Source organism: Caulobacter sp. SSI4214, assembly GCF_012184455.1.
GTDB lineage: Bacteria > Pseudomonadota > Alphaproteobacteria > Caulobacterales > Caulobacteraceae > Caulobacter > Caulobacter vibrioides_E.
The window spans coordinates 1-54,979 of the sequence record NZ_SZWJ01000018.1 but is presented as its reverse complement, the minus strand read 5'-3'; the positions used below and the strand labels follow the sequence as shown (position 1 = coordinate 54,979).

Below are 54,979 nucleotides of genomic sequence, written 5' to 3'. Positions count from 1 at the left end.
GCCACGAAGGGGTTGGCGAAGGCCGCCTGCAGGTGCGTGGCGTAGAAGCTTTCCGGCCGATCCGAGCCGCCGTTCTCAAGCGCCCGGCGGGCGGAGGCGGCGGTGGGCAGGGCGTCGCCGCCGAACAGGCCCTGAACATCCTGAGGGTTCAGCCGGTTTTGCCACCGCGCCGAGTCGGCCGTCGAAGTCTGGGCGATCTCGCCGGTGAAGCGGGTCGTCTTGGGCTGCCGCAACATCCAGCCGCCCCCGGGCTGGTATTGGGCGCTCGGGGCCTCCAGTTTCTCGGTCAGCAGACCCTTGGCGTCGCGACGATAGATGGTGATCTGGCTGAGCTCGCGGCCGTCGGCCGAGGCCTGCGCCGCCGTGACGAGGTCGCCGCCGGCGCGGAAGGTGCGCGGGGCGGGTGTTTTGCGTTCGGCGACCGGGGTGGTGTTCTTCCACCAGTCCGCCAGGGCCGGATCGGCGCGCGGGGCCAGGACCTGGGCGCACAGCACGTCCAGCAACATGACCGCCACGGCGGCGGGCACGGCCATGCCGACGATGCGATAGCCCGAGATGCCGCTGGCGCGCATGGCGACGATGGCGCTTTCGCGGGCCAGGCCGGAGAAGGCGAACAGGCCGCCGGCCAGCACGCTGATCGGCGCCACCTGTTCGAACAGGCGCGGCAGCCGCAGAGCGGCGTAGTAGGCCACGCCCGCGACGCCGAGCCCGCGATCGAGGATGTCGGACGTGACGTCCAGAAGATCCAGGATCTGCAGGATGGACATCAGGATCAGCGCCGCGGCGAAAATCTGGATGGCGACGGTCCGCAGGACATAGAGCTGCAGCTTCATGCGGCCTTCCGCTTCTTAGGCTGGGGCAGGGCGCGGACCACGCGCGCGACCAGATTGTTGATGCGCCGGACCAGACGCGAGACCGGGGTGTCGCCGGGGCGCGTGCGGCTGCCGACAAAGAGCCAGACCCCCAGGCCCGCGAAGATCGCGAACGGGATCCAGATGGCGGGGAAGGGCGCCAGCTTGCCCGATTTGGCCAGGCCCTGGCCCAAGAGCAGGGCGTGCTGGAAAGCCAGAAGCAGCAGGCCCGCCATGATCAGGCCCGGCGCGCGATTGCCGCGCTTGGCCGCCAGGCCCAGCGGGAACGCCAGCAGGGGCAGGAAGGGCAGGAACGCCGCCCGGGCCAGGCGCCCGTAATATTCTCCCATCAGCGTGCCCTTTGAGACGACGGGATGGGCCGACCTGGCCTGCTGGGAAAGCTCGCCCATGGTCAGTTCGCGTTCGTCGCCGCCCCGATCGCGCAGCAGGGCCGCGGCGGCCGCCAACGGAGTCTGGGTCGTCAGGCTGGTGAAGGCCAGGTTCCGGTAGGCGCCGTTGACGTCGATGCCGATGCGGCGGCCGTTTCTCAGGTCCATGGTCACGGTCTTGCCTGAAGGATCCATCTTCAGGTCGGCGGTGGCGGCCGTGATGATTTCCTCGTGGCCGCGCGGGTCCAGACGGCGGATGAACACGTGGGTCAGCCGCTGACCGCTCATGTCTGCGCTGTCGGCGGTCATCAGCGAGCCCTTGTCGTCGATGAAGGCGCCGCCGGCCAGGCGCCCGTTCCAGCCGGCGTTGACGGCCGCGTGCATCACGGCCCGGAAGGTGTAGCGGCTGTAGGGCTGCAGGTAGCCGAACACGACGAAGCTGAAGATGCTGAGCGCGACGCCCACGGCCAGAAAGGGCGCGGCGATCCGCTCCAGCGACTGGCCGCTGGCCAGCAGGGCGTCGATCTCCGAGCCGTCGGACAGGCGCGCGATGACGATGAACAGCGCCACGAAGAAGGCCACGGGCAAGGCCAGGCCCAGATAGTGCGGCGTCAGATTGGCGGCCAGTTGGGTCACATAGCCGAAGCGGGCGCTGCTTTGGGACAGCTCGTCCAGGAGCCGCAAGATCCGTTCAAGCAAGAGGGCGACGACGGTGACGCCCAGGCAGCCCAATAGCGGCCATATCAAGAGGCGCAGCAGATAGCGGTCCAGAAGACGGAGACCGAACGACATCTCGGCCGCGCCAGACCTCGCGGCGCTCATGCCGGGCTCCCGATCGGGGAGGCGAAACGGCCATGGTCGCTCCTCCGGCGCGAAAGCGCGTGGCAAAGAGCGTCGTCATCGACCATCATGGACGTCAAGGCGGCGAGACTCATGTTCTGGAGGGCCTGAGCGGCTTCCTGGCACATCGAGACCAAACGCCCAAACATCGGTTGCGCTAGACGAGCGAAAATCGGCTTGCCATGGGTGTCCGCGATCTCGAAACGGGGACGGCCGGACGCCGGTGCGGTGGGATTGGTCATGAGTAAGCCGGAACCGAGGGCCTATGTCGCCCGTGCGTAACAATAGGGACCTGGCGTTTTACATGGAAGCACGATCCGTTCTCGTGGGCGCGATGATCCTGGCGTGGGCGGCGGTTGGGCCGGCGAGGTCGGAGGGCGTCGCTCCGGCGCCGATTACCGTGGCGGACAAGGATTGCGTGGGACGCAAGACCGGAACGCGTCTCGTCGTCCAGGTCGGGGCGCTCCGCTCCGACGCTGGCCAGGTCGTGGTCACGATCTTTCCGTCGAATCCCGACCGGTTCCTGGCCCCTCGCGGCAAGGTGGCGCGGCTGCGCGTGCGAACCGCGGCTCCGATGACCCAAGCCTGCTTCAACCTGCCGGGTCCCGATGTCTACGCGGTGTTCGCCTATCACGACGCCAACAATAACAAGGACTTCGATCGAGGGGCTCAGGGCGTTCCGGTCGAAGGCTATGGGTTCTCGAACGACGCGGTGACCAAGTTCGCGGTCCCCTCGTTCGACGCGGCCCGTTTCACCGTGAAGCCTGGCGACAACGTCATCAGGATCAAGATGCGCTATCCGCGCTGATCCACGTCCGAAAGGCGATAGCGGCCCAGTTCCGCGACGCCGGCGGCGCCCGGCCGAAGTCCGCGGACCACGATCCTGGCCTGGAACCCGCCGCCCGGGCGGCGCTCGATCTCGATCGCGTGCCAGCGCGCCGGCGAATGGCCGCTCGCGGGGGCCGAGGCCGAGGGCGCGCCCAGCACCGGGATCGCCGTTCCCCCGGGCCCAGGGACCGAGCCGACCAGCGCTTCGTGCGCGTGGCCGTGCAGGACGAGGTGGACGCCGCGCCGGCTCAGCACCGCGCGCAGGGCTTCCTGGTCGTCCAACGCCTTGCGCCGCGAAACGGCGCCTCGGGTCGGCGGATGATGCAGAACCACGATCCGGAAGAGGTCAGCGTGGGCCGGATCCGCCAAGGCCGCGTCAAGGCGCGCGAGCTGATCCTCGCCCAGGCGGCCCGTGGCCAGGTGCGGCGCGGTTGGCGTGGCCGAGCAAAGGTTGAACAGCGCGACCGGGCCTCTGACCCGAATCCGTGGGAAGGCGGCCTCGCCCGTATCGCCCAGCCAGGGCGTCCAGGTCGCGAAGCGTTCGGGGCCGCCCGGCCCCGCGAGAGCGTCGTGATTACCGGGGCTGACCGTGAAGTCGGCCGGTGAGCCCAGCGCGCTTAGCCACTCGCGAGCGGCCTCGATCTCCGTGTACGAAGCAAAGTTGGTGAGATCGCCACTGATCACCACATGGTCGGGAGCGGCGGCCTTGAGGTCGGCGACCAGGGCTTCCAGGATTTCGGGCCGGTGAACCTTGCGCTTACGGCGCCAGGCGATGCGGCTGATCAGACGTTTTGTGAAAATGTCTCTCCAGCCGAAAGCGCCAGGCGGCGGCGGCAGGTGAGGGTCGGACAGGTGGGCGATGCGGTATGTGGTCAAGACTATGCGGGTCGTTCTGGTCGAAGTGCGCGAAGCTGCTTATCAATCGCCGCGAGATTCAAGGGGTTTGTCTGTCTTTGCGTAGCGACGTGCAAATTGGATGGCGATCGCGGCCACGCGCTTCAAGTGCTGGAGCCTCGGCCGAGGGCACCGGCTTCGCGCAGTCCTGGCTGTCGCCATGACGCGCGTCGGGGTCGTTCGCAATCCGAGGAGCCATGGCAATCGGGTTCATCCCCCGGGGCTGCCCCCCGATGGCGTGCGCCTGGTGGAGCCGCGTGGGCGTGACGCCCTGAGGGGCGCCTTGGACGATTTCGCGCGCGACGGCCTGGATCTCTTGGTCATCGACGGCGGGGATGGCACGGTTCGCGACGTGATCAGCCTGCTTCCCCATACGTTCGGCGAGACCCTGCCGCTGCTGGCCGTACTGCCGTCGGGCAAGACCAATGTCCTGGCCATCGATCTGGGCACGCCTCAGGATTGGGGGCTGGATGAAGCCCTGGCCGCCGCGCGGCGAGCCGATCCGCGGGTCAAGTCGCGTCCGCCGCTGCGGGTCAGCTGGTCCGATGGCCGGCCATGCCTGCAAGGTTTCTTCTTTGGCGTCGGCGCGGTGGTGAAGGCCACCAGCCTGGCGCAAAAGGCGCACAAGGTCGGTTTCTTCCACAACATGGCCGTGGGCGTGACCATCCTGTCCGCGGCCGCGGGGGCGGTGTTCGGAGGCGCGCGGCACGAGTGGCGCGAGGGCGTGCCGGCCAGGCTGTCCCTGGATGGCGAGGCTCAGCCAGACGGTGAGCGTTTCGCCGTGGTGGCCACGGCGCTAAAGCGCCTGCCGTTCGGCCTCAAGCCCTTTGGCGCTCCGCGCGAGGGCCTTAAGGTTCTCGATGTCGACGCGCCGCCCCGGCGGCTGCTCAAAGCCTTGCCCTTGGTTCTGAGCGGCAAGGCCGAGCCGGAGCTGGAAGGCATGGGCTATCGCCGCCGTGATCCATCACTGGTCAGCCTGGGCGGCGGCGCGCCTTTCGTGCTGGACGGCGAAGTGTTCGAGGGCGGCGATCTGACGATCGGTCTGGGGCCCTCGCTGAGGTTCCTGGTCGGATGAGCCGCTTGCGTGACCTCGTCGCGGCGGAGCTCGCCACGCCGACGCCGGCGCCGATCGCCGCGTTCGCGCGAGAGCTGGCGGCGCGCTTTCCCGGCGCGCGGGCGGTCCTGTTCTATGGCTCGATCCTGCGCACGGGCGATCTTTCCGGCGTCCTGGACTACTACGTGCTGACCGCGCGGCCGCCGGAGGGCTGGCGCGGCGTCTTCTCGCGCATCCTGTGGCCCGACGTCAGCTATCACGAGATCGAGCACGCCGGCGCGACCCTGAGGGCGAAGGTCGCCTCCATGACCGTGGCGCAGTTCCAGGCCGCCGCCGCGGGCGCGCGGCTGGACACGACCATCTGGGCGCGCTTCGTCCAGCCCAGCGCCCTGGTCTGGGCCGCCGACGGCGCCCGGGACGCGGTAATCGACGCGGTCGCGGACGCGTGCCGCACGGCCGCCGGCTTCGCCCAGGCCCTCGGACCGGTCGGCGCGGTGCCGGGCGCGCTGTGGACGGCGCTGTTTCACGAGACCTATCAGGCCGAGTTGCGCGTCGAGAAGTCGGGTCGCGAGGTGTCGATCCTGGCCTTCGATCCCCCGCGCTATGAGCGCGTCATGGACGCCGCTCTGGCCGATCAGGGCGCGCCAATGAGCGAGGGCGAACGCGCGGCCCGGCGGAAGGCCTGGCGGACGCGCAAACGGATGGGCAAGCCTTTGAACGTGGCGCGGCTGATGAAAGCCGCCTTCACCTTCCAGGGCGCGTCCCGCTACGCCGCCTGGAAGATCCAGCGGCACACCGGCGTCGCGATCGAGATCACCCCCTGGCGCGAGCGCCATCCGATCCTGGCCGCGCCGCGCGTGCTGCTGAAGGTCTGGAACAGCCGCCGAGGCTGACAAGCAAAAAACGCCCGGGCGTGAGCCCGGGCGTTTGCGTTTCAACGGACCAAGCGTCCTTAGGCGCGGGCGCGCTTCAGAGGCTCGATGACGCCCAGGGCCGCGCCGATCTCGGCGAAGGTCTTCAGGACCGCGTCGATCTGCTCGTCGGTATGCGCGGCGCTGACGCTGGCGCGCAGCAACGGACGGCTGTCCGGCGTGGCGGGCGGCAGGGCCAGGTTCAGATAGACGCCCGCGTGCAGCAGGGCGTTCCACATGGCGATGGCGCGTTCCTGGTCCGGCATGGTCGTGGCGACGACCGGGCTGGCCGTGGGACCGGTATGGAAGCCCATGGCGGTCAGGCCGTCATAGAGGCGCTTGGCGTTGCGGTTCAGCCGGTCGCGCAGCTCGGGCTGCTCGACCATGCGGCGCAGGGCGGTGACGGTCGAGGCGACCACGGCCGGCGGCAGCGACGCGGTGAACATATACGGGCGGCAGACGACGCGCATGACGTCGAAGTCGTCCATGTCCGAGACGCAGAAGCCGCCGATGGCGCCCAGGCTCTTGGAGAAGGTGCCGACGATGAAGTCGACGTCCTCTTCCACGCCGGCCGCTTCGGCCAGGCCGCGGCCCGTGGCGCCCAGAACGCCCATCGAGTGGGCCTCGTCGACCAGCAGGTAGCCGCCCAGCTCGCGCTTCACGGCGGCGATTTCCTTCAGCGGCGCGACGTCGCCGATCATCGAATAGACGCCTTCGACCACGATCAGGCGTTCGCCGGGCGCGTCGCCCAGGCGGCGCAGGCGCTTGGCCAGATCCTCGGGGTCGTTGTGGCGGAAGCGGATGACCTCGGCGTGGCCGAGCCGCGAGCCGTCGTAGATCGAGGCGTGGCTGTCGGCGTCGAGGATCAGGTGGTCGCCGCGACCCACCAGGGTCGACAGCACGCCGAGATTGGCCTGGTAGCCGGTCGTGAAGACCATGGCGTGCTTACGGCCATAGAACTTGGCCAGTTCCTGCTCGAGCTCGACGTGCGCCTCGAAGGAACCGTTGGCGATACGCGAGCCGGTCGTGCCGGTGCCGCGCTCCTGGACGGCCTTGACCGAAGCGGCGATCGCCTCTTCGTCGAAGGTCAGGCCCAGATAGTTGTTGGTGCCGAGCAGGATCGTCGGGCGACCCTCGACGACGCCCTCGGTCGGCGAGATCACGGCGTCGAAGCGAACCTTGAAAGGATCGGCGCCCGCTTGCTGGATGGCCTTGTACGCATCGCGATAGGCCAGGTGCTTATCGAATAGCCCCATTAGTTAAGCCCTAGTCCGGAGATCGTTGATCAGTTTGGAAAGGTCGCCCGCGGTCTCGACAGAGGCCAAGCGGTCAAGCGGAATGGAGATGTCGAAGGTGTCTTCGAGCTCCATGATGATGTTCATGAGGGCAAGAGAGTCCACGGCGAGGTCACGGCCGATGTGCGACTCGGCGCGCACCTCGACAGGCCGGCCCAGAACCTTGGCCGCCGCCACCCCGATCTCGCGCAAGCTGAGATCCGTTACCGTTTCCATTCTAAATCAAACCTCCGGGAGCCCCACCCGTGACACTAACTGTAACGGCGAGTCTGTCAGTTTTCCGCCATATTCGAACTAGGCGCCGATATTTTCGGACAACCAGCCTTCCGCCCGGTACCACCCGACGGTGTGAGCGAACCCGTCGACCAGCCCGAAAACGCTGGGTACTCCCTCCGATATCGGAGCGCTAGATAGGGACCAATCGGCGTGAAGCAACTCCCGAGCCTTGCCGGACCCGAAAACAGTCGGGCTTCCAGAGGCCAAGGACCAAGCATCCGCTAGGGTTCCCATCAATATCAAAGCCTTGTCTGGCACTCTTACCAAGCGGGGCTTTGCGCCTATCGCGGTCGCGGCGCCAGTCATAATTTCTGTCCAAGTGTAACCGTCGCGCCGCACATCCGAGACCTCGACCACGCCGACAACCGGGTCGCGACAGAAAGCGACGAGCTTGGCCGCGGCGTCCTGGACGTGAATCAGCGCCACCCGCGTGGCCGGCGAGAGCACGGGCAAGACCGGACTCCTGGCCGCCAGATCGAACAGCGGCAGCGTCGCCGTGTCACCTGGTCCATAGATCGCGGGGGGGCGAACGATCAGGGCGTCGGGCAGGACCTCGCGCACTGCGTCCTCGCCGGCGCGCTTGCTGGCGGCGTAACGCGACAGGCCCGGCTCGCGCGCCGCTAGGCTCGAAACCAGGATGAAGCGGGCCCCGGCCGCCTTGGCGGCGAGGGCGGCGGCCCGGGCGCCGTCGCGGTTGACCCGGTTGAAACCCTCCAGCGAGGCGGCCTTGATCAGGCCCGCCACATGGATCACCACGGTCGCGTCCTTGCACAGCCGCTCCAGCGCGCCCGGAGTCGAAAGGTCGCCGGTCACCAGTTCGAACTCGACGTCCCGCCAAAGCGGATGGACGGGATCGCGGCGCGCCAGGATTCGGGGCGTCCAGCCGGCCTCGGCCAGGGCGCGGACCAGGTGGCGCCCCAGGAAACCGGTGGCTCCGGTGACGGCGACGATGCTCATGCTAGTCGCCGTAGGTCCCGGCCAGATAGGCGGCCTTGGCCTTGGAACGGCTCAGCTTGCCCGAGGAGGTCTGGGGCAGGGCGTGGGCGCCGACCAGCTTGACCTTGGCGTCCACGCCATGGCGGGTGCGCAGCAGGGTCGTCACCTGCTCGACCAGGGCCGCGCGGCTTTCCGCGTCGCCGCCGCGCGCCTGCACCAGCACCACGATCTGGTCTTCGGGCTCGGCCGGGATGGAGAAGGCGCAGACGTCGCCGCTGCGAAGCGTCTCGATCTCGTTATCGGCCGTCCACTCCAGGTCCTGCGGCCAGATGTTGCGGCCGTTCAGAATGATCAGGTCCTTGGCGCGGCCGGTGATGACGATCTCGCCCTCGATCTTGAAGCCGAGATCGCCGGTGTCCAGCCAGCCGTCGGCCGAGAGCACGCGAGCGGTTTCCTCCGGATTGGCGAAATAGCCGCTCATCACCGAGGGGCCCTTGGCGAAGATCCGGCCGACGCCGCGCTCGGGCAGGACCTGGCCGTCCTCGCCGCGCACCTCCAGGAAGTGGTCGGGCAGGGCGGGGCCGCAGCGGGCGAAGTCGCGGGCGCGTTCGGAGCCTTCCGGCGCGTCGACGGCCAGGGCGTCGCGCTCCAGGCGCTCGACGTCCAGGGTCTCGGCCCGCAGGCCCTTGCCCAGCGGAGCCATCGACAGGGCCAGGGTCGCCTCGGCCATGCCGTAGCTGGCGACGAACGCCTTGTCGGAGAAGCCAGCGGGGGCGAACGCCTCGACGAAGGCCTTCAGCGGCGGCATCCGGATCATGTCGCCGCCCAGGCCAGCCTGACGCCAATGGCGCAGGTCGTAGGCTTCGAGCGACTGGCCCTGGACGCGGCGGGCGCAAAGCTCGTAACCGAAGGTGGGGCTATAGGCGGTGGTGGCCTTGTTTCGCGAGATCAGGTCGATCCACAGCAATGGTCGGCGCACGAACGCCCCGGTCGGCAGCAGGTCGACCGACATCTGGCAGGAAAGGGGGGCCAGCAGGAAGCCGATCAGGCCCATGTCGTGATATAGCGGCAGCCACGAGATGGCGCGGTCGCTGGGCGCGACTTGAAGGCCATCGCGCGTGATCGCCACGCAGTTGGCCATCAGCGCCTTGTGGCGGACCAGCACCCCGGTCGGCGTGCGGGTGCTGCCCGACGAGAATTGCAGGTAGCAAGGATCTTCGGCCGTGATGGCGGGCAGGGCCGCGCCGCCGTCTTCCGGCAGGTCGGCGAGAACGCCCGCGAAGGCGAGGCCGGCGCCCTCGCCGATCTCGGCGACCCACTCCATCAGGCCGACGGGGCCGATCAGGATCTTGGCCTGGGCGGAGGTCGCCAGGGTCTTGATCTGCTCGATATAGGCCGCGCGACCACCCAGCGGGGTCGGCAGGGCCATCGGCGCGGGCAGCAGGCCGGCGTACTGACAGGCGAAGAAGGCGCGGACGAAGTCGCCGTCGGTTTCGGCCAGCAAGGCCACGCTGTCGCCCGGCTGGGCGCCCGTGGCCAGAAGCCGGCGCGCCAGGACCAGGGCGTCCTCGCGCAGCTTGGCGTAGGGCAGCGCCTCGACCAGCTCGCCGCGCAGCGAGTACAGGTTGACGCCGGTTTCGCCCGAGGCGGCGAAGTCGAGCGCTTGCGTCAGCGTCGGGAAGTCGGCGAACCGGACGGTGCGTTCAGACGCCGTGGGGGTTATCATCACTTCGGCCTTCATCGTCTTTAGTCAGCAGCGGCGAGACCTTCGTCCGCCGCGAGTCGGGCGAGCCTGAGCCGCGCCATGAAATACATGCCCAGGCCCAGAGCCAAAGCGGACGCAACCAGAGCGGCGCCCGCGCCCGCCAGGCCGAACGTCCGTATCAGGGGGAACAGGGCGGCGAAATAGGCGATCACGACCACCAGCCGGACAATCAGCGCGGCGCCGGCCGCGCGCATCGACACCAGCATCGGCTCCAGAGGCAGCGTCATGACCCCGATGGCCGCGGCGGCGACCTGCCAGTTCATCACGCCGGCGGCCGCGCCGAAGGCCTGGCCCATCACGGTTTCCAGGATCCAGCGGCCGGCGAGCAGGCTGACCATAAGCAGTACGCCGGCGGCCGCGCCGCCGATCAGGGCGATCTGAATGGCGAGCCTGGTCATGGCCCGCTGGCCGCCCGCGGCGCGCAGCTTGGCTAGCTCCGGGTAGAGCGCCGGGACCATCAACCGCGCGGGCTTGGCCATGCCGTCGGCCACCTGCTTGCCGATCCGCCAATAGGCCGCCTGGACCGGACCCAGGATGGCGCCGACGGCCATGGTCAGCACGTGGGTGAAGCCCACCTCCAGCGTGCCGGAAAAGTTTGTCGACAGGGCGAAGCGCCAGACGCCGGGCAGACCCCGACTGGTCGGTCCCCATGGTCGAAAGCCGCTCAGGAGGCCGCGCGCGCGGAGGTCTCGAACGGCGACGGCGGCGATGTAGAAGAACGAGGCGAACGCGCCCGCCGCCCAGGCCAGCAGGAAATACTGGATCGGCGCGTGGGCCAGCGCGCAGATCGCGCAGCCGATCATCCGCACGAACGAGCTGACCGCCTGCTCGGCGGCCAAGTAACGGAAACGGTCGAACAGCCGCAGCAGGCCAACGCCGGTCGCGGGAGTCATGACCCCGATCGACAGGGCGTAGAGCGCGCCATAGCCGCTCATGCCGGGCGGCCAGCGCAGCGCCTCCCAGAACAGCCACGCGCCCAGGACGCCCAGGGCGACGCCGACGACGCTGCTGATCAGGTCCAGCAGCAGGGACAGGCGCAGCACCTGCTGGAATCTGGGCAGATCCTTATCGGCCAGCGGCTTGGTCCCGTAGGCGATCACCGTCTGCCAGGACTCGAAATGCGCCACGTCCCCCAGGAACTGGGCGAAGGCGTTGATGATCACCAGCACGCCCATCGTTTCCTTGCCCAGGCTACGGGCGGTCAGGGCGATATAGGCCAGGCCGACGACGGCGTTCACCGCGCGGCCGCTCAGCAGCTGTCCGGCGTTGGCCAGGACGCGCCGGATCGGCGTTTGAGGCGCGGTAGGCGCGACGGCCGTCATGCCGTCGGCGCCAGGCGCGCGAAGCCGGCCGCCGTCAGGCCCGATCGGACCCGAGAGCGTGACGGAAGGTCGGCGAGGCGGACGTGTTTGGCGGCGGCCACGTCAGCGCTGGCGCTCCAGCCGAGTGTGGACGCGGCCCTTCAGCACGACGCGGTCGCCCTTGTCGGTGACGTTATAGCTGTTGGCGCGCGTGCTGCCCTTCGGGCCCCCGCCCGCGATGCCCGACTGTCCGCTGACCTCGCCGGTGCGCGTGTCGATCAGCGCCTGGGGGGCGTCGAACACATAGCCTTCCGCGCTGGTGATTCTCACCGCATCGGACAGCAGCAGGGTATGGGCGTCCTCGCGATAGGCGCCGGACTTGGCGGTCGCCTGACTGGCTTCGGGCGAGCCGTATCCCCGGATCAAGACCGGAGACACCAGGTGCACCAGGTTTTCGTCCTTGGCGTCGCGCTCGGCGCTGTCGGCGGTGATCAGGAAGGCTCGACCGTCCTTCAGCGTGCCGGAAAAGCGGGGCTTGCCCAGCTGCAGGGCGGGGCCGGTGGCCTGGGTGTCGGTCTTCTGCGCGACGAAGCCGCGCCAGGACGCCTGGCCCACGACCGCGACGCCCACGGCGATCGCGAAGAGCGCCAGGCCCAGGCGCAGGCGACGGACGGGCGTCCGCCGGTGATTGCGGGCCCGTTCAGCGGCGCTGGCGGAGGCTGGGAGGGCCGCGGTGCTGTCGGTCTGGGTGAGCATCGGCGAATGGATAGTCCCACGTTGTCATTCGCCCAAGCGCTTTTGAGCGGCAACCGCTCATCACGGCCTTGCGTCAGCCCCCGGGGGCTTCGGCCGGGGGCGAGGATTTCGCGGCCCGCAGGTCGTCTTCCAGCATCCAGAGACGGTCCTGACCCCAGTAGGCTGGGCCGCCGGCGATCCGGAAGCTCGGCGCGCCCCAGAGGCCGGCGTCGAGGAGCGCGGCGCGATTGACCTCGGCGCGCTGGCGCCAGCTTTCGTCGGCCAGGGCGGCGGCGGTTTGCGCGTCGGTCAGACCGGCGGCGCGGGCCACGCCGTAGAGGCCCTTGTCCTCGGCCAGGGCGATCCCGTCCGCGAAAGCGGCCTTCAGGCCCAGTTCGGAGAAGGTTTCGCCCACGCCCAGATCGATCGCGTGGTGCAGCACCGCCAGCGCTCGCGCGGCGCCCGCGCCGACCGGATCGACGATCTTGCCGAACGGCAGGCCCAGACGCTCGGCTTCTCGCTTGCAGTCGAGGGTGATGTAGAGCGTCTTGATGCGCGGCACGGCCAAGCCGCGCATGACCATCGGCAGGATGGGGCGCAGCTCCAGCTTCGCCCCCCAGGCCTGGGCCAGGGTTCGCGCGCGCGGGAGGGCCAGCCAGGAATAGGGGCTGCGGAACGAGAACCAGAGCTCGACGGTCGGCGCTGGGCCTTCGCGCGGCCCCTCCAGGCGCGGCTCGAAGGCGGGGGCGATGGCGGGGCGGCCCGGTTCCCGGTCGAGGCCGCGGTTCGCCAGGCGGGATTCCAGATGGCCCAGGCGATCGACGCCCCAGAACCATTCGCCCTCGAAATGGAACATGCCGCCCAGATAGTGGCCCAGGCGCTGGCGCTCCTGTTCGCCTCGCTTCAGGAGGTCATCGAGCGAGGCCGTGCTCTGGTCCTTTAGAGGGCCCGCGAGACGGTTCAGAGGCTCCTGATCACCGGCCCACATCGCGGTTCCGGCGGCGAGAGCCGCCTCGTCGAAGCGATCTTGGCGCAGCGCCTCGGCTAGCACGGCTTGCAGCTGGCGGACGGTGTCGGGGGCGGGCAGGGCGGCGTCGGACGGGAAGTCCAGGCCCCGGGCGCGCGCCAGCCGCCGGGCGTCCCGCAGGCCGTAGGCGCGCAGCCTGGCCCGGTCCGGCACCGCCGAGTCCTCGGGCGGCGGAACCAAGCTCACCTCGATCCGCGCGGCGTAGCGCGCGCGAAGCCGGGGCAGGACCTGGACCGCCAGATGGGAATAGGGATCGTCGGCCTGATGGAAATAGCGGATCGTCGGGGGCTCGCCGCGAAGACGGGCGCGCAGGGCGGCGAGGTCGCGGGCCATGCGTCGGCGAGCCGGGCTGGTCAGGGCGGCGGTCGCGCTTCGCATGAGGACGGTGCGCAGGGACACGATATGTTGCCTCCGAAATGTCGTGCGGATGACATCTAGCGGCACGATGAATGTCAATATATGCTTCGCGTCGACAACGAGGGGAGGCCCCGATGAAGGGTTGGAAAATAGCCTTGGCGGCGGTCGCCGTTCTGGTCGCGGCGGGCGCCGCCCTTTGGCACTTCCGCTTTGACCTGATCATTCTGGCCGCGCGGGCCAAGCAGCCGAAGATCGAGGCTTACCACCCGGTGACCTGGGCGCAGGGGCCCAGCGAGGCGCCGACGGGCGAACGGCCGCCGAACGTCGTGTTCATCCTGGCCGACGACCTCGGCTACAATGACATCACCCTGAATGGCGGGGGCGTCGCCAATGGCGCCGTGCCCACGCCCAATATCGATTCCATTGCCCATGACGGGGTGACCTTCGCCAACGGCTATGCGGGCAACGCCACCTGCGCGCCGTCGCGGGCGGCGATCATGACCGGCCGTTACGCCACCCGGTTCGGCTTCGAGTTCACCCCCACGCCGGTGGCCTTCTCCCGCGTCGTCGGCGGTCACGCGGGCGATCCGCTGCATCCCTCGCGCTTCAACGCCGCAGAGGTGAAGAACGCGCCCCGGGACGACAGCAGCGAGGCCGTGCCCTCGACCGAGATCACCATCGCCGAGGCGCTGAAGCCGCGCGGCTATCACACCATTCACCTGGGCAAGTGGCACCTGGGCGGGGTCAAGGGCTCGCGGCCCGAGGATCAGGGCTTCGACGAGAGCCTGGGCTTCATGGCGGGCGCCTCGCTGTTCGCTCCGGCCGGCGATCCCTCGGTCGAGGAGTCGCGTCAGGACTTCGATCCGATCGACAAGTTCCTGTGGGGCGCGCTGCCCTACGCGGTGCAGTACAACGGCTCCAAGCTGTTCCACCCGAACGCCTACATGACCGACTACCTGACGGATCAGGCGATCACGGCGATCGACAAGAACAAGAACCGGCCGTTCTTCATGTATCTGGCCTACAACGCGGTGCACACGCCGCTGCAGGCCCCCAAGGCCGACTACGACGCCCTGCCGCGGATCAAGGATCACCGGCTGCGGGTCTATGGCGCCATGGTCCGCAACCTCGACCGTAATATTGGCCGCGTGCTTCAGACCCTGAAGGACAAGGGCCTCGACAAGAACACCCTGGTGATCTTCACCTCCGACAACGGCGGGGCCAACTACATCGGGCTGCCGGACATCAACAAACCCTATCGCGGCTGGAAGGCGACCTTCTTCGAAGGCGGCATCCACGTGCCGTTCCTGCTGCGCTGGCCGGGGCAACTGCCGGCGGGCGGGATCTATCGCAGCCCGGTCGGTCACGTGGACATCTTCGCCACCGCCGCCGGGGCGGCCGGCGCCCCCGTACCCAAGGATCGGGTCATCGACGGCGTCGACCTCGTCCCGTTCGTGAAGGGGCAGACGACCGGAGACCCGCACAAGGCCATGTACTGGCGCTCGGGCCGCTACGAGGTCGTGCTGTCGGGCGGCTGGAAACTTCAGGTCGCCCAGGAGCCAAACAGGGTCTGGCTGTACGATCTGTCGGCGGACCCCACGGAGCGCCACGATCTCTCCAAGTCCAACCCCGAAAAGGTGCGCGAGCTGAAGGCCACGCTGGCGCAGTTGGACAGTCAGATGGCCAAGCCCTCCTGGCCCTCGCTGCTCTCGGGCGCGATCTATATCGACCATCCGGGCGGCCAGCCGGCCAAGAAGGACGACGAGTACATCTATTGGGACAACTAAGAGCGCTTTTCGTCCTGGCGGCTCTGGCGCTGGCGAGCTGCGGCAAGCCAACGCCCAAGGCCTGCCTGAAGGAGGTTCCGGTCCCGGACCCGGCCCACCGCACGGCGGGCATGGTCCGCCTGCCGGGCGGAACCTTCGCCATGGGCGCGGCCCCGCTGCGGGCCGAGGAGGGACCTCCGGAGACCGTCAAGGTCGCGCCGTTCTGGATCGATCGGACCGAAGTCACCAACGCCGCCTTCGCGCGGTTCGTCGCCGCCACGGGATACCGCACCGTGGCCGAACGGCCGCTCGACCCCGCGCGCTACGCCCGCGTGCCGGCGGCCCAGAGGGGCCCGGCCTCGCTGGTCTTCGTGGGGGCGAAGGCGGCGAGGTCGGACGACCCTTCCCAGTGGTGGCGGGTGATCCCGGGCGCCGACTGGCGTCATCCCGACGGGCCGCGCTCCAGCATTCGCGGGCGCGAGGCCTGGCCGGTGGTCCACATCGCCTGGGAAGACGCCATGGCCTACGCCAAGTGGCTGGGCCGCGATCTGCCGACCGAAGCGGAGTGGGAATACGCCGCGCGGGGCGGCCTCGTCGGCAAGCGCTATACGTGGGGCGACCAGCCCCAGACGCCGGACCACCCGCGCGCCAATACCTGGCAGGGCGTGTTCCCCGCCCAGGATCTGGGGACGGACGGCTTCAAGGCCCAGGCCGCGCCCGTCGGCTGTTTTCCGCCCAACGGCTATGGCCTGGTCGACATGGCCGGCAATGTCTGGGAGTGGACCAAGGACTGGTTCCGGCCCGGACTGGCCCCCGCCAGCGTCATCGAAATGGGCGGTCCGCCCGAGATCCGCGCGCTGGACCCGGACGAGCCGAACACGCCCAAGCACGTCATCAAGGGCGGGTCGTTCCTGTGCTCGGATGACTTCTGCTTCCGCTACCGGCCCGCCGCGCGCACGCCGGGGCCGCCCGACGGCGGGGCCTCGCATATTGGTTTCAGGACCGTGCTCCGGGAGGGATGAGGCGCCGCGCTAGGCGCGGTCCTCACCCTCGGAGCGACGCCTTAGAGCCTGTCCGCTTCAAATGGAATCATTTGAAGCGGATAAACAGGCTCTAAATTCAAATATTTAGAGCGCGTTCGAGCGGTTTAACCGCTCACACTTAAACCTAACGCGCTCTAGAAGCCCGGACCCGGCTTCGTGCGGATGTTCAGTTGCCCGGCCAGGCCCGCCTTGCGGTGATGTTCGATGGCGTGCATCTCCGGCGACAAGGCCATCTTCTGGAAGGCGGCCAGCGAGGGGTATTCGGCCAGGGCGACGGCGTCCCATGGCTCCTCGATCTCGCCGATCATCAGACCCGTGACCGCGCCGCTGTAGCGGATCTTGCCGCCTAGGGCCGTGACCAGCTTGGCGACCTCGACCCCATAGCGATTATAGGCCTCGCGCCCCGGCAGATCCGGCTCGGACCCGTCCTCGTACTCGGCCTTCTCCTTGAACTTCAGGAGGTTGACCATGACGAACGGACCATCCTCAGGGGCGCCGAAGAACGACTGGAATTGCTCGGGAGTCGGGAAAACAGCGTTCAGAACGTTCATGCGACGGGCTCCTGGGACGGAAGGGAGGCGACCAAGCCGTCCAGCAGGGCGGCGATCTCGGACGGGCTGTCCTCCTGGATGAAGTGGCCGCCCTTCAGCGTGACGTGCGCGGCGTTTCGCGCGCCGGGCACCCGGCTCTGGAACACCGTCTCGCCGCCGCGCGTGATCGGGTCGGCGTCGCTGAAGGCGGTGACGAACGGCTTTTCGAACCGTTCCAGGACCGCCCAGGCGGCCTTGTTCTCTTCCACCGAGGGATGTTCGGGGGTGATCGGAACCAGGGCGGGGAAGATCCGGGCGCCTTCCTTGTAGGTCTCGTCGGGGAAGGGGGCCTCATACGCGGCGCGTTCGGCGTCCGAGAGCTCGCGCGCCGTGCCGCCGTTGAGGATGAAGCCGATCGGCAGCTCCGGCGTGTTTTGGCTGAAATTCAGCCAGGCCTCGAAGCCTTCGCTCTTGCCCACCCCGATCGGCAGGCCGGTGTTCGAGGCCACGACGGCGGCGAAGCGCTCCGGAAAGGCCGCGACCAGGCGCAGGCCGATCAGTCCGCCCCAGTCCTGGCAGAACAGGACGATGTCCTTGAGATCGTTCTGGACCAGCCAGGCGCTCATCCAGGCCACGTGGCGCTCGAAGGTATAGTCGGCGCGGGCGGCGGGCTTGTCGGAGCGCCCGAAGCCGACCAGGTCCGGGGCGACGGCCCGTCGGCCGCGCGCCGTCAGGTCGGCGATCACCTGACGATACAGATAGGCCCACGACGGCTCGCCATGCATCAGCAGGATCGGCCGCTGATCGCGCGGACCTTCATCGACATGGTGGATCCGAAGCTCGGTTCCGTCCGCGTCGCGCACCTGAGTGTAGCGCGGCGCGTAGGGCCAGCCGGCAAGATTCTCAAACCGCTCGTCCGGCGTGCGCAGCACGTCCATTGCGTTCTCCCGTGGTTCGTTACGACTGTTGATATTGGCATAATGAGTGTCATTATGGGCGCTCTTGGTCAAGACGGGAGGCGGTCGTGCGGAAACTCTGGATCGGATTGGGCGCGGCGGTCGCCGTGGCGCTGCTGGGGCTGGGCGGCGCCTGGCTGTTCCGCGAGCGTCTGGCCGAAGCCACGATGCGTCAGGCCTACAAGCAGATCCTCGCCAGCGACCCGCTGGCCCAGCTGCCGGATGGTCTGCAGGTGGGCCTCTGCGGCTCGGGCGCGCCGATGGCGGACCCGGGACGGGCGGGGCCCTGTGTCGTGGTGCTGGCGGGCAAGGACCTGTTCGTCGTCGACTCCGGGTCCGGCTCGACGCGCAACCTGCTGATCATGAACCTTCCGCCCCCGCGGCTGCAGGCGGCGTTCATCACCCACTACCACTCCGATCACATCGGCGATCTGGGTGAACTGATGCTGCAGCACTGGGCTGGCGGCGCGGCCAAGGCGCCGCTGCCGATCTATGGGCCCCAAGGCCTGGATCAGGTCGTCCAGGGGTTCGAGACCGCCTATACGCTGGATCGCGGCTATCGCATCGCGCACCATGGCGAGAGCGTCGTGCCGCCGTCCGGCTTTGGCGGCGCGCCGCATCCGTTCACGGCCGATCCCAATGGTCCCGACGTTCTGGTGCTGGAGAAGCCGGGGCTGAAGGTCTGGGCCTTCCCCGTCCAGCATCATCCGGTCGAGGGCGCGGTCGGCTATCGCTTCGACTACAAGGGCCGCAGCGTCGTGATCAGCGGCGACACCGGTCCCTCGGAACGTCTTGTTCGCGCGGCCAAGGGCGTCGACCTGCTGGTCCACGAGGGTCTGGCCCCGAACCTGGTGGCCGTCCAGCGGGAGGTGGCGATGGAGGGCGGGCGCTCAAACTACGCCCACATCTTCCATGACATCCTGAGCTATCACACCGCGCCCGAGGTCGCGGCGCGCGAGGCGAAGGAAGCGGGCGCGCGCGAGGTCCTTTTCTACCACATCATCCCGCCGCTGCCGACGCGGGCGCTGGAAGGGCCGTTCCTGGGCCGGTCGCGCGCGATCTTCGGCGGGCCGATCAAGGTGGGCCACGACGGGGACTTCGCCTCGCTGCCGGCGGGGTCGAAGGAGATCCGTTGGTCCAACCGTCTGAACCTCTTCAAGTTCTGATGTAGCCGCGCGGCGGCGCTCGGTCTAAGCACGGACGGAAACAAGGAGAATCCAGGTCGTGAGCTCCGCCGTGCGTTATCTTGGTCCTCCCAGCGAGACCGGCGTCGAGGAGCCCGCCGCCGATGGCCGCCGGCGTCGGTCGCAAGACAGTCGCGCCCGCATCGTGCAGGCCATGCTGGACCTTGTGCGGGAAGGCGATGTCTCGCCGTCGGCGGAGTTGGTCGCGGCCCGCGCCGATGTCGGTCTGCGCACGGTGTTCCGCCACTTCAGCGACCTGGACAGCCTCTATCGCGAGATGTCGGCCGTTATCTCCTCGGAGCTGATGGCCTTGGTCGAGACGCCGTTCAAGGGCGCGACTCCGCGAGAGCGCGTGCTGGAGCTGGTCGAGCGGCGCGGCTGGGCCTACGAGAAGATCGCCGCGTTCAAGCGGGCGTCCGAGGTGCATCGCCACCAGTCGCCGGCCCTTGTCGCCGACAGCGAGCGCATGGTGCGCGTGTCGCGCGACATCCTGCGCGGACAACTGCCGCCCGAGCTGGCCAAGGACAAGGTTCGCTTCGAGGCGATAGATTTGATGCTCAGCTTCGAGGCCTGGAGCCGCTTGCGTCGCGAACAGGCCTTGTCGCCCAAGCGCGCGACCGAGGTGTTGCGGCTCGTGATCTCGGGCCTGCTGGACGAACCAAACGCTTGATTTCGCGAAAATTCGAAGGGGTATGGCGCCGGTCGGGGCTGCTCAATTCCCCGACCGGCAGGCGCGTCGACCCGTAAGGGGCTGGCCGACGTCCTCCGTAAGAGAGACGCCCTCGGAAGCGGGGACCCTCCATGCGCGGCTGAAAAATTGAGGCCAAAATGTGTCGGGCGGTGGCGGCGGATCTTGTCCGCCGACTCCTGACAACCGCTGGCAGCAGGACGCGCCATGGCGTCTTGCCTAAGGCAAGAGGAACACCGAGGTTCCGGGAACGTTGTCGTCGCTCGGGCCGCGAGCCCCACAGGAGAGCTCATGACCCCGGACGACCTGCCCGCCCTGGACGAGGCCGACATTTCGGGCGATGCCCTTCTGGAGCGCTATCGCCGGACCCGTTGGCGCACCGAGTCGTTGGCTGGGCCGCTCTCGCCGGAGGACCAGTCGGCGCAGTCCATGCCCGACGCCAGCCCGACCAAGTGGCATCGCGGCCATACGACCTGGTTCTTCGAAACCTTCGTCCTGACGCCGTTCTTACCCGGCTACGCGCCCTATGACCCGGCGTTCGGCTATCTGTTCAACTCGTACTATGAGGCGGCCGGACCTCGGCAGCCGCGCCCCCAGCGCGGCCTTCTGACCCGGCCCTCGGCTCAAACGGTCGGCGCCTATCGCGCCCATGTCGACGCGGCCATGGCGCGCCTGCTCGAGGGATCGCTGACCGAGGAAATCCGCGAGCGGGTGGAGCTGGGTCTGAACCACGAGGAGCAGCACCAGGAGCTGATCCTGATGGATATCCTGCACCTCTTCGCTCAGTCGCCGCTGAGCCCGGCCTATCAGCCGGGCGCGCCTTCGGCGCGCGTCGACGCGGGGCCGCAGCGTTTTCACCGGTTCGCCGGCGGCTTGGTGGAGATCGGGGCGGGGGAGGAGGGTTTCGCCTTCGACAACGAGCGTCCGCGCCACAAGACCTATGTCGCGCCGTTTCGCCTTTCAGACCGTCTGGTGACCAATGGCGAGTGGATGGCCTTCATCGAGGCGGGCGGCTATGGTCGCGCCGACCTGTGGCTCTCCGAAGGCTGGGCGACGGTGAAGGCCGAGGGCTGGGAAGCGCCTGGCTACTGGCGGCGCGAGGCGGACGGGACCTGGACGACCATGACCCTGCGCGGGCGCCATCCGGTCGATCCGAACGCGCCGGTCGTCCATGTCAGCTATTACGAGGCCGCCGCCTACGCCGCCTGGGCCGGGCGCCGCCTGCCGACCGAGGCCGAGTGGGAAGCCGCCGTGACCGCCAGCGGAAGCGCGTCCCTTCGGCAGGTGTGCGGCGCGGCCTGGCAGTGGACCGCCAGCGCCTATTCGGCCTATCCCGGCTTCAAGCCCAGTCCCGGCGCGCTGGGCGAGTACAACGGCAAGTTCATGGTCAGCCAGATGGTGCTGCGGGGGAGCTGCGAAGCCACGCCGCCGGGCCATTCGCGAGCGACCTATCGCAACTTCTTCCATCCGGGCAGCCGCTGGATGTTCGCGGGCCTGCGCCTCGCCGACGACGACCGCCTGACCGAGGTGACCCCGGAAAACACCTTCCTGAAGGACGTCATCTCGGGTCTGTCGGCCCTGCCCAAGACCCTGTCGGCCAAGTATTTCTACGACGCCGAGGGCTCGCGCCTGTTCGAAGCGATCTGCGACCTGCCGGAGTACTATCTGACCCGAACAGAAACGGCGTTGCTGCGCCGGATCGCGCCGGAGATCGCCGCGCGCATCCCGAGCGGCGCGGCGCTGGTCGAGTTCGGCAGCGGGGCCAGCACCAAGACCCGCATCCTGCTGGACGCGGCGCCGAATATCGCCGTCTATGCGCCGATCGACATCAGCCCCAGCGCGCTCGAGGACGCCGCCGCCAGCCTTCGCAAGGCCTATCCGGACTTGGCCGTCACGCCCCTGGTCGACGACTTCACCAAGGCCATGCGTCTGCCCGACGGCGCCAAGGGGCGCACGCCGGTGGGCTTCTTCCCCGGCTCGACGATCGGCAATTTCCCGCCGGCCGAGGCCGAGGCGCTCTTGTGTCAGGCCAAGGCGTTGCTGGGGGAGGGCGCGCTGTTCATCGTCGGCGTCGACGTCGCCAAGGACCCCGCCGTGCTGATCCCGGCCTATGACGACGCCCAGGGCGTCACGGCGGCGTTCAATCGCAATATCCTGGTCCACATCAATCGCGAACTGAGCGGCACGTTCGATCCGGCCGCCTTCGCTCACAAGGCGGTGTGGAACGCGGCGGACAGTCGGATCGAAATGCATCTTGAGAGCCTGCGCGACCAGATCGTCATGGTCGGCGACCACGGCTTCCGGTTCGCGGCGGGGGAGACGATCCACACCGAGAACTCGCACAAGTATCCCGCGGAGGCTTTCGAGGCGATCGCCGCGCGGGCCGGCTGGACCGTGTCCCAACGCTGGGTCAGCCCTCAACCCGAATTCGCGATTTACGCCCTGACCGCCTGACGGCGGCGTCCGACACGCCAAAACGCGCCGGCTCCGAGCATCTCGGAACCGGCGCGCTGGATCCGAAGATCCGCTACGTCCTTTTAGAGACGTTCGCCTGGTCGACCGCCGCGCGAGGACGAACCGCCCTTGCGTCCGGCGTTCGCCGCCAGATCGCGATCCTTGGCGAAGCTGCGCTTTTCGCTGGGCACGCTAGCTCCGCCCTTCCTGGCGATTTCGCGGCGGCGTTCCGGGTCCATGGCGGCGAAGCCGCGACGACCGCGGGGACGTTCGCTATCGGTGTCCATGTGGGGCTCCTAGTCGGGACTGGTCACAAGGCGGCACGGCGGGGCGCGGCGTCATAGGGACGATCGTCCCCTGGATCGACGGGCGGCGGCGAGGTGGGGGGCTCCTCGACGGGCGTGACGCCCGGCTCGTACTCGGGCGGCTTGGGCTCGGGTGGCGGCGGGGCGTCTGGGTCGGTCACTGGCGTCGTTTCCTGCGCGTTCCGGTGAAGTAACCAGCGAAGACGCTTTCGGTTCACCGCGCGATCGCACTAATTACGCCGCACAGGGATTGGACCCGTCCGAGGAGTCTCCACAGAATGGCCCGTAAGACCAAGCAGATGGCGGATCGCACCTTCGCGCACTGGCGCTTGCCGGCCGCGATGGTGGTCGGGGGACTCGCCTGGGTGATCTTCAAATTCGCCGGCGCGCCGCGCGCCACCCATCTGCTGCTCGCCTGGGATAGCGGGGCGGCGGCCTATCTGCTGACGACCTGGACCCTGTTTCTACGCGCCGACGAAGCCGAGGTCCGGTCGCGCGCCGCCGCCGAGGACGAGGGCGTGCCGGTGCTGCTGCTGATCGTATTGGCCGCCATCGCCGCCAGCCTCGGGGCGGTGGTGGACGCGATGATCGCCGCGAAATCCGCCGGCCCCAGTCTCAAGTTCATGATCGCCACCTGCGCGGGGGCGACGCTGATGCTCTCATGGTTGGTGCTGCAGTCCGTGTTCACCCTGCATTACGCCCACCGTCATTTCGGCAACGGCGCGGGGAAGCCCGGGATCGACTACCCGGGCGAGCCTCCGACCAGCTACATGGACTTCGCCTACCTGTCCTTCAGCGTCGGGGCGACCTTCCAGGTCTCGGACAACAGCATCCTGACCTCGCAGTTGCGCAAGCTGGTCACCGCGCACGCCGCCACGGCCTATTTCTACAACACCGCCATCCTGGCGCTGGGCATCAACATCATCGCGGGCCTGGTGGGCGGCTAGGGCGTAGGGCCGCTGCGTCCTCCACGACCGCCGCCGTGACCGCCGCGCCCGGCCGCGAGGCCCGTCTGGGCCGGCGTCTTGGGCAATTCGTCTAGCTTCAGCACCCCGTCCTTATTGACGTCCAGCAGGGCGAAGCGGGTCTTGGCCGCCTTGATCGCCTCGTCCTTGGTGATGCGGCCGTCAAAGTCGCTGTCGGCGGCCATGATCGGCTCGGGTTCGGCGATCAGGCCGAACAGCGCCGCGCCCTGCAGGACGTTGGTTCCCTCGGGCCTGCGACGCGGCGCGTCGCCGTCCTCGTCCTGGCCCAGGCCCCGTGGGCCGCGGCGCATCGAGGGCGCTGCTCCGCCGATGATTTCGGGCGCGACATGGTTCTCGTAGTTCGAGACCTCGAACCCGTCGAGGACGCCGTTGTGGTCCAGATCCAGCACGTTGAAGAAGCGCACGGAGTCCGCGACGAACTCGTCGCGGCTCAGCAGGCCGTCGTGATTGGCGTCTGCGCCGTTGAACCAGTCGACGACCGGATAAGGCGCGCCGGGCGGGGCGCGAAAGGGCTCGCCGGCCGGACTGATGAACAGCTGAGGGCCGCCACCCATGGGGCCACCGTCTCTCTGGCCGTGGGGACGATCATCGCGTGGCCGATCCGGACCATGTCCTGGCGGTCCGCTGGCGCAGGCGGTCAAGGTCAGGGCCAGGGCGGTCACGCCCAGCGAGCGAACTATCATCCGGAGAGCCTCCAATCGGCCAAGCTTTGAAGCCCGGCCCGATTGCGCGGCGATGTCAGGAGAGCCGACGCGCTTTGCACGGCGGCAACAAGTCCGCCGAGCTTGGCCTCGATCCGGTCAGGCGGGCAGGCGCACGCTGGCGCGCAGGCCGCCGCCCGGACGGTTGATCAGCACCACGTCGCCGCCATGGGCGCGGGCCAGAGAGCGCACCACGGCCAAGCCCAGCCCAATTCCGCCCGTTTCGCGATTGCGTGAGGGCTCGCCGCGATAGAAGGGCTCGAAGACCCGCTCCAGCTCGGCCGGCGGCACGCCCGGACCATCGTCGTCCACCTCGATGATCGCCATGCCCGGCTCGGCGAAGACCCGCCCCCGCGCCGCGCCGCCGTATTTCAGGGCGTTTTCCACCAGGTTGGCGACCAGACGCTTCAAGGCCACGGGATCGCCCTGGATCACCGTCTTCTCGACGCGGTCGACGCTGGCGTCGCCACCTGTCTCGGCCGCTTCGTCGATGACGCTCTCCAGCAGCGACGAGAGTTCCAGCTTGGTGCGCTCGGCGGGGCGATTGGTGTCGCGCACGAAGCCGAGCGTGGCGGCGATCATGGCCTCCATCTGGTCGATGTCGGCGGCCATCTTGGGGCGGATGTCGTCCGGCACCGCCTCGATGCGGAATTTCAGGCGAGTCAACGGCGTGCGCAGGTCGTGGGCGATCGCCCCGACCATGGCCGTGCGGTCCTCGACATAGCGGCGCAGCCGCTCCTGCATCATGTTGAAGGCGGACGCGGCGGCGGCCACCTCGGCCGATCCGGAAAGGCTGAGCGGCGGCGTGCGCGGATCCTTGCCCAGGCGCTCGGCGGCGTCGGCGAAGGCGGTGATGGGCTGAGCCAGGCGTCGGGCGAACAGCCACGCCAGCGGCGTCACCGCGATCACGGACAGGATCAGGATCAGCAGGACGCGCTGCTGCCAGCTGTCGAAGCGGAAGGTCGGCTTGGGCTCGACCACCAGCCAGTGGCCGCCGCTCTGGCGCACGCCCAGCTTGAAGTCGCCGAAGATCAGCGGCTCGTCGCGGCCCTGGCTTCGCCCGCCTGGCGCCGCGCCGGCGCCGCGCTCGCCAGGTTCGCGCGCGAAGGGCTCGCGGGGGCCGCCCCGCTCGCCCTTTGGGCCGTCGTCCTGGGGCTTGGGCGGCGTCACGGGATTGCGGCGCACGAAGAAGCGCGGGCCGTTGTCGATCTGCAGTTCGATGCGATCGGTGGGAACGTCGATGGCGCGCCCGATGCCGGCCTTGAAGTCGGCCCGCTTGGGGCTGTCCGGACCAGAGCTCACACCGAACGACGCGCGCTGCTTGATGACCAGCAGGCGGCCGTCGCGAGGCTGCACCGGCTCTCCGGTCTTCAGCGCCTTGATGATCTCGGCCGCGCGATAGAATTCCGGCGGCGGCGGCGGCAGGGTGAAGATGACCGCGATCGAGATCAGCTGGGCCGCCACCAGGGTGACGATGACCAGGCCCAGCGCCTGGACGAACAGCGGCGCGCCGCGCCGGATGACGCTCATGGGGTGCGCACGACCTTGGCGGTGAACATGTAGCCCTCGCTGCGGATCGTGCGGATCAATTCGCTGCCGCCGCCGTCGTCCAGCTTGCGGCGAAGACGGCTGATCTGAACGTCGATGGCGCGGTCATAGGCGTCGCTGTCGCGGCCGCGTGCGAGGTCCAGCAGCTGGTCGCGGGTCAGCACGCGCTGCGGACGCTCGACGAACGCGCGCAGCAGCGAGAATTCGCCGCTGGACAGGTTCACCACGACCGACTGCGGCGAGCGAAGCTCACGGCGCACAAGGTCCAGCCGCCAACCGGCGAACTCGCAGGCCGCGCCCATGGCGTCGTCGGCGGCGCGGGGCTCCTGGCGTCGGCGCAGCACGGCGCGGATGCGAGCCAGAAGCTCGCGAGGATTGCAGGGCTTGGGCAGGTAGTCGTCGGCGCCGAGCTCCAGCCCGACGATACGGTCCGTCTCCTCGCCCATGGCCGACAGCATGATGATGGCGGGGCCATCGCCGGCCGACGACAGGCGCCGACAGATGGCCAGGCCGTCCTCGCCGGGCAGCATGACGTCGAGAACGATGAGATCGATCGGGCCGCGCGCCAGGGCCTGTTCCATCGTGCGGCCGTCCTGGGCGGTCTCGACGGCATAGCCGTGGCGGCCGAGGAAGTCGGACACCACGTCGCGAATGCCCGGATCGTCATCGACGATCAGGATGCGCGGGGCGGCCCCCCGCGAGGCGTCGAGATCGGTCTGGGCGGTGGTCTGGAGATTTTCCATGTGAACTTTCCTGTCACGGCCCCGTCACCTTCAGATTTCACGCCTGAAACAGCGACGCAACCCGCGTGCGATCCAGTGTCGCATCGCCGTGGCTCACCCCGGGGAGTGGTTCTGGGGCGTCTGATAGGCCGCGCCCTGCGCCTTCATCGCCGCGATCACGCGATCGCCGACGAAGGGGTTGTTGGCGCGCTCGGCGGCGAAGCTGGACATGCCGCCGTGGCCGGGCACGAAGCGCACGTCGCCCCCTAGGGGCCACAGCTTCTGGGTGATCGAGTCGATCAGGTCCTGGTGGTTGCCCAGCGGGAAGTCGGTGCGGCCGATCGAGCCCTGGAACAGCACGTCGCCGACCTGGGCGAACTTGGTCTCGCGATGGAAGAACACGACGTGGCCGGGCGTATGACCCGGGCAGTGGAAGACCTCGAACTCGGTCTCGCCCAGGGTGACCTTGTCGCCGTCCTTCAGCCAGCGGTCGGGGACGAAGACGCGGGCCTCGGGAATGCCGTACATCTCGCCGGACTGCTGGATGCGGTCGATCCAGAACTGGTCGTCCTCATGCGGGCCCTCGATCGGCGCGCCGGTGCGGACCTTGAGCTCGGCCGCGCCGCCCGCGTGGTCCATGTGGCCGTGGGTGATCCAGATCTTTTCCAGTGTCAGGCCCTTCTCGGCGAGGGCCTTGACCAGCCGATCGACCTCGCCGCCCGGATCGATGATCGCGGCCTTCATCGTCTTGGTGCACCAGACGATCGTGCAGTTCTGCTGCAGCGGCGTGACCGGCGCGATCATGGCGGCGATGGGCATGGTCATCGGAGAGGCCTCCAAAACGAAAAGGGCGGGAGCCGAAGCGCCCGCCCTCCATGACCTAAAGCCTATCGGCTGGAGATCAAGAACGCTCTTCCTTCGAGCCCGGGGCCGGAGCGCCCGGCATCGGGGCGACGCCCGTGGGCGGCGCGTCCGCGGCCAGTTCCGGCACGTCGACGACGCCGAGGCGCACGTTCGACTTCCAGAAGCCATAGGCGAAGTAGAAAACCAGGCCGATCGCGGTCCAGACGTAGAACACCGTCTTGGATTCCTTGCCGAGGCTGAGGAACAGGACCACGCAGCCGATGATCGACAGCGGGGCCACGACGAACAGCAGCGGCGTGCGGAACGGACGCGGGCGGCTCTTGTCGGTCAGGCGCAGGATCATCACGCCCAGCGACACCGCCGCGAAGGCGAACAGCGTGCCGGAGTTGGAATAGTCCGCCAGCTGTCCGACGGGCAGGAAGGCCGCGGCGATCGCCACCGCGACGCCCGTGATCAGGGTGATGATCCACGGCGTCTTGAACTTGGCGTGCACGGCGCTGAGGCCCTTGGGCAGCAGGCCGTCGCGGGCCATCACGAAGAAGATGCGGGTCTGGCCGTACATCATCAGCAGCACGACGGAGGGCAAGGCGATCGTCGCCGCCAGGCCGACCATATAGCCGGCGAGCGGATGGCCGACTTCGCGCAGCACGTGGGCCAGGGCTTCCTTCGAGCAGACCAGGGGCGCGTGGGCGCTGGTGCAGGCGGCGCTGGCGTACAGCGCCGGCGAGCCGTCGGCGAAGGGCTGGCCCGTCGCCGGGTCGATCAGCGGCTGGGCGCCGAACGAGCCGATCACGCCGCCGGCCACCAGCAGGTAGAAGATCGTGCAGATCAGCAGGCTGGCGATCAGGCCGATGGGAACGTTGCGTTGCGGGTTCTTGGTTTCCTCGGCCGCGGTCGAGACCGCGTCGAAACCGACATAGGCGAAGAAGATCGAGGCGGCCGCGCCCAGCACGCCCGTCCCCGACGAGCCCAGGGGATTACCCCAGCCGCGCGGGGTGAAGGGGTGGAAGTTCGCGCCGTGTCCCAGCGCGATGGGCAGGGTCAGGACCACGAACAGCGTCAGCGCGGTGACCTTCACGGCCACCAGCAGCGCGTTGAAATTGGCGCTTTCCTTGGTGCCCAGGATCAGCAGGGCGGTGACGACCGCGGTGATCACCACGGCGGGCAGGTTCACGACGCCGCCGACCTCGCCGCCTTGGATGAAGCCGCCGATCGACAGCTTCGGACCCACGGTCAAGGCATGGGGTATGTGGATCCCGACCGCGTCGAGGAACCCGACGATGTGCCCGGACCAGCCGACCGCCACGGCGCTGGCGCCCAGGGCGTATTCCAGGATCAGAGCCCAGCCCACCAGCCAGGCGACCACCTCGCCCATGACCGCGTAGGAATAGGTGTAGGCCGAGCCGGCGACCGGAACCATCGAGGCCAGTTCGGAGTAGCAGAGCGCGGCGACCGCGCAGACCAGGCCGGCGATGATGAACGAGATCATCATGCCCGGGCCGGCCTTTTGAGCGGCGGTGGCGGTCAGAACGAAGATGCCCGTACCGATCACCGCGCCGATCCCCAGCAGCGTCAACTGGATGGGACCTAGCGAGCGATGAAGGGATTTTTTCTCGGCCGTCGCTAGGATCGCATCAAGCGATTTTACGCGCCACATAGTTCCTCCTGGATAGGCAAGACTCCCCCTGGGGTCGCCTTTGGAAAATTTTGCGGACCGTGACCCTTTTATGAGCATGGGGTCAAGGTCGAGCGGTGGATGCGCGTAAATGTTCTCCGCGCGCCTGGCTAGTCCAGCGATGCTTGGCGAGGTGGGCGTCGGACGTTAAAGCGGGCGCGATGTTGCCCATTTTCGAGGCCCTTCCGGCGCTGAAAGGCGCCCTCGCCGAACGGGAGACCGCCGTTCTCGTCGCGCCGCCTGGCGCGGGCAAGACGACGGCCGTTCCCTTGGCGCTCCTGGATGCGCCGTGGGTCGAGGGGCGCAAGATCATCGTGCTGGAGCCCCGCCGGCTGGCCGCTCGGGCGGCCGCGTCTCGGATGGCCGCCAATCTGGGTGAATCGGTGGGGGAGACGGTCGGTTTCCGCGTGCGCCTGCAGTCCAAGGTTTCGGCCCGCACGCGCATCGAGGTGGTCACGGAAGGCGTCTTCACCCGGATGATTCTCGACGACCCGGGCCTGGACGGCGTCGCCGCCGTGCTGTTCGACGAGTTCCACGAGCGCAGTCTGGACGCCGATCTGGGCCTGGCCTTCGCCCGCGACGCGCAAGGGGTGCTGCGCGACGACCTGCGCTTGCTGATCATGTCGGCGACCCTGGACGGCGCCCGAATCTCGGCCCTGCTGAACGACGCGCCGGTGGTCGAGAGCCAGGGGCGGATGTTCCCGGTCGACACCCGCTATCTCGGCCGCGATGAGCGCCAGCGGCTTGAGGAGCGGGTCGGCCGCGCCGTCGAGCGGGCCTTGGCCGAGGAGACGGGATCGATCCTGGTCTTCCTGCCGGGCCAGGGCGAGATTCGCCGCGCCGAGAGCTGGCTGAACGAGCGGCTGCGCCGACCGGACGTCGACGTGACGCCGCTGTACGGGGCCTTGGAGCCGGCCGCCCAGGACCGCGCTATCTCGCCGTCGCCCGCCGGGCGTCGCAAGGTGGTGCTGGCCACCTCGATCGCCGAAACCAGCCTGACCATCGAAGGCGTGCGCGTGGTGATCGACGCGGGCCTGGTCCGTGTGCCGCGCTATGACCCGGCCAGCGGCATCACGCGGCTGGAAACCGTCCGGGTCAGCCGCGCCGCCGCCGACCAGCGGCGAGGCCGCGCGGGGCGCACCGAGCCTGGCGTCTGCTACCGCCGGTGGGACGAGCCGGAGACCCGCGCGCTGCCGCCCTTCGCGCGGCCGGAGATCCTGGAGGCGGATCTCTCGCGCCTGGCCCTGGATCTGGCCCGCTGGGGCGCGCGCGATCCGTCGGGCTTGACCTTCCTGGACCCGCCGCCGGCCGCCGCCTTCGCCGAGGCGCGAACCCTGCTGACCCGCATCCAGGCGCTGGACGGGCAGGGGGATCTGACCGCCCACGGCAAGGCCCTGGCCGACATGCCGCTGCCGCCGCGCCTCGCGCACATGGTGGTCCGCGCCGCCGCCTCGGGCCAGGCGCGCGAAGCGGCCGAGATCGCCGCCGTGCTCACCGAGCAGGGACTGGGCGGCAGGGACGTCGACCTCCGCCGCCGGTTGGAGACCCTGCATCGCGACCGCTCGCCCCGGAGCCGCGACGCCATGGCCCTGGTCGAGCGCTGGAGCCGCGCGGCCGGCAAGCCGTCCAAGGCGCCCGAACTCGAGATCGGCCTGATGCTGGCCGAGGCCTATCCCGAGCGGGTCGCCAAGGCGCGCGGCAAGCCCGGCGAGTTTCAACTGGCCGGCGGGCGCGGAGTCTATCTGGAGCCGACCGATCCGCTGGCCCGCGAAGCCTGGCTGGCGGTTGGCGAGCTGGGTGGCGGCGACAGCCGCGACCGCATCCTTCTGGCCGCCGCCGTCGACGAGGCGGACCTTCGCGAGGCCTTCGCCGGCCGCCTCGTGGCCGAGGACCGCCTGGAGACCGCCGGGGGCAAGGTGCGCGCCAAGCGGCTGCTGCGCCTGGGCAAGCTCGTCCTCGAAGAGCGCCTCATCGAGAACCCGGACCCGGCGATGATCGTCGGCGCGCTGATGGACCAGGTCCGCGCCGAGGGTCTGTCGGCCCTGCGCCTGGGCGAGCGGGGCAGGGCGCTGCTGGATCGCGTCGCCTTCCTGCGCGCCGTCGATGGCGAGGACTGGCCCGACCTCTCCGAAGCGACTCTGATCGCGCGGCTCGACGAATGGCTGGAGCCGCTGCTGGCCGGACGTTCCTCGCTCTCCAGCCTGGACGAGGGGACCCTGCACGACGCGCTCAAGACCCTGGCGCCCTGGGACCTGCAGCGAAAAATGGACGCCCTGCTGCCCGCGCGGTTCGAGGCGCCGACGGGCAACACCTTCGCCATCGACTACGCCGCCGAGGGCGGACCCCGCGTCGAGGTGCGGGTTGGGGAGCTCTACGGTCTCGCCGAGCATCCCAGCGTCGCCGGCGGTAAGGTGCCGCTGACGCTCGCCTTGCTCTCGCCCGCCCACCGCCCGATCCAGATCACCAAGGACCTGCCGGGCTTCTGGAAAGGCTCCTGGCGCGAGGTGAAGGTCGAGATGAAGGGGCGGTATCCGAGGCACGTGTGGCCGGACGATCCGGCCAACGCCGCGCCGGTGACGCGGGCGAAGCCGAGGGGGACGTGATCATCTCATCAGATGCTCCCCCGCGATGCGGGGGAGCTGCCGGCGGAGCCGGCTGAGGGGGCAAGCTGGCCACCCGCCCCGTTAGCCCCCTCCGGCCCTCTGGGCCACCTCCCCCGCGTCGCGGGGGAGGATCTGCGATCCGTCTACCCCGTCACCGTATAGATCATGATCCCGGTCGCCACCGACAGGTTCAGGCTGTCCGCCCGCCCGCGCATCGGGATCTTCACGTTCACGTCGCACGCCGCCGCCAGCTCGGGCGGCAGGCCCTGTTGTTCGTTGCCCATCAGGATCAGCGACGGCTTCACATAGTCGGCGGACTTGTGGTCGACCGTGGCGGTCAGGAGCGTGCCCACCACGCTGCCGGGCCAGGTCTCGCGCCAGGCGAGGAACTCGGGGATGGTGGCCTTGGCGATCTTCACGGCGAAGATCGAGCCCATGGTCGCCCGCACGCCCTCGACCGAGTAGGGATCGACGCAGTCGCCGACCAGGATCACCCCGCCGCAGCCGGCCGCGTCGGCGGTGCGGATCACGGTGCCGAGGTTGCCGGGATCGCGGACGGCCTGCATGGCCACCCAGCACGGCGCGCTCTCGGGCACGATCGCCGACAGCGGCGTGAAGACCTGCTTGAAGACGGCGACCACGGCCTGCGGGTTGTCGCGGCGCGAGACCTTCTCCAGGATTTCCCGATTGACCTCAATGACTTCGCCGCCGGCCTTCAGGCACGCGGCGACGGCCTTCCTCAGCATCGGATGGTCGGCGGCGTCGGGGCCGTACATGACGATCTTGGGCGCGTGGCCGCAATCGATCGCCTCGATGACGATCTTCAGCCCCTCGGCCAGGAAGAGGCCGCTTTCCTCGCGCTCCTTGCGCATGTGCAGGGCGCGGACGGCCTTGACCGTGTTGTTGGTCAGGGAGGTGACGGTCTTGGTGTTCATCGCCGTTACCCTTCCGACGACCAGCGGGCGAAGAAGGACAGGCCGATCTGGCGGTCGCCCTTTTCCTCGACCAGCGCCAGTTCGCCCCAGTCGATGACGCCGCCCCGGCCTTGCAGTTCCTGGGCCAGCAGGCCCGACATCGCCGCGCCGGAGACGCGGGCCGCATAGGCGTTCATCAACAGGAACGAGGCGTCGTCCGACAGCAGCGCCGCGCAGTCCTTGGTCAGGGCCGCTAGGTCCTCGAACAGTCGCCAGACCTCGCCGTCGGCGCCGCGTCCGAACTTGGGCGGGTCCAGGATGATGCCGTCGTACTTGTTGCCGCGCCGCACCTCGCGGGCCACGAACCTGCGGGCGTCCTCGACGATCCAGCGGATCGGCTTGTCGGCGAGGCCCGCGAAGGCGGCGTTCTCGCGGGCGAAGCCGACCGATTTCTTGGAGGCGTCGACGTGGGTGACGGCCGCGCCGGCGGCGGCGCAGACCAGCGAGGCCACGCCCGTATAGCCGAACAGGTTCAAGACCTTGGGCTGAGGACCTGACGCGCCGGCAAGCGCCCGGACCCGCTCGTCCTGCCAGGCCCAGTTGGCGGCCTGCTCGGGGAAGAAGGCCAGGTGCCGGAAGGGCGTGAACTGGCCGTGGAACCTGGCCGCGCCCCAGGCCAGATCGAACTTCTCGATCGGCTTGCCCTTGAAGCGCCAGCGACCGGCCTCGTCCTCGTCGGTCGGGTCGAAGACCGCGTCGGCGTTCTCCCAGACCTTGGTCGCGAGACGCGGCTCCCAGAAGCACTGCGGTTCGGGCCGCACGACGGTGTAGCGGCCGTAGCGCTCCAGCTTCTTGCCGTGACCGCTGTCCAGCAGGGCGTAGTCCGCCCAGCCGGTGGTGCGCATGACAAGGGGGGCGGGAGCGATCTTCGGAGCCATCGTTCGCCCATACCGTTTTAGGGCCTCATGCGTCCAGAGCGCGGGGCGTGAAGGGTCTTGTCCCAGTGGTGCGGCGCGGTGACGAACTGGTGCAGGGCCTTGCCGGCCGCGACGCTCTGCAGGATCCAATAACCGGCCATGCCGAACAGGTGCAGCGACTTGGGCTGGGCGCCGGCCCGCAGCATCCCACGCGCGCCGGCGATCGCGGCGGAACCCCAGCCCAGGACGTAGAGCATCAGGTCCCACACCGGAAAGCTGAAGGTCCCGTCCGGCAGGTAGTCGGCCATGGCCATGATGATGGCGGCGCCCATCACCGGCCCATGCAGGTGCGACGAGGCGACCGACTGGGCCAGGGTGAGAACCATCGACAGCGCGTTGCGCGGCTGGCGCGCGACAAGGCCGCGTCCATGCACCGCCAGGGTCTGCATGTGACCCTTGATCCAGCGCGCCCGCTGCGGAAACCATTGGCCCCAGGTGGTCGGCGCGGTTTCCCAGGTGGGCCGCTGGATGACGCCCAGGCGATAGCCGGCCGCCGCCAGGCGAAACCCGACATCCGCGTCCTCGGTGACGTTGTAGGGATCCCAGGCGCCGATTTCCCGCAAGGCGGCCGTCTTGAAGTGCGGTATTATGTAGCAAACACACCTACGGCGAAAACGCCGGGTTTGCTGGTGATGCCGGGTCTCAAGGGAGAGACCTGAAGTGATATCAATCTTGGGATTTTGCTGGATTTCCAGGCCACTTGTCGGTTCGCTTCAGGCAATCGCTGTCAACTCCGTTGTGCTCCCAGTGGTGAATGAAGCGCATTGCAACACGGCCGGGATTTTCGGGATTGGGATCGGGGACCGCCTCAAGCTTGACGGCAAACTCTGTTCTGTGACGCGGCCTAAACAGAACATCGTTATACTCTGCCCATCCCCAAATGTAGATGTGGCAATTGCCACTGGATATTTCACTAATAAAATGCGGCTCTATTGCTATACCTGTGGCGAAGGTTTCCGCTCCTGGACCAATCATGGAAATAGCGTAGTCGGAGAATTTGCTAGTTTCGTTTCCGGAACTATCAAGGTCGGGGAAAGTGTAGTGGCTAGTAAGTGGCGCTTCAAAACTTTTCCACGCACATCTAAAGACAGTCTTGGTGGCTGGTGTGGACCCGCTATTCTGCCAAACCGGCTGAACGACAAACTTTCCAGCTATCATATTTCCTTCGTAACGGCATACATGAAGCCATGCGCGCTCGACATTCATCAAAGCACGTTTGGCAATATTCAAACTATAGGCCGTAAAGCTAACTGTGATGACAAGGCCAATGAACTGCAACCACCCAAGCATCACTTGGTGATTTGCAGATTCAAGGGACTTAACGCTTACGCACAAGGCGTACTCGTTACTATCTCTGGGGCTCTTGCAATCTGGCTTATATATTGGGGTCCGTCGTACAGCGTTGATTGGAGCGGACACCGGCGCAGATGGCTGGGCTGGGTAGGTGCTGGAATTGGATTTTTGGCGCTGATTGGTCTGTGTCTGCTCAGCTTGGGCTTGTAACCCACTTGTTACAGCAATCAATCCAAGCGCAGCGACGAACACCCAAGCGCGGTAAGTGCGGCCAATAGAAACCATGCTGGAAACGCCCCTCGGTTGATCTTGACCTGAACACCGCCTTCGGTTTCCGGCAAGCCCATCTCGGTAAGGCGGCGCGCAAGTTCGGCGTTCTTGACCCCGGCGCGCGTCATTTCCGCTTTTAGGTAACGTTTGGCCTTATCGGCCCATTCGTCGCTAGTTCCAGCCATAACGGCCTCCAGACCGATTCACCTGAAACCATACATATCCGTCGCTTTTGCTATTGCAAGTGTCGGCTCAATATCATACATATCTGTTTGTCAAACAGACGGATATGACTTGTGTCGCAACACTTCCTCCTTTCAGCCGCTGCCAGGACGCTTTCGCTGTCCAAGGTCATGCGCCTGTCGGAAGATGAGGCGTTTGAGACCTTCAAGGCGATCCGTTGGGATGACAACGGCGGCGAGCCCTATTGCGGCAAGTGCGGCTGTACGGCGGTTTATACGTTCAAGGCTCGCCGGATCTTCAAGTGCAAGGGCTGCAACGCCCAATTCAGCCTGACCAGCGGGACGATCTTCGCCAGCCGCAAGATGAGCCTGCGCGACATCTTGGCGGCTATCGCAATCTTCACGAACGGGGCCAAGGGCCACAGCGCCCTCCAGCTCTCGCGTGACCTGGATTGCCAGTACAAGACGGCCTTTGTCCTGACCCACAAGCTGCGCGAAGCGATGGCCAAGGCCCGCGACGAGGCCAAGCTGTCGGGCGAAGTCGAAGTGGATGGCGCGTACTTCGGCGGCTACGTGAAGCCCGCCAACGAAAAGGAAAACCGCCGCGACCGTCGCCTGTCGGAAAACCAGAGCGGCAAGCGCCAGGTCGTCGTCGTGATCCGCGAGCGCGGTGGCCGCACCCTGCCGTTCGTCGCCAAGGCGGAGCGCGAAGGCGTGGCCCTGGTCGCCGCCAACGTCGAGGCGGGCGCCACCGTTCACGCCGACGAGGCGACGCATTGGGATAACCTGACCGCCAAGTTCGCCACCCGCCGTATCAATCACAGCGAGGCTTACTCGCTGGACGGCGCTTGCACGAACTGGGCTGAAAGCTTCTTCAGCCGCATCCGCCGCGCCGAGGCCGGTATCCACCACAAGATCGCGGGCAAGTACCTGTCGGCCTACGCCCGCGAAATGGCGTGGCGCGAGGACTTCCGCCGCACGTCCAACGGCGGGCAGTTTGTCATGATCGTGGATGCGGCTATGGCCGCGCCGGTGTCGCGCCAGTGGAAGGGCTACTGGCAGCGTAGTGCGGCGTAAAAATCGCCAACATTTTCACGTGAAATTTCCACAGGAAAATGGAGGAATCTTCGTTGCGTTTTTCGACGCAAAACCCTCGCCGGAATCGCAAGGCTGTTGACGCGATTCAACGTGATATGTATCACCATCGTCGTTGACGAAGCCGTCAAACGAAAAGGCAGGCCGAGTTTTCACCCGACCTGCCCCGTGTGCCGCCACCTTTAGCGACTGCGAACTGTACCGACGGCCAGGTCAGTACAGCCCCCCGAAGGCGAATCGTTAGAATCGCCCCCCGTGACAAGAAAAAGGCATAAGGCGCCCGCCAAGGGCGCGTAAAGGCGCCTGGTTAAAAATATTTACGCATAAAGAAAGCCTTATGCGGGCGAGTTGAGCCGCCAAACGTACTCCCCGCTGATCTTATCCGCCGTCCTGGCGACGATCCCCGCATCCGCCATAAGGCGCAGGGCCTTCCCCATGCGCTTGACGATGTCGGTCAACATGCGGCGGTCTGCGATCTCCTTGCCTTCCTCCTTGGCCAGGGCTTCGGCCATTTGGCGGGACGTGCGGGGGCCGTGGTCGCGTAGCTGGGCGATGAGGTACTGTCTCAGCTCTCCTCGGTAGAACAGGACCACGCGAGGGACGCGGGCGGTTAGCTGTACGTCGCCCTGATAGCCTAGGGTCTCTAGCGTCCGGTCCAAAGCGTCTAGGTCGTTGGCGATGCGGGCCTGTTGCTCGCGGATCACCGCCAGTTCCTCCAGCATCTCGCCGCGTCGGAACAGCAGGGCGGAAATCGCGTGCTGATAGGTCTCTGTCGTCTGTCGGGCCATGCCGATAATTTACCCCCGCGCCCCCTTTGGGTCAGCGGATGGCTTGGTGTGTTTGATACATAATACCGTTGAAGTGATTGCTGGTGCCGCCCAGCGGGAACACCAGTCCCCAACGCGCCAGGGCCGGCAGCAGAACCTCGAAATGGGCGGCGTATTCCAGCCGAAACTGCGAAGGCAGGAACAGAGGGAACGCCGGCGCCTCGATCCGCAGCGGCGCCTGCAGACAGGCCAGGCGCGCATCCGAGGCGGCGAAGCGGGCGGCGGCCTCGCGCAGCTGCCCGGCGTCGGGCATGTCCTCGGCGTCGTAGATGACCACCAGCTCGCCGCGCGCTCGCTCCAGCGCGTAGTTGCAGGCGCGCGGCTTGGTCTTCGGCGCGCCGGGCGGCGCGATCAGCACCTGGACGAAGGCGGGCAGGGCGATGGCCCTGACCGCCGCCCGCGTGACCTCGTCGTCGGCCTCCAGCACGATCAGCGCCTGCAGGCGATCGCTGGGATAGTCGAGGGCCGAAAGGTGCTCGACCAGTTCGGCCACGACCTCGGCCTCGCGATAGAGCGGCGCGATCAGGGTGTAGGCGGGTAGTTCGGCGTCGACGAGAGGCGGAGCGCGCTCGGGCCTCAAGGGCGTACAGGCGGCGGCCAGACGCGTCAGCCCGCCGACCAGAAAGATCGTGAAGAAGCCGTGGTGGATGGCGACGCCCGCGAGGACGGGGTCCAGCGCCACGCCAATCGCGGCCAGCAGACCCGCCAGCGTCACCACGAACGCCTGCGTCCTCGACAGCGTCCGGTGGGCGCCGTCGCGGTCGACGGCCAGAGTTCCGATGGCCTCGTCGGACATCGACTCCGTCGCGGACATGGGGTGGCTTTCCGGCGCGAACGCCGGGTCAAGTCGTCTTTCCTCGCGCGGCAACGGAAGCCCCCGATACGCTTGCTCGCCTCAACGCAGCGGATAACGGAATCTCAACCTGAAAGTGTCAAATAGAAAAATATCAATCTCGGAGCGAATTTTCGGCGGGGCGCTTCCGATATTCTCCTGGAACGCACGTTCTTGCGACGGCTGAGTGATTCCCGTTTAGTGTTCCTTCGGGGACAGCGAGGGGAAGCCAAGTCCGTGACGGTCGTTCTGAAGAAGCCTCAAAAATCGGCCAGAAAGCCCAAGGGCGACGGGCACATGCGCCGGGGAGAGATCCTGGCCGCGGCCGAGAAGATCTTCATCGCCGAGGGTTACGCCGGCGCGACGATCCGCAAGATCGCCGACGCGGTCGGCGTGTCGTCGACGGCGCTCTACATGCACTTCCGCGACAAGGACCAGATCCTGATGGAGATCTCCAGCGGCGCGATCGAGCGTTTGCTGGACCTGAACACCCAGATCGCCTCCCGCCCCGTGGATCCGGTCGCCCGCGTGCGGCTGATGCTTGAGGCCTATATGAAATTCGCCCTCGACAACCCCAACACCTACCAACTGGTGTTCTGCGGCGGCGGCGACCAGATCTCGCCCGACAAGATCGCCGACGTCCTGGCGCTGGGCGATCGCTGCTTCGAGAAGTTCAGCGAGCCGGTGCATGATATCGCCGCGCGGGGTCGGCTGCGTTCGGGCTCGCCGGTCGAGGCGGCCGAGGTGCTGTGGAGCGGCTGCCACGGCCTGGTCTCGCTGCTGATCACCAAGCCCTCGCGCGGTTGGTCGAACCCCGACCAACTGATGAAGGTGATGCTGGACGGCTTGCTGCACGGCCTGGTCACGGACTGATTCATGAACGCCGCCAAGGCCTTGTGCGCGCTTCTGGCGGCGGTTTCGCTCGCGCCGGCCGTCGCCGTCGCCGCGCCGCGCGTGATGTCGCTGGATTCGTGCGCCGACCAGTACGTGCTGGCCCTGGCGCCGCGTGACAGCATCGTCGGCCTTTCCTATCGCGCCGTCGCCTCTGACAGCTACATGCGCGCGGAGGCCAAGGGCCTGCCGCTTCGTCGCGCGACCTTCGAGAGCCTGGTCGCCGCGCGGCCCGACGTGGTGGTGCGGCTGTGGGGCGGCGACGCGCGCCTCTCCAACGGCCTGCGGAAGAAGGGCGTGACCACGGTGGCGCTGGACGACGCGGCCGACTTCGACGGCGTCCGCGCCAATGTCCGCAAGGTGGCCGCCGCCCTGGACCGTCGGCCGCAAGGCGAGGCGCTGGTGGCGCGGATTGACGCCCAACTGGTCCGGTCGGCCGGGGCGGGGAAGGGCAGGCCGGCGCTTTACCTGACGCCGGGCGGCTATACCTCGGGCTCCGGCACCCTGATCGATGCGATGCTGAAGGCGGCGGGCTATTCGAACGCCGCCAAGACGCCTTCCTTCGCGCCGGTGTCCCTGGAGCGGATGGTCATGGAGCCGCCGGCGGCGGTGGTGCTGGGCCTGTTCGACCTGATCAAGGCCGGATCCGACCGCTGGGGGCCGGGGCGGCACGCGGCGCTGCGCCAGGCGCTGGCGGGACGCACGGTCGCCTCGCTGCCGGCATCGGTGGTCGGTTGTCCCGGCTGGTTCGCGGCCGAGGGCAGCGCGATGCTGGCGCGGTCCAGCCGATGAGCCTGCTCCGACTGTGTCTCTTGATGCTGCTGCTCCTGGTTGGCGCGGCGGCGCTGGCGGTGTCGCTGGGCGAGACTCCGCTCTCCCTGGCGCAATACGGCCAAGCGCTGAGCCATCCCGCCAGCCCGCCGGGCGAGGTGCTGTGGAGCATCCGCGCGCCGCGCGTCGCCGTCGCCATTCTGGTGGGCGGAGCCCTGGGACTGTCGGGAGCGACCATGCAGGGCCTGTTGCGCAATCCGCTGGCCGATCCGGGCGTCCTCGGCGTTTCGGCGCTGTCGGGCCTGGGCGCGGCGGTCGCGATCGCTTCGGGATTGGCGGCCGCGCCGGGCGCGATCGAGCTCTCGGCCCTGGTCGGCGCGCTGCTGGCGGGCGGCATGGTCGTGGCCCTGGCCGCGCGGTTTCGGGAACCCGAGGCGCTGATCCTGTTCGGCGTGGCCCTGTCGGCGTTCGGCGGCGCTCTGACGGCGCTGGTGTTCAACCTGTCGCCCTCGCCGGTGGCGACGGCCGAGATCATGGCCTGGCTGATGGGCTCGGTGCAGAACCGCGACTGGATCGACGCGGCGCGCGCCGTGGTTCCGATGGCGCTCGGCGCGGTCCTGTGTCTGCGCGCTGGCCGGGGCCTGCGGATGCTGACCCTGGGCGAGGAGGCCGCGCGCCTCTCGGGCCTGCCGATGACCCGCCTGCGGGTGTTCGCGGTGGCGGGCTCGGCCCTCCTGACCGGCGCCGCCGTGGCGGCGGCCGGGGTCATCGGCTTCGTCGGGCTGGCCGCGCCGCACCTGGTCCGGGCCCTGGTCCGCGACGATCCCAAGCGTCTCCTCTGGCCCTCGGCGCTCGCCGGCGCGCTGCTGCTGGTGCTGGCCGATCTGGCCGCCCGCCTGATCCCGACCGAGCAGGAGCTGAAGCTCGGCGTGGTGACGGCCCTGTTCGGCGCGCCGGCCTTCGCTCTTCTGGCCTGGCGCGCTTCGCGGAGCTGGCGGTCGTGAGCGCGCCCTGGTCCCTGACCGGTCTTACCGCGCGCCATGGCCGCCGCGCGGTGCTGGAGCAAGCCTCCCTGACGGTCGTCGCCGGCGAGGTGGTGGGCGTCGTCGGTCCCAATGGCGCCGGCAAGACCAGCCTGCTGCGCGCGGGCCTGGGCTTGCTGACTCTCGATGCGGGCGAGGCGCGTCTGTCGGACCGGCCCGTGGGCGCGCTGGCGGCCGAACAGCGCGCGCGCCTGGTCGGCTATCTGCCGCAGGATCGCCGCCTCGCCTGGAACCTGCCGGCCCGCATGGTCGCCGCCCTGGGCGCGAGCGACTTGGCCGACGACGCGGCAGACGCCCTGGCCTTGGACTGCTTGGCGCGCGTGGGCGGCGGAGCGCTGGCCGATCGCGGGGTGCTGGACATGTCTGGCGGAGAGCGGGCCCGCGTGCTGCTGGCGCGCTTGCTGGCGACCCGCGCGCCGCTGCTGGTCGCCGACGAGCCCGTGGCGGGACTGGATCCGGACGCTCAGTTGTTGACGCTCGATCTGCTGCGCGCCGAGGCCGACCGGGGCGCGGCGGTGGTCGTGACCCTCCACGACCTGGGCCTGGCGGCGCGCGCCTGCGATCGGATCGTCGTCGTCGACCATGGCCGCATCGTCGCGGAAGGGCCGCCGCGCGAAGCGCTGTCGCGCGACGTTCTCGGTCAGGTCTTCCGTCTCGACGGCGAGCTTGTCGAGACGCCGGCCGGGCCGTTGCTGGCGGCCAAACGCCTTTAGGGCCTTATCCGCTCGAATGGAATCGTTCGAGCGGAAAATAAGGCCCCAAATCAAACATTTAGAGCGTGATAACCGCCGAAACCGCTCACACTTTCGGCTATCACGCTCTAGGGCTGGGCCGTCGGCGTATAGGCGGCCGCGACCGTGGGTGAATAGACGTAGCCGCCGCGCTTGAGATCCTGCGACAGGGTCAGCGGCGCGACGCCGCCATTCAGGCGCGCGCGGTACACCATGGTCGTCTCCATGGTCCGCATCACGTAGTTGCGGGTCTCGGAGAACGGAATGCACTCGATGAAGTCCAGCGGGTCGGTGGCCGCGCCGCGCGGGTCGCCGCAGAGGCCCGCCCACTGGGCCGGACGACCCGGGCCGGCGTTGTAGGCGGCCGAGGCCATGATGTACGAGCCGCTGAAGCTGTTGATCATGTCGCCGAGGTAAACCGAGCCCAGGCGCATGTTGTACGAGGCCTCGGACAGACGCTCGACGCTGTGGGGCTCACCCAGCTTGCGGGCGACGATGGCGGCGGTGGCCGGCATCAGCTGCATCATGCCGCGCGCGCCGACGGCCGAGCGCGCGGCGGGATCGAAATTGCTCTCCTGGCGCGAGATCGAATAGACGAAGGCCGTCTCGGCCGCGCCCGGGCCCGGCGTGAAGTGGTGGTCCAGCAGCGGATACCCCCGCTCGGGCAGGATGATGCCGCGCTGGGCGGCGGTGCGCACGGCGCGCATGGCCAGGTCCTGATCGCCGTAGCCGCGCGCCATGTCGACCAGCAGGGCGCTCTCCTCGGCGTTGGGCAGGGTGTCGTCGATATAGAGCACCAGGCTTCTGAACAGGTCGCGGATACCGGCGTCGGCCAGGATGCGGGCGGCGCGGATCTGCTCGCGGCCATAGAAACGGGCGCGATCGGCCTGGGTGATCAGCGGGTCGTGGTCGAGGCGCAGTTCCTTGATCCCCGCCTTCTCGGCCGACAACTGGCCATAGAAGGTGGTGATGTAGCGCGCGCCCTCGCCATAGAAGGCCTGGGCGGCGATCAGGTCGCCCTGAGCCTCGGCCGCGCGGCCTTGCCAGTAGAGGGCGCGTCCCTTGGTGATCGGCGAGGCGCCGACGGCGGCGATATTGGCGAAGTGAGCCGCGGCCGCGTCGGGGTTCTTCAAGCGGGTCAGGGCGATCCAGCCGGCGTAGAACTCGCTCTCGGCGATGTCCGCCGGGGCGATGGCCTGGGCGTTGTTGGCGGCGGCGTAGGCGCCGGGGCTGTCGCCGGCCTTCAGCGCCGCCACGATCAGCTGCTTGCGCTCCTTCCAGATCGCCGTGGAGGCCTCCTCGGTCGGCGGAACCGGGAAGTTGGCGACCATGGGGATGGCCAGGGTCTCCATGCCCTTGCGGCGCAGATAGGCCGCGCGCTCGAACACCACGCCCGGCGAAGCCTGCAGGTCGGGCGTCAGGCCATTGTAGAGGTCGTTGGCGCTGGCGGAATTGGCGCGATAGGCCATGCGCACCTTGGCGGCGGCCTGGCCGGTGTCGGACAGCATGGCGACGATTTCCCGCGCGGCCGGCCCTTGCTGACCGTACAGCAGGATGTCGGCGCGGCGGGCGTAGTCGTCCGGCGTCAGCATCGCGCCGAAGCGGGCGATCATGGCGCGCTGGGCGTCGGCCTCGAAGACCTTGTCGCGGAAGACGCGGCGGATCAGGTTCGTGGCGTCCTGGGGCCGGTTCATCGCCTGATAGGCGCTGGCCAGGGCCATGGCGCCCTCGGCCGTCGCCGGCTGTGCGCCGCCGAACCAGGCGACGATCCGGGCGGGATCCAGGCCCGAGGTCGACAGGGCCTTCTCGGTGGCGGCGTCACGGCGCGCGCCACGCGGCCAGCCGGCCAGATCCCGGCGCGCGGCGTCCAATTCGAAGAAGCTCAGCGCCTCGGCGTTGCTGTCCACCAGAGTCCACTGGGCGATCTTGCGCGCGATCGGATCCTCGAGGCTCTGCATCGCGGCGCGAGCGCCGGAGACGTCGCCGCGCTTGGCGGCCGAAATCGCGGTTCTCAGGTTGGCGGCGTCGGTGTCGGATAGCGACGAGGAGACCGCCGTCGGCGGCGTGGTGATCAGGCCGCCGCTCGGTTGGGTCGCGCCCGGGGTCGCATAGGGCGACGCCGTCTGGGCGTCCGCGACGCCGACCGCGGCCACGATGCAAGCCCCTCCAAGCAGCAGACGACGCAGCACTGAAACCAAAACGCTCTCCTCGCCAGACTCTTAAGTCCGGATTTTACCTGAATCTCGTCTCCGTCCCTATGCGACGATTCAGGCCCTAATAGGTTTTAAAGTCGGGTTGGCGGGCTTGACCGGGCGCGGTTCCCCCATCAAATCCCGGGCTGCCCCACGAACCGCGCCGGCCGGCGGTTGCGGAACGGCGGGGCAGAGACATACTGTCCGCCCCCATCCTCCTGCCGCAACACCCGCGGCGCTTCCTCACGGCAATTTGCAAGTCATGGTCCAGTCTCACTTCAAGGGCGTTCTTCCTGCCCTCGTCACGCCGTTCCGCGACGGTGAGGTGGACGAAAAAGCCTTCGTCGCCCTGGTCGAGCGCCAGATCGCCGGCGGGGTTCACGGCCTGGTGCCCGTAGGCACGACGGGCGAAACCTCGACCCTCTCGCACGACGAGCACAAGCGCGTGGTCGAGCTGTGCGTGAAGACGACGGCGGGCCGCGTGCCGGTGATCGCCGGCGCTGGCAGCAATTCGACCGACGAGGCCATCGAGCTGGCGGCCCACGCCAAGGCCGTGGGCGCCGACGCCTGTCTGGTGGTGACGCCCTATTACAATCGCCCCAGCCAGGAGGGCATGTACCAGCACTACAAGGCGATCAACGACGCGGTCGAGCTGCCGGTGTTCGTCTACAACGTGCCCGGGCGCACGGGCGTCGACATCTCCAACGACACCCTGGCGCGTCTGGCCAAGCTGCCCAATATCGTCGGGATCAAGGACGCCACCGGCGACCTGACGCGCATCAGCCTGCAGCGCCTGACGTGCGGCCCCGATTGGATCATGCTGACCGGCGATGATCCGACCGCCCTGGGTTACATGGCGCACGGCGGGCATGGCGTGATCTCGGTCACGTCGAACGTCGCGCCCGACGCCTGCGCCGCCTTCATGAACGCCTGCATGCAAGGGCAGTGGGAGACGGGGCTCTACTGGCAGGACCGCCTGGTGCGGCTGCACAAGGCGCTGTTCCTGGATTCCTCGCCGGCCCCGACCAAGTTCGCCCTGGCCCAGCTGGGCCTCTGCCTAGAAGACGTCCGTCTGCCGATCGTGCCCTGCGCCGAAGCCGTGCGTCCGACGATCCTGGCGGCCATGCGCGAGGCCGGTCTTCAGGAATGACCAAGCCGATCGCGGAGAACCGGCGCGCCCGGTACGACTACTTCATCGAGGAGACGTTCGAGGCCGGCATCATGCTGACCGGCACCGAGGTCAAGTCGCTGCGCGTCGGACGGGCCAACATCGCGGAGTCCTACGCCTCGGTCGAAGGGCGTGAGATCAAGCTGATCAACGCCGACATCCCGCCCTACGGCCACGCCAATCGCTTCAATCACGAGCCGCGCCGCCATCGTAAGCTGCTGCTGCATCGCAAACAGATCGACAAGCTGATCGGCGCGGTGCAGCGCGATGGCCGCACGATGATCCCGCTGAAGCTCTATTGGAACGACAAGGGGCTGGCCAAGCTGGAGATCGGCTTGGCCAAGGGCAAGAAGCTGCACGACAAGCGCGAGACTGAAGCCGCGCGCGACTGGCAGCGCGACAAGGCGCGCCTGATGAAGGGCGATCGCGACTAGAGCCTTATCCGCTCGAATGGAATCATTCGAGCGGAAAAATAAGGCTCTAAATCAAACATTTAGAGCGTGATAACCGCCGAAACCGCTCACACTTTCGGCTATCACGCTCTAAGGGAACGCCGGCGACGCTTTGGCGAGAGTCGGCTCGCGGCCCGCCATCGGCTGGCGGGCCGCGTTCTCCGTCCGGTCTCTAACCCTGGTACTGCGCGTCGCGGATGCGGCCGGCCAGGTCGTCCAGTCGCGCCGAAATGCGGTTGAAGTCGTAGTCAGGCAGGAAGCCGCGGTGTTCCCGCGCTTCCCGGAACGTCCAACCCCGAATGCCGTCCAGTTCGCGCCTCAGCCGGGCGGCCCGCCAGTCGTCGATCCGCTCTTCGTCCTGGCTGTTGCGGAGCCACTGATCGATCCGGCGTTCCCGCTCGAAGAGGTCGCGCGCCGGACGGCCATAGGCGGGCGCGTCATAGCCCGACCAGGGGCGATAACCCCATCCCCAATCCTGGGCCGAAGCCGGCGCGGCGGCCGTCAGGGCGGTCAACGAAGCCAGGGCGGCGGCCGCGGCGACCGCCAACTTTTTCGAGGTAACCATCGCTCGCATTCTCCTTGCTCGACGTGAGCCAGGCGAATGTTGCGCATCCGACATGAACTCGTCGGGAGCCGGCCGGTCAGGTTCGGTTCATTTTGGAGGAAGGCGACGGCCCTAGAGCCTTATCCGCTCGAATGGAATCATTCGAGCAGAAAATAAGGCTCTAAACGGGATGGGCGCTAAATCCGATCAGCAGGCCCAGGGCGAAGGCCACGCCGCTGATGACCAGATAGACGCGCAGACCTCTTGGAATCATCGGCCGGTCCTCAACCACGGACGTGGTTCCTCAAGCCGCGCCGCAGGAAGAGGTGGGCGCGGCCGGTCAGGGCCCAACCCTTGGGTCCCACGGTAATCATTTCAGGAAGGTCCAAACTCGCCGCATGGCCGCGATGCAGCTCCAGCGCCAGGGCCAGTTCGGCGACCAAGGCCGCCGACGCCCGGCGGCCGCCGCGTCGCAGGGCCACGGTGTCGGCCACCAAGCTGGCGCTGGCTTGTCCGCCCAGGGTCAGCAACGCCTCGACGATTTCGCCGATCAGCGGCGAGGTCAGGCCCTGGCGGACCAGACGGCGCCGCCGAGCGGCGGCGATGTCGTTGGCGGCGATCATGGGAGTGTTCAGGCGGCGGCCGGCAGCTCGTAGACGCGGGAATGGACGCCGCGTTCGAAGAGTTCGCCGCATAGGGTCAGCGCGTGCTGATAGGCCTTCTCGACGGACTCGAACTTGTTCAGCGCCTTTCCGGCCTGGCGCACCTGCCAGCCGTCGGCGACCGGCGCGATCTCGATGTCCTGATAGAGCGCTTCCCTCATGGCGCGTACTCCATGCTGTTCACGACCCATGCGGTGGCCGCGAATTCATCATTAACGCGTGGGGGCGTCCAGGCATTGTCAATCAATGTAAACAGTGATCTGACATTCTCGTCGCGAGCGAATTCTCGCGAAATCTCGCCATTACGGGGCGCGAAAAGCTCGTTCGGCGAGCTTTACCTAGCCGTTTTCCAGCGCCAGCAAGGCGTAGGTGGCCAGCCAATGCTCGCCCATGTAATCACCGGAGACATGAGGGATCGCCGCCGCCAGATGATTCAGGGCGGCGTTGATGGCCCGGGGCTTGGCCGGATCGGTCTCGGGCAGGGCGATCGCGAGGGTCCGCCAGCACCAGGCGCGAGAGAGGTTCAGGCCGTCCAGGTGCGCGATCTTGCCGTCGCTGCGATCGCTGACCCGCGCCGGCGTGAACAGCGTCGCCGGCTGGCCGCGCGCCAGGTCTGGCAGGAAGCGCGGGAACCACAGCTCGAACCGCTCGCGCGGCAACAGACGGCGCATGGCCTCGGCCTCGATCAAGGCGGGCGAGAGGAAGTCGTCGCCCGACGGCTCCCAGGCCTGGCAGGCCGCGTCCTGGCCGTACCAGACGAGCGCGCGGGACCGCAGGATCTCGCGGAGGGCCTCGTCGCCCGTCATGTCGGCGTATTCGCTGGCCAGGACCAGGGCGAAGGCGGTGTTGTAGTGCGTGCCCGCGCGCACGGGATAGTCGGCCAGCGGCAGGAAGGCGCGGAACCGGTCGGCGAAGGCGGCGGCCAGCGGCGCGTGGGTTCGGGCCCAGGGACGGTCGTGGCGCAGCAACTCGGCCTGCAGCATCAGGCTCCAGGCCCAGCCATAGGGGCGCTCGAAGCCTCGGCTTTCGGGACGGGCCAGATACGCGGTCTCGACGGCGACCTTGTCGTCGGTGAAGGCGTCGTCGAACAGGGCGATGATCTGGTCGGCCTCGGCCATTTCCGGGCGCAGGCGCAGCAGGGTGGCCAGCAGCCAGAAGCCGTGCACGCAAGAGTGCCAGTCGAAGCTGCCGTAGAAGATCGGATGCAGCGCGCGCGGCGAGCGGACGTCGTCCGCGCCGCCCATCACGTGGTCCAGCTTGTTGGGATATTCGCGAGTCAGGTGGCCCAGCGCGATCCGGGCGAACCGCGAGGCGGTGTGGCGGGCGAGGCTCATCGGCGGAAGGCGAGGGTGTTCATCAGGACCACGTTGACGATCAGCATCACCGCCGCGGTCGGCGCCTGAGCGCGGATCACGGCGTAGCGGTCCTTCAACTGTAGCAGCGCCGCCGGCACAAGGTTGAAATTCGCCGCCAGCGGCGTCAGCAGCGTCCCACAGAAGCCGGACAACATGCCGATGGCGCAGACGACGGCCGGATCGCCATGGAAACGGCCGATGACGAGGGGCAGGGCGACGCCGGCGGTCAGGACGGGAAAGGCCGCGAAGGCGTTGCCCATCATCATGGTGAAGACGGCCATGCCCAGGCAGTAGGCGGTGACGGCGGCCAGGCGGCTGTCGACCGGGGTCACGTGGGCGACAAGGTCGCCGATGGTCTTGCCGACGCCGGCGACGGCGAAGACCGCCCCCAGGGCGGCCAGCATCTGCGGCAGCAGCGCGGCCCAGCCGACCAGGTCCATCAGGCGTCGGCCCTCCTGCAGCGGGGCCGACGCCGGCTGGCGGAACAGGATCTTGGCCAGCAGCGTCGCGGCCAGAGACGCCAGGACCAGGGCGACCAGCGTCGCCTGCTTGGGATCGACCAGCGGCGCGCCATGCACGGAAAGACGCTTCAGGGTCAGGGCTCCGACCAGGACCATGACGGGAATGACCAGGGCGGGCAGGAAAAGCTTGGCGCCGTGAACCCGCGCCAGACGCTCCCGCTCTTCGCTGGTCGTGGTCCGAGGCTTGCCGACGCCCAGCTGGCCGGCGCCCGCGATCAGGGCCAGCGCCAGGGCCAGGACGCCATTGCCGAGATCGCCGAGACGGTCTCCCACCAGGAAGCAAACCGCGAACAGGCCCCAAAAAACGGTGTTTCCCAAACGCTTCGGGTTCTCGCGGTCGAAGGCGCTGAGCGCCGCGAAGGCTCCGAACACCAGACCGGCCAGCGGATAGACGAACGTCAGGCCGATCATTCGCCGACCTCGTCCTTGACGAGGCCGCGGTCGAACAGCAGCAACCGCGCGCCATGGACGACGAAGGCGGCGAGGGCGCTGGGGATGGCCCAGATCGACAGGGCTAGCGGCTCCACGGTCAGGCCGCTCTGGTCCAGAAAGCCGACGATCAGCAGGATCGAGCCGATGGCCAGGAAGATGTCCTCGCCGAAGAACAAGCCGACATTGTCGGTGGCCGCGCTCATCGCCCGAACGCGCTCACGGCTGTTTTCGGACAGGGCTCCTCCGGCCCGGGCCTCGGCGGCGGCCTCGGTCATCGGAGCCAGCAGAGGGCGCACGGTCTGGGCTTGACCGGCCGCCTGGGTCAGGCCAAGGGCGGCGGACAGCTGGCGCAGAGCGAGGTACGCGATCAAGATCCGCCCCGCGCTGGCCGCCTTCAGTCTCAGGATCGTCGCCCGAGCCTGTTCCTTCAGGCCCGCCCGCTCCAGAACGCCGACAGCCGGCAAGACCAGCCAGGCGACGCTGACATAGCGATTGGTCCGGAACGCCTTGCCAAAGACGGTCAGCACCTCGATCGGCGACAGCCCGGCGGCCAGGCCCGCGGTCATCGCGGCGGCGATCACCACCAGAAGCGGATTGAAGCGCAGGGCGAAGCCCAGCACCACCACCAGCACGCCCAGCAGGGTCAGCATTCCCTCGACTCCCCCGAATCCGTCGTGGACCGTCGGACGCGCGGACGCCGCTGGCAAGACGCCCCTTGACGCCCCGCCAGCCCGGCGCGACGCTAAGTCAACAACGATAACTTATGGGAGGCCGGCATGGCCGATGGGACTACGCCCATAAACTCGCTCAAGGGCAAGGTCAGCGAGGCCGAATGGCAGGCGCGCGTCGATCTGGCGGCCCTCTATCGGCTGGTCGCCCTGCATGGGTGGGACGACATGATCTTCACCCATATCTCGGCCCGCATTCCAGGCCCCGATCATCACTTCCTGATCAACCCGTATGGCATGTTCTTCGGCGAGATGACCGCCTCGTGCCTGGTCAAGGTCGATCTGGACGGGAACATCGTCGACAAGACGCCGTACTTCATCAATCCGGCGGGCTTCACGATTCACTCGGCCATCCACGCCGCGCGCGAGGACGCGCATTTCGTCATGCACCTGCACAGCGACCAGGGCGTGGCGGTGTCGGCGCACAAGGAAGGCCTGCTGCCGCTGACGCAACATGCGCTAATCGTCTTGCCTCAGCTCGCCTATCACGATTATGAAGGCATTGCTCTCAACTTGGACGAGCGAGAACGGCTGGTGGCCGATCTCGGTCCGACCAAGAAGCTGATGATGCTGCGCAACCACGGCACCTTGTCGGTGGGCGGCAACGCGGCCGAGTGCTGGTTGGGGATGTTCTTCCTGGAGCGAGCGTGCGCGCAGCAAGTGATGGCGCTTTCGGTCGGACGCGACAATGTTCTCCTGGCGCCCGAGGCGGCACAGGAGGAGGTGCGCAGGCAGACCGGCATGGGCATGGGCATGATCGGCGGCTTGGCCTGGCCGGGCGCTTTGCGCCAGCTGGATCGCGCGCTGCCGGGCTACGCCGAGTAGCTGTCGCTTCGACAGTCTCGAAGGCCGCCGCGGTCCTGGCGATCGCGGCGGCTTTTTCGTGCCTGGCGAACAGCGCGGCCAGGGCCGGCGCCTGGCCGATCGCGCCCGGGCGGGCCCAGGTCATCGCCAAGTACGAGCGCACGACAGCCGACCAGGGCTATGACCCGGACGCGGTTCTCGTCGATATCGACGGGCGCGAGGACGAGAGTTTCTCGGTCCTTGTCGAGCGCGGCCTGACGTCGCGCCTGACTCTCCAGGCCAAGGCCGGGGTGACGCGCGGCCACGACCGTTGGGTGTCCTATTCTGGACGGGGCCCCGTCGAGCTAGGCGTGCGCTGGACCGCTTGGCGCGGCGAGCGGTCGGTCGTGGCGTTGTATGTCGGCGCGGCCGAGGCCGGCGCGGGCCGAAACGCCGGCTACGCCGCTCCCGGTCAGGGGAGCCTCGATCTCGAAGCCCGCGCCCTGGTCGGTCGCTCGGCCGTCTGGCGCAGGCGCGAGGTGTTCGTCGATCTCCAGGTCGCGCGCCTCAAGCGCCAGGGTCTTGCCGACGAGACGCGCTTCGACGCCACCCTGGGGCTGCGTCCGGCCAGGCGTTGGCTGCTCCTGGCGCAGACCTATGCCGGCCGCGCCGACCGCGGGTCCATCGACGCGCGCTGGGTCAAGACGGAATTGTCCGTTGTCAGATCATTTGGCGATTGGAGCGCCCAGGCCGGCTGGCGCGACACGACCATGGGGCGTGAGACCGCCCGCGACCAGGGCGTCACCCTGGGCCTTTGGCGTCGCTTCTAGATCTGGAGCGCCGCCGGAGTGGACGACCCCATGGCGGAAGGCGTATGAAGCCCGCGAAAGGCCGGGCGAGGGGCAAACCTCACCCGAGCGAACCGGGCGAGGAAGCATGGCTGATGTCTCTCTGGCGGCGAAGCGGCAGGAAATCGCCCTTCTGCGCCGCCTCGAGGAGCGCATTCTCTGGCTGGCCTCGTGGACCATCCACAACGCCAACCATCTGCGCGAAAGCCGCGATGGCCTGAAGGTCGGCGGCCACCAGGCGTCCAGCGCCTCGCTGACCACGGTGATGACGGCGCTCTACATGAAGGCGCTGCGGCCGCAGGACCGGGTGGCCGTCAAGCCGCACGCCAGCCCGGTCTTCCACGCCATCCAACATCTCTTCGGCCGCCAGAGCCTGGAAAACCTGAAGCGGTTCAGGGCGCTGGGCGGGGCGCAGTCCTATCCGTCGCGCACCAAGGACGTCGACGGCGTCGACTTCTCGACGGGGTCGGTCGGCCTGGGCGTCGCCATGACCGCCTTCGCCTCGCTGACCCAGGACTATCTGGCCGCGCGCGGTTCGGTGAAGCCCGAGAAGATGGGCCGGATGATTTCGCTGCTGGGCGACGCCGAGCTGGACGAGGGCAATATCTATGAAGCCCTGATCGAGGCCTGCAAGCACGACATCCGCAACACTTGGTGGATCGTCGACTACAACCGCCAGAGCCTGGACGCGACCACCCAGGACCGGATGTTCACGCGCTATGGCGAGATCTTCGAGGCCGCCGGCTGGACCGTCGAGACGCTGAAATGGTCCAAACGCCAGCGCGAGGCCTTCGCCAAGCCTGGCGGCGAGGCGCTGCGCGAGTGGATCGAGACCGCGCCCAACGACCTGTTCGCGGCCCTAACCTATCAGGGCGGGGCGGCCTGGCGCGAGCGTCTGAGCGCCGACCTGGCGTCCAATCCCCAGACCCTTGCCCTCATCGCGTCCTACAAGGACGCGGACCTAGCCGAGCTAATGACCGAACTGGGCGGCCACTGCCTGGAGACGCTGCTGGAAGCGTTCGAGCGCGCCGGACAGGATGACCGGCCGCGCTTCTTCATCGCCTATACGGTCAAGGGGCTGCGCCTGCCGTTCCAGGGGCACAAGGACAACCATGCCGGCCTGATGACGCCGGCCCAGATCGCCGAGCTGCGCGAACGCCTGGGCGTGGTCGAGGGCGAGGAGTGGGACCCGCTGTCGGGGCTCTCCGCCGCCGAGCGCACCGCCCTGAAGGGTCTCGTCGCGCGCGCGCCCTTCGCCGCCGAGGTCGAGCGCGAGCACACGGCCCCGACCATCCCGACCCCGACCGCCGATGAGTTGCTCATCGCGGTCGCCGGCGGGGGCGAGCAGTCGACCCAGGCCGCGTTCGGCAAGGTGATGTTCGAGATCGCCGCGCGGAAAGACGAGTTCGCTGGACGCGTCGTCACCACCTCGCCCGACGTCACCGTGTCGACCAATCTGGGCGGCTTCGTGAATCGGCGCGGCGTCTTCCAGCGCCGCGCTCACGAGGACGTCTTCAAGCGCCGCCGCATTCCGTCGGCCCAGGTCTGGTCCAAGGCCGAGACTGGCCAGCACGTCGAGCTGGGCATCGCCGAGAACAACCTGTTCATCGCCCTGGCGGCCCTGGGCCTGACCGCGCCGCTATTCGGAGAGCGCCTGTTTCCGGTCGGCACGCTGTACGATCCTTTCATCGCCCGCGGCCTCGATGCGCTGAACTACGCCTGCTATCAGGATGCTCGTTTCCTGCTGGTCGCCACGCCGTCCGGCCTGACCCTGGCGCCCGAGGGCGGCGCGCACCAGTCGATCAACGCGCCGGTCATCGGCATGGCGCAGCCGGGGCTGGACACCTACGAGCCGGCCTTCGCCGACGAGACGGCGGTGCTGATGGCCCATGCCTTCGATCGCATCCAGGCCAAGGACGGCGCCTCGACCTATCTGCGTCTCTCCACCCGCGTGATCGCGCAACCCGAGCGGATGGACGAGGCCTGGCGTCGGGGCGTGGTCGATGGGGCCTATTGGCTGAAGCCGCCGGCCCCCGGCGCGCGTCTGGCCCTCGTCTATAGCGGCGCCCTGGCCCCGGAGGCCTTGGCCGCGTTCGAGGCGCTGTCCGAGGACATGCCGGAGGCCGGCCTGCTGGCCGTCACCTCGGCCGATGTGCTGCACCGCGACTGGACCGCCGCCGGTCGCGCGCGCTGGACCGGACAGGAAACGCGGACCTCGACCATCGAGGCCCTGTTGGCCCCGCTCGACCGTGACGCCGGCCTTGTCACCCTGACCGATGGCGCGCCCCTGGCCCTGTCGTGGCTGGGATCGGTGCGCGGCCAGAGGGTGCGGGCCCTGGGCCTGGAAGCGTTCGGCCAGTCCGGCGACCTGCCGGACCTCTACGGCAAGTATCGTCTCGACGCCGAAGCGGTGCTGGACGCCTGCGCCGATCTTCTGACCTAAAACCCACTCAGGATGGTCATGCCGGCCAGGAGACCGTCCCGGAAGTGGTAGGTCAGCCGAGCCCGGGTGTCCGACCAGACCTGGCCAGCGCGGCTCTCGACCGCGTACTGGGCGTCGACGGTCAGGGCGTCGGTCGTTTCGTCGATCACCTCGATCACGTGGATGTTCGGCGTCATGGTCGCGAACATACGGCCGAAATGTCCCATGACGGCCTCCTTGCCGACCAGCAGCGAGCCGTCCTCCAAGGTGTTGGGCCAAGTCGCCTGGGGATGGACAAGCGGCCGCAGACGCGCCAGATCCCGCGCGTTGAAGGCTTCATAGGCCTGCTCAAGTACGGTCAGCAGCCTGCTCATGGCTTGTTTGGTCCCGACCGCTGTCGTCGACGTCCTGTGTGACGATCAGACCCCGTTCGAGACGGTACCAGATTAAGATAACGTCGTCCTGCCAAAGTCCGCCGCCGGGGCCGCGCGTCTCGACTCGCGCGCGCATCCGCACGCGATCGTCGGTCTCGATCCTGTAGTCGATCAGATCCATCCTTATACGGATCGTATCGAATAGATGGGCGAAATGCGCGCGAAGGTCGTCTCGACTTTCGATGACCCCGCCTTCGAAACTGTCGATGAAGCGCGCGTCGGGGGCGAAATAGGCCAGGGCGCCCTCGACATCGCCGGCGTTCAGGCGCGCCATCAAGCCGGCCAGCATGGCGTCTATGCCGGGGAAGGTCAGGTCCTGGTGGTTCTGCTCGATCTCGACGCGCGCGACGAGGTTCTCGCGCACCGTCCACCGATGCAGAACGCGGGTGCTGGACCATAACGAGCCGTCGGCGGCGCTGGCGATCAGCTGCCTGGCCAGGGCGGCGATGCGTCCATCGGCCTCGACGTGGAAGGCGATCGGGACATAACGGGCGATCAGCGGCGCGGTGGTCTCCAGCGCGTAGACCCGAATGGCGTCGCGACCGATGAGAACGCGATCCTCGGCTTCGTCGGGCCATTCGACGTCTGGCGTCAGCATCGCCAGAAAGCCCTCGAGGTCGCGGGCGTTGAAGAGATCGTAGAGTCGAGCGATCGGAAAGGCGTCAAGACTCATGGGCTTCGGTCCGCTTTCCAGATCTCCGAAGGAACGCGCTTTGCGCGCCGGCCCGGTGGGCCAGGCGCGCGGCGGCGAAGGCTCCTATCCCGCCGGCTTGGCGCTCGTCTCGGCCTTCAGATAGGCGATCAGGTCGATGCGGTCCTTGGGGTCCTTGAGGCCCGCGAAGGTCATCTTGGTGCCCGGAAGATCCTCGCGCGGACTGGCCAGCCACTTGTCCAGATGTTCGGCGTCCCAAGTGAAGCCGGCGTTCTTGACGGCGTCGCTATAGGCGTAGCCGGCCTTCGAGCCCGCCTTTCGCCCGAAGATTCCGTGGAGGTTCGGCCCCGTCAGGTCCGGACCGCCCTCGGTGGCGGTATGGCACGAGCGGCAGAGGGCGAACTTGCTCTGGCCGTTGGCCAGGTCGCCGGTGTTGTAGGGAGCGGGAAGTTCGGCGACCAGGGCGGCCTTGGCCG

At 68.2% G+C, this 54,979-nt stretch carries 55 protein-coding genes and 1 pseudogene (1 of these 56 cut by a window edge); 20 read left to right on the top strand and 36 right to left on the bottom strand.

From position 1 onward, the window contains the following. Both FCU40_RS07825 and FCU40_RS07820 read right to left on the bottom strand, forming a co-directional pair. On the bottom strand, positions 1-833 hold the 5' portion of the coding sequence (locus FCU40_RS07825; protein WP_168074143.1) for an LptF/LptG family permease. Its footprint begins 232 nt before the window's first position; only the first 833 of its 1,065 coding nucleotides appear in the window; its start codon is at positions 831-833; its stop codon lies off the left edge, out of view. Further along, positions 830-2,032, bottom strand: coding sequence for an LptF/LptG family permease (locus FCU40_RS07820; protein WP_168074173.1), 1,203 nt, complete (start codon positions 2,030-2,032; stop codon positions 830-832). The genes FCU40_RS07825 and FCU40_RS07820 overlap by 4 nt, the downstream gene beginning before the upstream one ends. Positions 2,033-2,384: 352 nt before the next feature. On the opposite strand from FCU40_RS07820, the gene FCU40_RS07815 reads away from it, so the two are divergent. Continuing rightward, on the top strand, positions 2,385-2,888 hold the full coding sequence (locus FCU40_RS07815) for a DUF2141 domain-containing protein (protein WP_035017279.1): 504 nt from the start codon (positions 2,385-2,387) through the stop codon (positions 2,886-2,888). On the opposite strand, the gene FCU40_RS07810 is transcribed toward FCU40_RS07815, so the two are convergent. Then, positions 2,876-3,784 carry a metallophosphoesterase gene (locus FCU40_RS07810; protein ID WP_168074140.1) on the bottom strand — a complete coding sequence of 303 codons (909 nt, stop codon included), beginning with the start codon at positions 3,782-3,784 and terminating at the stop codon, positions 2,876-2,878. The two genes, FCU40_RS07815 and FCU40_RS07810, sit on opposite strands and share 13 nt — an antisense overlap. Positions 3,785-3,962: 178 nt before the next feature. On the opposite strand from FCU40_RS07810, the gene FCU40_RS07805 reads away from it, so the two are divergent. Both FCU40_RS07805 and FCU40_RS07800 read left to right on the top strand, forming a co-directional pair. Then, positions 3,963-4,877: a diacylglycerol kinase family protein gene (locus FCU40_RS07805; protein ID WP_168074138.1), complete on the top strand. Its 915-nt coding sequence runs from the start codon at positions 3,963-3,965 to the stop codon at positions 4,875-4,877. Continuing rightward, positions 4,874-5,749, top strand: a complete 876-nt coding sequence (locus tag FCU40_RS07800) for a hypothetical protein (RefSeq protein ID WP_168074136.1) — start codon at positions 4,874-4,876, stop codon at positions 5,747-5,749. Before FCU40_RS07805 ends, FCU40_RS07800 begins: the two co-directional genes overlap by 4 nt. 59 nt (positions 5,750-5,808) lie before the next feature. Here FCU40_RS07800 and spt read toward each other — a convergent pair whose 3' ends face one another. The 7 genes from spt to FCU40_RS07765 all read right to left on the bottom strand — a co-directional run bounded on the left by spt (position 5,809) and on the right by FCU40_RS07765 (position 13,480). Next, a complete protein-coding gene (gene spt, locus FCU40_RS07795; protein ID WP_004619758.1) occupies positions 5,809-7,023 on the bottom strand; it encodes a serine palmitoyltransferase in 1,215 nt (404 codons plus the stop codon). Positions 7,024-7,026: 3 nt separating this feature from the next. Next, positions 7,027-7,278, bottom strand: a complete 252-nt coding sequence (locus tag FCU40_RS07790) for an acyl carrier protein (protein ID WP_004619755.1) — start codon at positions 7,276-7,278, stop codon at positions 7,027-7,029. Positions 7,279-7,356: 78 nt separating this feature from the next. After that, a complete protein-coding gene (cerR, locus tag FCU40_RS07785; RefSeq protein ID WP_004619754.1) occupies positions 7,357-8,295 on the bottom strand; it encodes a ceramide reductase in 939 nt (312 codons plus the stop codon). A gap of 1 nt (position 8,296) precedes the next feature. After that, positions 8,297-10,015 (bottom strand): fatty acyl-AMP ligase, encoded by a 1,719-nt coding sequence (locus FCU40_RS07780; protein ID WP_168074135.1) that lies wholly within the window; start codon positions 10,013-10,015, stop codon positions 8,297-8,299. 5 nt (positions 10,016-10,020) lie between these two features. Next, a complete protein-coding gene (locus FCU40_RS07775) occupies positions 10,021-11,361 on the bottom strand; it encodes a lipopolysaccharide biosynthesis protein (protein ID WP_168074133.1) in 1,341 nt (446 codons plus the stop codon). Positions 11,362-11,463: 102 nt separating this feature from the next. Then, on the bottom strand, positions 11,464-12,096 hold the full coding sequence (gene lptC, locus FCU40_RS07770; RefSeq protein ID WP_004619748.1) for an LPS export ABC transporter periplasmic protein LptC: 633 nt from the start codon (positions 12,094-12,096) through the stop codon (positions 11,464-11,466). A gap of 73 nt (positions 12,097-12,169) precedes the next feature. Then, on the bottom strand, positions 12,170-13,480 hold the full coding sequence (locus tag FCU40_RS07765) for a DsbA family protein (RefSeq protein ID WP_168074171.1): 1,311 nt from the start codon (positions 13,478-13,480) through the stop codon (positions 12,170-12,172). A gap of 113 nt (positions 13,481-13,593) precedes the next feature. Between FCU40_RS07765 and FCU40_RS07760 the strand changes: the two genes are divergently transcribed. Continuing rightward, positions 13,594-15,246: a sulfatase-like hydrolase/transferase gene (locus FCU40_RS07760; protein ID WP_168074131.1), complete on the top strand. Its 1,653-nt coding sequence runs from the start codon at positions 13,594-13,596 to the stop codon at positions 15,244-15,246. Next, positions 15,234-16,247, top strand: coding sequence for a formylglycine-generating enzyme family protein (locus tag FCU40_RS07755; protein ID WP_168074129.1), 1,014 nt, complete (start codon positions 15,234-15,236; stop codon positions 16,245-16,247). Before FCU40_RS07760 ends, FCU40_RS07755 begins: the two co-directional genes overlap by 13 nt. 155 nt (positions 16,248-16,402) lie before the next feature. Here FCU40_RS07755 and FCU40_RS07750 read toward each other — a convergent pair whose 3' ends face one another. Then, complete coding sequence (locus tag FCU40_RS07750) at positions 16,403-16,819, bottom strand: DUF1330 domain-containing protein (protein WP_004619740.1); 417 nt, start codon at positions 16,817-16,819, stop codon at positions 16,403-16,405. Continuing rightward, positions 16,816-17,736 carry a haloalkane dehalogenase gene (locus FCU40_RS07745; RefSeq protein WP_168074127.1) on the bottom strand — a complete coding sequence of 307 codons (921 nt, stop codon included), beginning with the start codon at positions 17,734-17,736 and terminating at the stop codon, positions 16,816-16,818. Before FCU40_RS07745 ends, FCU40_RS07750 begins: the two co-directional genes overlap by 4 nt. An 86-nt stretch (positions 17,737-17,822) precedes the next feature. Here FCU40_RS07745 and FCU40_RS07740 point away from each other — a divergent pair, with 86 nt between their 5' ends. From FCU40_RS07740 to egtB, 3 genes are all read left to right on the top strand, one after another. Further along, positions 17,823-18,920: an MBL fold metallo-hydrolase gene (locus tag FCU40_RS07740; RefSeq protein ID WP_168074125.1), complete on the top strand. Its 1,098-nt coding sequence runs from the start codon at positions 17,823-17,825 to the stop codon at positions 18,918-18,920. A gap of 58 nt (positions 18,921-18,978) precedes the next feature. Continuing rightward, complete coding sequence (locus FCU40_RS07735; protein WP_168074123.1) at positions 18,979-19,608, top strand: TetR/AcrR family transcriptional regulator; 630 nt, start codon at positions 18,979-18,981, stop codon at positions 19,606-19,608. Positions 19,609-19,917: 309 nt separating this feature from the next. Then, positions 19,918-22,080, top strand: coding sequence for an ergothioneine biosynthesis protein EgtB (gene egtB, locus FCU40_RS07730; RefSeq protein ID WP_168074121.1), 2,163 nt, complete (start codon positions 19,918-19,920; stop codon positions 22,078-22,080). Positions 22,081-22,163: 83 nt separating this feature from the next. On the opposite strand, the gene FCU40_RS07725 is transcribed toward egtB, so the two are convergent. Both FCU40_RS07725 and FCU40_RS07720 read right to left on the bottom strand, forming a co-directional pair. Continuing rightward, complete coding sequence (locus tag FCU40_RS07725; RefSeq protein ID WP_004619732.1) at positions 22,164-22,367, bottom strand: general stress protein; 204 nt, start codon at positions 22,365-22,367, stop codon at positions 22,164-22,166. Between the two features lie 23 nt (positions 22,368-22,390). Then, complete coding sequence (locus FCU40_RS07720; protein WP_168074119.1) at positions 22,391-22,546, bottom strand: hypothetical protein; 156 nt, start codon at positions 22,544-22,546, stop codon at positions 22,391-22,393. A 117-nt stretch (positions 22,547-22,663) separates the two neighbouring features. Between FCU40_RS07720 and FCU40_RS07715 the strand changes: the two genes are divergently transcribed. Then, a complete protein-coding gene (locus tag FCU40_RS07715; protein ID WP_004619729.1) occupies positions 22,664-23,332 on the top strand; it encodes a DUF1345 domain-containing protein in 669 nt (222 codons plus the stop codon). Here FCU40_RS07715 and FCU40_RS07710 read toward each other — a convergent pair. From FCU40_RS07710 to FCU40_RS07690, 5 genes are all read right to left on the bottom strand, one after another. Continuing rightward, the gene (locus FCU40_RS07710) at positions 23,329-24,054 is read right to left on the bottom strand and encodes a hypothetical protein (RefSeq protein ID WP_168074117.1); all 726 of its coding nucleotides are present in this window, start codon (positions 24,052-24,054) and stop codon (positions 23,329-23,331) included. The two genes, FCU40_RS07715 and FCU40_RS07710, sit on opposite strands and share 4 nt — an antisense overlap. Before the next feature lie 117 nt (positions 24,055-24,171). Beyond that, positions 24,172-25,602 carry an ATP-binding protein gene (locus FCU40_RS07705; RefSeq protein ID WP_168074115.1) on the bottom strand — a complete coding sequence of 477 codons (1,431 nt, stop codon included), beginning with the start codon at positions 25,600-25,602 and terminating at the stop codon, positions 24,172-24,174. Beyond that, positions 25,599-26,363 (bottom strand): response regulator, encoded by a 765-nt coding sequence (locus FCU40_RS07700; RefSeq protein ID WP_004619720.1) that lies wholly within the window; start codon positions 26,361-26,363, stop codon positions 25,599-25,601. Before FCU40_RS07700 ends, FCU40_RS07705 begins: the two co-directional genes overlap by 4 nt. A 93-nt stretch (positions 26,364-26,456) precedes the next feature. Next, positions 26,457-27,167 carry an MBL fold metallo-hydrolase gene (locus tag FCU40_RS07695; protein ID WP_004619719.1) on the bottom strand — a complete coding sequence of 237 codons (711 nt, stop codon included), beginning with the start codon at positions 27,165-27,167 and terminating at the stop codon, positions 26,457-26,459. A 76-nt stretch (positions 27,168-27,243) separates the two neighbouring features. Next, positions 27,244-28,863 carry an amino acid permease gene (locus FCU40_RS07690; protein WP_168074113.1) on the bottom strand — a complete coding sequence of 540 codons (1,620 nt, stop codon included), beginning with the start codon at positions 28,861-28,863 and terminating at the stop codon, positions 27,244-27,246. 179 nt (positions 28,864-29,042) lie between these two features. On the opposite strand from FCU40_RS07690, the gene hrpB reads away from it, so the two are divergent. Beyond that, the gene (gene hrpB / locus FCU40_RS07685) at positions 29,043-31,484 is read left to right on the top strand and encodes an ATP-dependent helicase HrpB (protein ID WP_168074111.1); all 2,442 of its coding nucleotides are present in this window, start codon (positions 29,043-29,045) and stop codon (positions 31,482-31,484) included. A 143-nt stretch (positions 31,485-31,627) separates the two neighbouring features. Here the strand turns inward: hrpB and FCU40_RS07680 are convergent, their stop codons facing one another. From FCU40_RS07680 to FCU40_RS07660, 5 genes and pseudogenes are all read right to left on the bottom strand, one after another. Next, on the bottom strand, positions 31,628-32,419 hold the full coding sequence (locus FCU40_RS07680) for an RNA methyltransferase (RefSeq protein ID WP_168074109.1): 792 nt from the start codon (positions 32,417-32,419) through the stop codon (positions 31,628-31,630). Positions 32,420-32,424: 5 nt separating this feature from the next. Further along, positions 32,425-33,336, bottom strand: a complete 912-nt coding sequence (locus tag FCU40_RS07675; RefSeq protein ID WP_168074107.1) for a class I SAM-dependent methyltransferase — start codon at positions 33,334-33,336, stop codon at positions 32,425-32,427. Between the two features lie 17 nt (positions 33,337-33,353). Beyond that, positions 33,354-33,956: pseudogene (locus tag FCU40_RS07670) on the bottom strand (glycosyltransferase); the annotation flags it as partial. Positions 33,957-34,041: 85 nt separating this feature from the next. Then, a complete protein-coding gene (locus FCU40_RS07665; protein WP_168074105.1) occupies positions 34,042-34,953 on the bottom strand; it encodes a hypothetical protein in 912 nt (303 codons plus the stop codon). Beyond that, positions 34,896-35,123, bottom strand: coding sequence for a DUF6471 domain-containing protein (locus FCU40_RS07660; protein ID WP_168074103.1), 228 nt, complete (start codon positions 35,121-35,123; stop codon positions 34,896-34,898). The genes FCU40_RS07665 and FCU40_RS07660 overlap by 58 nt, the downstream gene beginning before the upstream one ends. 111 nt (positions 35,124-35,234) lie before the next feature. On the opposite strand from FCU40_RS07660, the gene FCU40_RS07655 reads away from it, so the two are divergent. Further along, complete coding sequence (locus tag FCU40_RS07655; RefSeq protein ID WP_168074101.1) at positions 35,235-36,197, top strand: IS1595 family transposase; 963 nt, start codon at positions 35,235-35,237, stop codon at positions 36,195-36,197. 353 nt (positions 36,198-36,550) lie between these two features. Here FCU40_RS07655 and FCU40_RS07650 read toward each other — a convergent pair whose 3' ends face one another. Continuing rightward, positions 36,551-37,003, bottom strand: coding sequence for a hypothetical protein (locus tag FCU40_RS07650; protein WP_168074099.1), 453 nt, complete (start codon positions 37,001-37,003; stop codon positions 36,551-36,553). A gap of 31 nt (positions 37,004-37,034) precedes the next feature. Then, positions 37,035-37,856 (bottom strand): glycosyltransferase, encoded by an 822-nt coding sequence (locus FCU40_RS07645; RefSeq protein WP_241693566.1) that lies wholly within the window; start codon positions 37,854-37,856, stop codon positions 37,035-37,037. 255 nt (positions 37,857-38,111) lie between these two features. Between FCU40_RS07645 and FCU40_RS07640 the strand changes: the two genes are divergently transcribed. The 4 genes from FCU40_RS07640 to FCU40_RS07625 are packed head-to-tail and all read left to right on the top strand — an operon-like array spanning position 38,112 to position 41,292. Next, complete coding sequence (locus tag FCU40_RS07640; protein WP_004619704.1) at positions 38,112-38,747, top strand: TetR/AcrR family transcriptional regulator; 636 nt, start codon at positions 38,112-38,114, stop codon at positions 38,745-38,747. Positions 38,748-38,750: 3 nt separating this feature from the next. Then, the gene (locus FCU40_RS07635; protein ID WP_168074097.1) at positions 38,751-39,557 is read left to right on the top strand and encodes an ABC transporter substrate-binding protein; all 807 of its coding nucleotides are present in this window, start codon (positions 38,751-38,753) and stop codon (positions 39,555-39,557) included. Then, positions 39,554-40,540 (top strand): iron ABC transporter permease, encoded by a 987-nt coding sequence (locus FCU40_RS07630; RefSeq protein ID WP_168074095.1) that lies wholly within the window; start codon positions 39,554-39,556, stop codon positions 40,538-40,540. Before FCU40_RS07635 ends, FCU40_RS07630 begins: the two co-directional genes overlap by 4 nt. Next, a complete protein-coding gene (locus FCU40_RS07625; protein WP_168074093.1) occupies positions 40,537-41,292 on the top strand; it encodes an ABC transporter ATP-binding protein in 756 nt (251 codons plus the stop codon). The genes FCU40_RS07630 and FCU40_RS07625 overlap by 4 nt, the downstream gene beginning before the upstream one ends. A gap of 107 nt (positions 41,293-41,399) precedes the next feature. On the opposite strand, the gene FCU40_RS07620 is transcribed toward FCU40_RS07625, so the two are convergent. Beyond that, the gene (locus FCU40_RS07620; RefSeq protein WP_168074091.1) at positions 41,400-43,508 is read right to left on the bottom strand and encodes a lytic transglycosylase domain-containing protein; all 2,109 of its coding nucleotides are present in this window, start codon (positions 43,506-43,508) and stop codon (positions 41,400-41,402) included. Between the two features lie 256 nt (positions 43,509-43,764). Between FCU40_RS07620 and dapA the strand changes: the two genes are divergently transcribed. Together dapA and smpB are read left to right on the top strand one after the other, a co-directional pair. Further along, a complete protein-coding gene (gene dapA / locus FCU40_RS07615; protein WP_168074090.1) occupies positions 43,765-44,652 on the top strand; it encodes a 4-hydroxy-tetrahydrodipicolinate synthase in 888 nt (295 codons plus the stop codon). Then, entirely contained in the window at positions 44,649-45,104 is a 456-nt protein-coding gene (gene smpB, locus FCU40_RS07610) for an SsrA-binding protein SmpB (RefSeq protein ID WP_004619693.1), read from the top strand. Before dapA ends, smpB begins: the two co-directional genes overlap by 4 nt. A 190-nt stretch (positions 45,105-45,294) precedes the next feature. Here the strand turns inward: smpB and FCU40_RS07605 are convergent, their stop codons facing one another. The 6 genes from FCU40_RS07605 to FCU40_RS07580 all read right to left on the bottom strand — a co-directional run bounded on the left by FCU40_RS07605 (position 45,295) and on the right by FCU40_RS07580 (position 49,286). Beyond that, positions 45,295-45,687 (bottom strand): hypothetical protein, encoded by a 393-nt coding sequence (locus tag FCU40_RS07605; RefSeq protein WP_004619690.1) that lies wholly within the window; start codon positions 45,685-45,687, stop codon positions 45,295-45,297. A 263-nt stretch (positions 45,688-45,950) separates the two neighbouring features. Continuing rightward, complete coding sequence (locus tag FCU40_RS07600; protein WP_004619687.1) at positions 45,951-46,289, bottom strand: hypothetical protein; 339 nt, start codon at positions 46,287-46,289, stop codon at positions 45,951-45,953. 8 nt (positions 46,290-46,297) lie between these two features. Beyond that, positions 46,298-46,489 carry a hypothetical protein gene (locus tag FCU40_RS07595; RefSeq protein ID WP_004619685.1) on the bottom strand — a complete coding sequence of 64 codons (192 nt, stop codon included), beginning with the start codon at positions 46,487-46,489 and terminating at the stop codon, positions 46,298-46,300. A gap of 177 nt (positions 46,490-46,666) precedes the next feature. Continuing rightward, on the bottom strand, positions 46,667-47,662 hold the full coding sequence (locus FCU40_RS07590) for a DUF2891 domain-containing protein (protein WP_168074089.1): 996 nt from the start codon (positions 47,660-47,662) through the stop codon (positions 46,667-46,669). Further along, positions 47,659-48,615, bottom strand: coding sequence for a DUF979 domain-containing protein (locus FCU40_RS07585; protein ID WP_168074088.1), 957 nt, complete (start codon positions 48,613-48,615; stop codon positions 47,659-47,661). The genes FCU40_RS07590 and FCU40_RS07585 overlap by 4 nt, the downstream gene beginning before the upstream one ends. Next, positions 48,612-49,286 (bottom strand): DUF969 family protein, encoded by a 675-nt coding sequence (locus FCU40_RS07580; RefSeq protein ID WP_168074087.1) that lies wholly within the window; start codon positions 49,284-49,286, stop codon positions 48,612-48,614. Before FCU40_RS07580 ends, FCU40_RS07585 begins: the two co-directional genes overlap by 4 nt. 126 nt (positions 49,287-49,412) lie before the next feature. Here FCU40_RS07580 and FCU40_RS07575 point away from each other — a divergent pair, with 126 nt between their 5' ends. The 3 genes from FCU40_RS07575 (at position 49,413) to FCU40_RS07565 (ending at position 53,438) form a co-directional block, all read left to right on the top strand. Further along, positions 49,413-50,189, top strand: coding sequence for a class II aldolase/adducin family protein (locus FCU40_RS07575; RefSeq protein ID WP_004619677.1), 777 nt, complete (start codon positions 49,413-49,415; stop codon positions 50,187-50,189). Between the two features lie 329 nt (positions 50,190-50,518). Continuing rightward, the gene (locus tag FCU40_RS07570) at positions 50,519-50,977 is read left to right on the top strand and encodes a hypothetical protein (RefSeq protein ID WP_342672537.1); all 459 of its coding nucleotides are present in this window, start codon (positions 50,519-50,521) and stop codon (positions 50,975-50,977) included. A gap of 106 nt (positions 50,978-51,083) precedes the next feature. Beyond that, the gene (locus FCU40_RS07565; RefSeq protein ID WP_168074086.1) at positions 51,084-53,438 is read left to right on the top strand and encodes a transketolase; all 2,355 of its coding nucleotides are present in this window, start codon (positions 51,084-51,086) and stop codon (positions 53,436-53,438) included. Here the strand turns inward: FCU40_RS07565 and FCU40_RS07560 are convergent. The 3 genes from FCU40_RS07560 to FCU40_RS07550 form a co-directional block, all read right to left on the bottom strand. Next, on the bottom strand, positions 53,435-53,791 hold the full coding sequence (locus tag FCU40_RS07560; protein WP_168074085.1) for a nuclear transport factor 2 family protein: 357 nt from the start codon (positions 53,789-53,791) through the stop codon (positions 53,435-53,437). The genes FCU40_RS07565 and FCU40_RS07560 overlap by 4 nt on opposite strands. Next, on the bottom strand, positions 53,766-54,524 hold the full coding sequence (locus tag FCU40_RS07555; RefSeq protein ID WP_168074084.1) for a nuclear transport factor 2 family protein: 759 nt from the start codon (positions 54,522-54,524) through the stop codon (positions 53,766-53,768). Before FCU40_RS07555 ends, FCU40_RS07560 begins: the two co-directional genes overlap by 26 nt. Before the next feature lie 84 nt (positions 54,525-54,608). After that, positions 54,609-54,979: cytochrome c family protein (locus FCU40_RS07550; protein ID WP_168074083.1), on the bottom strand; the 371-nt coding region annotated here is incomplete at its 5' end.

What these genes read in the sequence shown, in the direction of transcription:
- FCU40_RS07820 (WP_168074173.1), bottom strand. Translation starts at nt 2,032, where the DNA reads ATGTCGTTCGGTCTCCGTCTTCTGGACCGCTATCTGCTGCGCCTCTTG.
- egtB (WP_168074121.1), top strand. Translation starts at nt 19,918, where the DNA reads ATGACCCCGGACGACCTGCCCGCCCTGGACGAGGCCGACATTTCGGGC.
- spt (WP_004619758.1), bottom strand. Translation starts at nt 7,023, where the DNA reads ATGGGGCTATTCGATAAGCACCTGGCCTATCGCGATGCGTACAAGGCC.
- FCU40_RS07665 (WP_168074105.1), bottom strand. Translation starts at nt 34,953, where the DNA reads ATGGTTTCTATTGGCCGCACTTACCGCGCTTGGGTGTTCGTCGCTGCG.
- FCU40_RS07695 (WP_004619719.1), bottom strand. Translation starts at nt 27,167, where the DNA reads ATGACCATGCCCATCGCCGCCATGATCGCGCCGGTCACGCCGCTGCAG.
- FCU40_RS07590 (WP_168074089.1), bottom strand. Translation starts at nt 47,662, where the DNA reads ATGAGCCTCGCCCGCCACACCGCCTCGCGGTTCGCCCGGATCGCGCTG.
- FCU40_RS07645 (WP_241693566.1), bottom strand. Translation starts at nt 37,856, where the DNA reads ATGTCCGCGACGGAGTCGATGTCCGACGAGGCCATCGGAACTCTGGCC.
- smpB (WP_004619693.1), top strand. Translation starts at nt 44,649, where the DNA reads ATGACCAAGCCGATCGCGGAGAACCGGCGCGCCCGGTACGACTACTTC.
- hrpB (WP_168074111.1), top strand. Translation starts at nt 29,043, where the DNA reads ATGTTGCCCATTTTCGAGGCCCTTCCGGCGCTGAAAGGCGCCCTCGCC.
- FCU40_RS07715 (WP_004619729.1), top strand. Translation starts at nt 22,664, where the DNA reads ATGGCCCGTAAGACCAAGCAGATGGCGGATCGCACCTTCGCGCACTGG.
- FCU40_RS07765 (WP_168074171.1), bottom strand. Translation starts at nt 13,480, where the DNA reads ATGCGAAGCGCGACCGCCGCCCTGACCAGCCCGGCTCGCCGACGCATG.
- cerR (WP_004619754.1), bottom strand. Translation starts at nt 8,295, where the DNA reads ATGAGCATCGTCGCCGTCACCGGAGCCACCGGTTTCCTGGGGCGCCAC.
- FCU40_RS07605 (WP_004619690.1), bottom strand. Translation starts at nt 45,687, where the DNA reads ATGGTTACCTCGAAAAAGTTGGCGGTCGCCGCGGCCGCCGCCCTGGCT.
- FCU40_RS07635 (WP_168074097.1), top strand. Translation starts at nt 38,751, where the DNA reads ATGAACGCCGCCAAGGCCTTGTGCGCGCTTCTGGCGGCGGTTTCGCTC.
- FCU40_RS07660 (WP_168074103.1), bottom strand. Translation starts at nt 35,123, where the DNA reads ATGGCTGGAACTAGCGACGAATGGGCCGATAAGGCCAAACGTTACCTA.
- FCU40_RS07560 (WP_168074085.1), bottom strand. Translation starts at nt 53,791, where the DNA reads ATGAGCAGGCTGCTGACCGTACTTGAGCAGGCCTATGAAGCCTTCAAC.
- FCU40_RS07710 (WP_168074117.1), bottom strand. Translation starts at nt 24,054, where the DNA reads ATGATAGTTCGCTCGCTGGGCGTGACCGCCCTGGCCCTGACCTTGACC.
- FCU40_RS07805 (WP_168074138.1), top strand. Translation starts at nt 3,963, where the DNA reads ATGACGCGCGTCGGGGTCGTTCGCAATCCGAGGAGCCATGGCAATCGG.
- FCU40_RS07630 (WP_168074095.1), top strand. Translation starts at nt 39,554, where the DNA reads ATGAGCCTGCTCCGACTGTGTCTCTTGATGCTGCTGCTCCTGGTTGGC.
- FCU40_RS07745 (WP_168074127.1), bottom strand. Translation starts at nt 17,736, where the DNA reads ATGGACGTGCTGCGCACGCCGGACGAGCGGTTTGAGAATCTTGCCGGC.
- FCU40_RS07775 (WP_168074133.1), bottom strand. Translation starts at nt 11,361, where the DNA reads ATGACGGCCGTCGCGCCTACCGCGCCTCAAACGCCGATCCGGCGCGTC.
- FCU40_RS07705 (WP_168074115.1), bottom strand. Translation starts at nt 25,602, where the DNA reads ATGAGCGTCATCCGGCGCGGCGCGCCGCTGTTCGTCCAGGCGCTGGGC.
- dapA (WP_168074090.1), top strand. Translation starts at nt 43,765, where the DNA reads ATGGTCCAGTCTCACTTCAAGGGCGTTCTTCCTGCCCTCGTCACGCCG.
- FCU40_RS07725 (WP_004619732.1), bottom strand. Translation starts at nt 22,367, where the DNA reads ATGGACACCGATAGCGAACGTCCCCGCGGTCGTCGCGGCTTCGCCGCC.
- FCU40_RS07600 (WP_004619687.1), bottom strand. Translation starts at nt 46,289, where the DNA reads ATGATCGCCGCCAACGACATCGCCGCCGCTCGGCGGCGCCGTCTGGTC.
- FCU40_RS07800 (WP_168074136.1), top strand. Translation starts at nt 4,874, where the DNA reads ATGAGCCGCTTGCGTGACCTCGTCGCGGCGGAGCTCGCCACGCCGACG.
- FCU40_RS07595 (WP_004619685.1), bottom strand. Translation starts at nt 46,489, where the DNA reads ATGAGGGAAGCGCTCTATCAGGACATCGAGATCGCGCCGGTCGCCGAC.
- FCU40_RS07575 (WP_004619677.1), top strand. Translation starts at nt 49,413, where the DNA reads ATGGCCGATGGGACTACGCCCATAAACTCGCTCAAGGGCAAGGTCAGC.
- FCU40_RS07580 (WP_168074087.1), bottom strand. Translation starts at nt 49,286, where the DNA reads ATGCTGACCCTGCTGGGCGTGCTGGTGGTGGTGCTGGGCTTCGCCCTG.
- FCU40_RS07565 (WP_168074086.1), top strand. Translation starts at nt 51,084, where the DNA reads ATGGCTGATGTCTCTCTGGCGGCGAAGCGGCAGGAAATCGCCCTTCTG.
- FCU40_RS07750 (WP_004619740.1), bottom strand. Translation starts at nt 16,819, where the DNA reads ATGAACGTTCTGAACGCTGTTTTCCCGACTCCCGAGCAATTCCAGTCG.
- FCU40_RS07700 (WP_004619720.1), bottom strand. Translation starts at nt 26,363, where the DNA reads ATGGAAAATCTCCAGACCACCGCCCAGACCGATCTCGACGCCTCGCGG.
- FCU40_RS07585 (WP_168074088.1), bottom strand. Translation starts at nt 48,615, where the DNA reads ATGATCGGCCTGACGTTCGTCTATCCGCTGGCCGGTCTGGTGTTCGGA.
- FCU40_RS07680 (WP_168074109.1), bottom strand. Translation starts at nt 32,419, where the DNA reads ATGAACACCAAGACCGTCACCTCCCTGACCAACAACACGGTCAAGGCC.
- FCU40_RS07780 (WP_168074135.1), bottom strand. Translation starts at nt 10,015, where the DNA reads ATGAAGGCCGAAGTGATGATAACCCCCACGGCGTCTGAACGCACCGTC.
- FCU40_RS07675 (WP_168074107.1), bottom strand. Translation starts at nt 33,336, where the DNA reads ATGGCTCCGAAGATCGCTCCCGCCCCCCTTGTCATGCGCACCACCGGC.
- lptC (WP_004619748.1), bottom strand. Translation starts at nt 12,096, where the DNA reads ATGCTCACCCAGACCGACAGCACCGCGGCCCTCCCAGCCTCCGCCAGC.
- FCU40_RS07760 (WP_168074131.1), top strand. Translation starts at nt 13,594, where the DNA reads ATGAAGGGTTGGAAAATAGCCTTGGCGGCGGTCGCCGTTCTGGTCGCG.
- FCU40_RS07555 (WP_168074084.1), bottom strand. Translation starts at nt 54,524, where the DNA reads ATGAGTCTTGACGCCTTTCCGATCGCTCGACTCTACGATCTCTTCAAC.
- FCU40_RS07790 (WP_004619755.1), bottom strand. Translation starts at nt 7,278, where the DNA reads ATGGAAACGGTAACGGATCTCAGCTTGCGCGAGATCGGGGTGGCGGCG.
- FCU40_RS07650 (WP_168074099.1), bottom strand. Translation starts at nt 37,003, where the DNA reads ATGGCCCGACAGACGACAGAGACCTATCAGCACGCGATTTCCGCCCTG.
- FCU40_RS07815 (WP_035017279.1), top strand. Translation starts at nt 2,385, where the DNA reads ATGGAAGCACGATCCGTTCTCGTGGGCGCGATGATCCTGGCGTGGGCG.
- FCU40_RS07690 (WP_168074113.1), bottom strand. Translation starts at nt 28,863, where the DNA reads ATGTGGCGCGTAAAATCGCTTGATGCGATCCTAGCGACGGCCGAGAAA.